The sequence below is a fragment of the Stappia sp. BW2 genome (assembly GCF_008107695.1).
In the GTDB taxonomy this organism is placed as follows: Bacteria; Pseudomonadota; Alphaproteobacteria; order Rhizobiales; family Stappiaceae; genus Roseibium.
Window position 1 is genome coordinate 1 of the sequence record NZ_VIRG01000056.1, and the last position, 56,424, is coordinate 56,424.

Consider the following 56,424-nt stretch of genomic DNA (forward strand, 5'->3'; position numbering starts at 1 on the left):
TTCCTTGTATGAAAGATCAGCGTACCTGCGTAACTCCTTAAAACCCCAAACCCCCGAAAGAGCCTGAGATCGCAAGGCCAACGCCGCCTACGCTTCCCTTCCTTCAATAATCAAATTGTCAAAGAACAGAGGCTCTAAAACCTCTCAAGCCGTAACCAAAACTCAACAAAAACAACCCACTCGCCGAACCATCAAGCTCGGCCACCTGGACCAATTTTCTGGAATTAAGGTCACAAAACCCTGTCGCCAGCGACGTTGCCGCCGTCGATGAACCGGGTTATACGCACCTCACCCCAACCCGTCAACAACCGTTTTCGAAAAAAATCAAAAAAAGCGAAAAAACTTTCAAAAGGGCGGGAAAATAACGTGGTTTCAGATAGTTAGTACTTATCCACCTTTCTACACAAACGGTGAAACCAGCATGCCTGAGCCCAGTCCGCCGGCTGCTGCAATCAGCGCCATGCCCAGGTTTCGGGCACCTTCCGCAGGGGCTTCCTCGCCGGTCAGCTGATCGAACAGATGAACAACCAGAATTGCGCCTGATGCGCCTATCGGATGTCCTCTGGAAAGAGCGCCGCCCGTCCGGTTCACACCCTCAGATGCAAGGTTCAGCCTCTCGGCAGTCACCATTGCCTGAACCGCATAGGCTTCCATGAGTTCCGTTGCCGCCAGTTCGCCCGCTCCGATGTCGAGCTCCGAAAACATGGCGTTCGCCACTTCTATCGGAACCAGAGCCGGATCTCCCGGGCTACCGCCGGCACTGTGGCCGGTCAGAATTTTCAGACCAGCCTGCCGGTTGCCGTTTGCCGGCTGAAAAAAGCGCTGGTGAAAGAGGTCTTCGGACATCAGAAGCACCGCGGCAGCTCCATCCGCCTCGCAGGCGATCGTAGCCGCGCTGAGGCCAGTGTCCTGGGTGCCAGCCAGTACGGGCGCCCTGAGAGCCGTCCTGAGTGACAGGTTGCGCGTGAAGCCATCCTTCTCCGGAAAGCATCCGCCGGCATGGACCAGTCGCTGCAAAAGATGCTCCTGCGCCGCCACCGCCTTTTGGTGAGAAGCGACGGCATAGGCTGCTTGAGCCTCTTTTGTCGTGCCCGTTTCGGCGGCAAGCTGGGCGGCGGCTTCAGCGAGGTCCGGATCGTCGAACGGCGCGGGCGCAAAGGCAGGCCGGTCATAGGCAACGGATGGCGCTCCCCGGCCCGCAGGTCTGGTCATTCGGATCGGTGCCCGGCTGAAGCTTTCCGTACCGCCTGCCAGAACAATCTCGGCCGCACCGGCTTCGATCATGCGTGCGCCCATGAGGATTGCGTCCAGGCCCGAACAGCACTGCGTATCGATGGTCAATGCGGCAACCGTTTGCGGAACCCCGGCGCGAAGTGCTGCAAGCCGCGCCGGATTGCCGCCGCCGTAAAGCGCGTTGCCCAGAAACACGCAATCGACATCTCCGGGCTCGATACCGGCGTCCACAATAAGCTGATCGAGAACGGGCGCCGCAAGCTCGTCGGCCTGCAACATGGCAAGTGCCCCGCCACGCGGGCAAACCGCTGTGCGCCGTGCTGCTGCAATCACTGCCTTGCGGTTCTGATTCAAACGCTGCCTCCACCTTTCGCCAAGTCCGCCACGGTCTTCTGAATATCCGGCTTGCCCCCTGGCGTCAGCGGTATCTTTGCCTGGATGTGAATGTGTCTGGGCACCTTGCCGGGCGAAAGACGGGCGCGGCAATGACGCAGCAAAATCTGGTCGGCGTCCGCCAGGGGTGCGCTCAGTTCGACCACGGCCTCCAGCCGGTGACCACGAACATGGTCCGGAAGCCCCGCGACGACGGCCAGCGCGACAGACGGATGCTCGGCCAGCACGGCCTCAACCTCTTCCGGGTAGACATTCAGACCGGAGGTGATGACCATCCGGTTTTCGCGGCCTGTCAGAAACAGGAACCCCCGGTCATCGATATAACCGTGATCGCCAACGGTGAGCCAGCCGTCCTGCCAGAGTGTATCCGGCGCGGTCCCGCAGATATAGTGCGAAAACAGCAACCCACTCCGGATCCAGATCAAGCCAGCACTGCCAGGGCGCGCGGGCGCGGCCGGATCACCAATCGCAATCTCCACCCCCTGCGCGGCCTTTCCAACCGAACCAGGGGGGATATCGTCTTCGGGTGAGGCCAGAGTGATGAAGCTGGTTTCCGAAGCTCCATAGAACTCGAAAAGCCGTGCCTCGGGGAAAACCGACTTCAACGCCTGCCGGTCCGCTTCGTGCCATTTGGCGCCACTCGCAAGAACCTGCTTCACCGCGGCAACGGTCCCGTTGCGCCGGGCGGTTTCAGCCAGAAAGTGCAGCTGGGTCGGTGTGGCATACAGGACCGAACCTCCAGCCGAGCTGCCAAGGTCTCTCAACACCACGCGCGGATCGAACCGCGGCACAAGCACCACGTGCTGGCCACAGGCAAGGCCGCAGACGGCGCCATAAAGGTGAAGCGAATGGGTCAGCTGGCCCGGCAGGACGACGCGGCTATGTTCCGAAATGCCGAAGGCTTGTGCGGACAGTTTGAAGCTTTCAATCCACGACCCATGGGACCGGACATAGCCCTTGGGAACGCCGCTGGAACCGGACGTGAACCCTGCGTAGAAAAGATCGCCTTCATCCGGTGGCGTCTCCGGTGCCATCAGGTCCCCGGCGGCCCCCCTGCTGCCTTCGCACAATGCCGGAAAGCTTTCATCATCGATGACGAGATCAGGTGCAATCGCGTCAAGAACCGTTACGGCCTGTGTTGCGGGCCAGTCCGGATCCATGACCGTGGCAATGCGACCGGTGCAGGCGCAGGCAAGGAAGCAGACGATCAGCGCAGCCGGATCCCGGAAGCGCAAGACCACGTATCCACCGCGACCTGACCGCGTCCGAAGCGCGTTCTCGATCCGGCCGACGCTATCAGCCAGGTCCTGCCAGGAGAAAGTCTGCGAGCTGCATGTCAGTGCGGACGTAGACGCTTTCTGGCTGACAAACCGGCCGAGACTGTCGCCGACAAAAGGCATGAGAGGGATTGGCCCTGTGGTCGCTGTTACGACCGTGAGAGAACGGCACCCGGCAGACCGCGCGCAACGGTCTGAACGATGACCGCCGTCAGTGCGACCTTGACCAGATCCCCCGGAATGAAGACTGAGCTGCCGAGCGCGGCTTTCGGCAGGGACAGGCCGGCCATGATGGCAACTCCCGGAATGCCAATGGCATAAACCACCAGGATGCCGCCAACCGCGGCGGAGATGGCGGCGGCAGCCAGGATGTTCATCTCTCGGGTCGACTGCATGATCCAGCCAGCCACAAGCGCTCCGACCGGCCAGCCGATCAGAAAGCCGACCGACGGGCCCATGAAAACGCCTAGGCCACCACGACCACCGGACAGGAAGGGCAAACCGAGCGCGACGAGAAACAGGAACAGCAGCACAGCAAGCGCGCCCCGGATCGGGCCAAGCATGACACCGGCCAGCATCACACCAAGGGTCTGTGCCGTGATCGGTACGCCACCGAGAAAGGCGATTGCAACTGGCGGAACAAGGCCCAGGGCAGAAATGAGCGCGGCATAGAAAGCAACATGCACAAGTGATCTGTCAGCCATGATGAATTCGACCTTCTTTTCAGGAACAATGGGACTGCCACTCACCCACGAACTGAACGGATGGGTTGGGGCCCCGAAATCGTCATCACTGAGCGGGATAGCCCAGTTTTCAGCCGAGTGCCAGTCAACACCGGCTTCTTTTCGGTCATCTTGACAGGCCTTGCGACCCGCCTCGCGCCTTCAGCGCTTCGGCAACATGATCCGACATGCTCAGGGATTGGATGGCGAATGGCGCCAGAAGACGCCACGAATTTCGCGTGCCTGTTCGCGCCTGCCAGGCTTCGCGAAGCTGAGCAAAGACGACAAGCATGTAAGGCGCGAACCGCAGCACCAGCGCAACGCCCAGCGCCGGTTTGCGGGGAGAGAAACCGAAAATCTCGAGCGGTTTGAACAACGGCAGGACGGCGTCCAGCATGTCGTCCATCCGGGTGGTGACCGAAACGAAATTCGCCGACAGGATCATGATTGCAAGCCGCAGGATCATTGCGACCCCTTCCAGAAGACTGCCGGAGACCCAGTGCAGCACCAGAAGCGCGGCAAGCAGATACGACATTGCCCGCAACAACTTCAGCTGCGCCAGACCATCGCGTCCAAGGGAGGCGTAACACAAGAGAACGGCTCCAAGAGCCGGCAGCAGGACCCAGAAGGACGTGTACTGCAGCAACAGCAGACTGGCGAGGGCGATTGCCAGCAGCTTCAGACCCGCGGGCAGGCGGTGAGCCCAGCTATTGCCCTGGAGATAGACCGACATCATAGCTCGGCAATCTCCACGTCCATGTCCTGACGCGAAAGGACGTCCTCCTGAAAGGCCGCCCGCACAGCATCAGGCTCGCCATCCATGCGCAAACGCCCGCCCTCCAGCCAGAGCAGTCTATCGAAGCCGTCAAACTGGCTGAGATCGTGGCTGACCAGAACGATTTTCTGCGGCAGCGAGAGGATCTTCTGACGGATCCGAACCGTCGTCAGGGCATCGAGGCTGGACATGGGTTCATCCAGCACCAGAAGGCGCGGCTCCATAACCAGAACCGCCAGGATGCAGATGAGCTGTTTCTGCCCGCCGGAAAGCTCGGTGATCGGCTTGCCGGCAAGCCCCTCACAGCCATGCAGCGCCAGGAATGCGCGCGCCCGGCTGCGACTTTCTTCCTTGCCTGCCCCCAACTGGGTGAGACCAAAGGCGATCTCTTCCTCAACGGTCGGGAAAATGGCCTGGTGATCCGGGTTCTGAAACACGAAGCCGACATGGCGCGGCAATTCCAGTTCCGCCTCGTCGTACGGTGCCCCGAAAAGAGTGAGATTGCCGCTTGTCGGGGCGCGCAAACCATTCAAAAGGCGCACAAAGGAGCTCTTGCCCGATCCGTTCAGACCGATAACCCCGATCCGATCCTCTGCAAGCTGCAAAGTGAGATCTTTCAGGATAGGCACGCTTCCGGCCTTCAGGCCGACCCGATCGAATACCGCATAGGGACTGGCGTCCGGATTGCAGACCCGGTGCTCCGCCGTGGGTTTTCTGCTTTTGGGCCAGAATGCCATGTCACCTCGTCGCGGGCGGCGCTTCCTGCAACGGCCGGTCCCTGTTCGCGCGCAGCTTATCGGTTGGATCTGCCGTCTTGTCAAAGACTGACGGTCGTTCAGCGGAAATACCTCTGCGGTAAGGCTCTACCCTACCGGGCGCGTCAGATCGGGCAATTCGGCCAATTGGCCAATGGTCGATCTGATGCGCTCCAGAGCCCAACGGAATCGGTCGTCGGATTGTTCGGATCCAAAGGTCAGACGCAGATACGGCGCGGGCCGATAGTCCTTCGCCTGGAAATATCGGGACGACAGCACGGAGATGCCCTGATGGCCAAGCGCATTCTGCAACGCGTCGGGATCGACGGTGTCCGGCAAGCGCAGCCAGCCGAACACCTTGTTGACATCGCTTTGCAGGAAATGGGGTGCGAGCAGGTCACGTGCGGCCAGAAATCTCGTGCGGTTCGCCTTGCGTTTCAAACGCAGTGTCTTGAACAGATGCCCCTCGCGCACCCAGCCGGCGATAAGTTCCGCCGTGATGGGGGAGGCCATCCAGGTGCTTTCGCCGATCTTGTTGCGAATGCTGTCGCCAAATGGCCCGGGCACATGAACGAAGCCGATCCGGCTGCCGGGTGAGCAGACCTTGGAGATACTGGCGATGGAGGCGGTGAGTTCAGGCGCCAGCGCGCCGAAGGCAGGCAAGGCATCAGGCAGAAAAGGCGTATAGGGATCATCCTCGACGATCTTCAGGCCATGTTGCCGGGCCACCGCGACCAGATCCTGCCGCTCTTCGACGGACATTGTGTGGGTGGTCGGGTTCTGCATGTTCGGCATCAGAAAGACGCCCTTTACGCTGTTAGCCTTCGCGGCCTGGGCAAGGGCCGCAGGGTCCATGGCGCCGAAACCGCCGTCGTCACGCGTCAGCGCGGGCAGGGGTATCGGCTTCAGACCGATGCTGGCGAAGGAGCTGAAGATCGAAGGATAGGTGAACCGGTCGACGGCAACCGCGTCGCCCTGGCGAAACAGAGCCTGACAGGTGACCTGAATTCCGTGCTGCGCGCCGCAGGTCACCGCCACCCTGTCCGGGTCGGCGTCCAGACCATAGTCCTTGAAGACAAGCGCACCGGTTTCGCGATGGGCCTTGAGGCCCTCCGAGGGCACGAAGCCGTTCAGCAGGTCGATCCCCACCGTTCGAGCCATCCGCGTGAGCCCGTCGGAAAGGCTGGGGTTGAGGTGCGGATAAGCAAAATTGCGCGCCAGATCGCAGGTTTCCGGCTCGTCTTCCTTTGGAATAAGTGGCGAAACCTTCTGGGTTTCAGACGCAATATAGGTGCCCCGCCCGGTTTCCCCTTTCACCAGCCTGCGCCGTTCCGCCTCGCCATAGGCCCTTGTGACGGTGCCGAGTGTCACACCGAGCTGATAGGCTAGTTCTCGCTGCGGCGGCAGCCTGTCCCCCTGGGCAAGCGCACCGGCCTTGATGTCGGCTTCCAGCGCATCGGCGATCGCTAGATAAATCGGGCCTGAGGCCGCTTCAATGTTCGGAATCCACATTGTCATGAGAACAATGTTATCATTGACTGATACAATAGCTCAAGACAATTAGTATCTCCGCTATTTTGTATCGATTGTATCGATGCACTCGATGCTTTGTCTGGAGATACCCATGGATTACGCGACGTTTCTTGCCTTCGCGGTCTTCGTCATCGTCATGACCGGCACGCCCGGTCCGGGCAATCTGACCTTTCTGGCCATCGGCGCGTCTGCCGGCTACCGCACCGCCTTTCCCGTGATTGTCGCCTCGCAGATCGGCTCCCTGCCGCTCAAGCTGAGTGTTGCCTATGGCCTTGGCCATGTCATGGCGGCTGGCGGCCCGGTCGTGACCGTCTTCAAGGTGCTGAGCATGGCCTATATGACTTATCTTGCGTGGCGGATCATCTGCCTCAGCGTCAAACCGAATGGCGAAGTTGCCCTGCCCAGTTTTTGGGAAGGGCTGCTGATACACCCGCTCAGCCCGAAAACCTGGGCGATGAACCTCGTCGCCTTTTCAACCTTTCTGGCCGGCAACGGGCTTGGCATCCACGAAAACGCAATGATCCTGGTAGCGGGCTTCACTCTTGGCGGGATGGTGTTCCATTCCCTCTGGGCCTTGGCCGGCGTCTCCATTCTCGCCCTGATCGGCGATGGCACCATTATGCGCGCCATCACGGTTTCCATGGCAATTGCCATGCTGGCAGCAACCGTGTGGGCGCTGATTATCTGAGGCCGGAGAAAGGGTTTGCGGCCGCGCTGTTCAATAGACGAAGGGGATGAACTTGCTCGTCCGCGCCGCGTAGGCATCGAATGGCGCACCGTATCTCTGCGAAAGATAGGCATCGAGTGCCGGGATATGAAAGGCAACGAAAGAAACGGCCATGAACGCAGGCACCGATAGGGCCACCAGGCTGTGTGTCAGCAGGGCCCAGCCGGTGAAAAGTACGGTGTCGCCGAAATAGTTGATGTGCATGGAATAGGCGAACAGACCGCCGGTGTAGCATTTGCCACGATTTGCCGGGTCTCGCTTCCACCATTTGCGCTGCAGTTCCGACCCGCTGTTGAGAAACGAGCCGACCAGGACCATCGCCAGGGCCACACCGTCTATAAGGGAGAACGGAACTACCGTCTGCCGGAATACGCCGCAGCCGAGCACGAGGAAGCCGATTTCAAAAAACGCCATGAAAGCGCCCAGTCCGAACACTTCCGAAAACGCCACTTTCCGGGCCAGCAGATAGAACAACGTCAGAAGGTGGCGCGTGAAGTAGAGCAGGGTACAGGCGAGCAGAAGCAATCCGCGCTGCGGATCGGACACAACATCTGCCTGTCCGAACCACGAGGCTATCAGCTCCAATCCGCCACCCAGAAGCAGCCAGATGCTGACAAGAAAACTCGCCAGATGAATGGCTGCAAAAACAGATTTCTGCTTTAGCGACTTACCATGCTGACGGCTGACGCCTCCGGACTGTGCCATAACTTCTCCTTCGACCCCGAAGCCGGGTGTCGAGCCCTTCAAACGGCAATTTCTTTTTCGACCAAGTGGACTAAAAAGAAATCTAGACGAAGCGGTTGCATGTGGTCAATGTGTTTATCGACCAACTGGACGAAATAATGCCGAAACAGATCGACCACGAAGCCTACCGGCTTGAACTGGCCCGGAAGGCCGCACCGCTTTTCTCCGAACTCGGGTATTCGGGTCTTGGAATGCGGCAGGTCGCCGAAGCCCTCGGCCTGTCGAAAAGCGCGCTCTACCATTACTTTCCGACCAAGAAGAGCCTGTTCCTGGCCTGCACGGAAACGGTGATGAGGGAGATGACGGCAGGGGGTGACACGGCCCCCCATTCAAAGAGCCCCAAATCACAGGAACCAGCTACGGCCCTGATCGATTTCGCCAAAAGTCTGGAACCAGGATTTGCCAGCGAAATGTCGCTTCTGTTCGACTATCTGCGGGGAAAAACCGCCACCGAGATCGCTGCCGACCCGGCCATGCAACTGGCCAATGACCATCTTCGAAGGCACGTGGAAGGCCTTGTGGGGAGCGAGGCAGCCGACAGCGCCCTTTGCCTGTTGATGGGTGCCTTGCTGATGCGCCATTTCACCGGCGGCACGCTGGATTATGAGACCCTTCTTCCCGCCCTCAGGAAACTCGGCTGACAGAATACAGCGCGGGAGAAGAGGCAGATCCGGCAACAGACGTCCACCGGATCTGCCCGACCGGCTACAGGGGAGACCGCAGCCGGAAACACGTCAGGTATCGAAATTCAACTAGCGCTGCAGGTCCTTCAGCTCCCTCTGCCAGCGCGCTTCGAAAGACGATTCATGCCGGTCTGAGCCAAAGCCAATATCCCGGCGCAGATCATCCGGCAGATCAGCCACGTTGAGACGTTTGCGGCGCGGCATCGCTGCCCGTTTGAACATGGAACCGATCATAGTTTTGAATGAAAAGCCCAAGTTATGTTGATGAGTCACACAGCCTGATTTCGTTTGAAAGCGCCTGAACACGTCGGAAACTCCTGATTTAGGTGAGCTACATATCGACGGACCCGGCTTGTCTTACCAACGAAATCTCAATAGATATGCATAAGGGAGATTTATGCATGTCATCGCATTTGCCACCGCTGTCCGCGATCCGGGCTTTCGAAGCTGCAAGCCGGCACCTGAGTTTCACCAAGGCCGGGGACGAGCTGGGCATGACCCAGGCGGCCGTCAGCTATCAGATCAAGGTTCTGGAAGACCGCCTCGGCTTTCAGCTGTTCACGCGCAAGGCCCGCAAGATCGAGCTGACCGATTCCGGCGCACAATTGGCAACGCGGGTGGTCGATGCGTTCTCCTCGCTTCGCAGTGCCTTCGAGGATATTTCCGAAAAGAACGCCAGCCAGCTTGTGGTGTCCAGCAACACCACGTTTGCCGTCAACTGGCTGGCCTACCGTCTGTTCGAATTCCAGATGAAGAACCCGGATGTGGGCGTGCGCATCGTGCCCTATGGCCCGAATGCGGAGCCGGATTTCAACGAATCCGACATCGTGATTTCTGCCTGCAAGGCACCGCCAAAAACCTGGCCCGCCCATGAAATCGTGCGCGCAGACTTCACGCCGATGCTGAGCCCGAAGCTTGCGGAAACAATTGGCGGCATCAGCAAGCCCGAAGACCTCCTGAAATTGCCGCTGGTCGATCCGCAGGATCCCTGGTGGCAGATGTGGTTCGAGGCAGCCGGACTGGCGAATGTCGATCTGAGCGGCCATCCGAGCTCGCGCATGGGGTCGCAGGCGCTTGAGGCCAACCGGGCCATCGCAGGCCAGGGCGTTGCCATCCTGACCCCGTATTTCTGCAGAACGGCCCTTGAGAGCGGCCAACTGATCCAGCCCTTCGAGCTGACTTGCCGGGCGAACAACGAAAGCTGGTATCTGAGCTACCCACCGGCCTTGCGCTCCAGCCGCAAGATCCGGCTGTTCCGCGACTGGGTTCATGCGGAACTGAAAAACGACGGCATGCCCGTCGCAGCACCGGTGGCTGTGACAGGCTGACGCCATCCCGGCACCAGCAAGCCTCTCAGTCCATGCAAAAGCCCCGGCCGTCCATCACACGACCGGGGCCAAATCGTTTCCGGCAATAAGCCTTGCCTTACGGCGTGAACACGATCGTCTTGTTGCCGACGATCATGACCCGGTTTTCCAGGTGGTATTTGACGGCACGGGCGAGGACGCGGGATTCGATGTCGCGGCCGCGGGCAACGAAGTCGTCAGCGGAAAGCGAATGGCTTACGCGGTCGGCGTCCTGCTCGATGATCGGGCCTTCGTCGAGATCCGGCGTCACATAGTGAGCGGTGGCACCGATCATCTTGACGCCGCGGGTGTGCGCCTGGTGATACGGCTTTGCGCCCTTGAAGCTCGGCAGGAAAGAGTGGTGGATGTTGATGATCTTGCCGAACAGCCGCTTGGAAAGGTTGTCGGACAGGACCTGCATGTAACGGGCCAGCACCACCAGATCGGCCCCGGTTTCCTTGACCAGTTTCAGCAGCTTGTCTTCCTGCTCGGCCTTGTTTTCCTTGTTCACCGGCCAGTGGTAGTACGGAATGCCTTCATGCTCGGCCGTACGCTGGCTGTCGGTGTGGTTGGAAACGATTGCCACCACTTCGGCATCCATCCAGCCGACGCGGCTCTGGTAGAGAAGGTGCAGCATGGCATGGTCGAATTTGGACACCATGACGATGACCTTCGGCCGCTTGGCGGTGTCGACCAGTTTCGCCTTCATGTCGAAGCGGCTGATGACCGGGTCGAGCGCCTTCTGGACACTTTCCAGGCTCACGCCTTCCGGAGCCAGCATGGCAATGCGCAGGAAGAACTGGTTGGACACCCGGTCCCAGAACTGGTCACTTTCGGCGATATTGGCGCCGAAATCCGCCAGCTCCGTCGTGACCGCCGCCACAATGCCGGGCTTGTCCGCGCAGGACAGCGTCAGAACGTAAAGGCTATCCGCCATAGTATTCCAGTCTCCAACCTTGAGGGCCGCAGCCCGCTGATATTGCTTCGTGCCGGATGCCGGCCCGAATGATCAGGCAGGCATCAGACTATGTTCCTTCAGGGCCGATACCAGATCGTTGACCCGGTCGGCATTGTCTTTCGCACGGTCGCCGGTCCTGTTCCACAGGCCGTTCTCAAAACCGATCCTTGTCTTGCCGCCCCGCCGGACCGCCTCCACCAGACACTCCGTCTCCCGGTGTCCGAAGGCGCAGACCGCCCAGTCCAGCGACACCCCGCTGCCGCGTTCCGCCAGCTTGTCCAGAAACGGCACCAGATCCTCCGGTGCACTTTCCTGGCCGGCCGCGTAGCGCCCCAGTACAAACAGCAGCTGATGGCTTTCCCTCGCAAGGGTGCCGGCTGCCACCAGATTAAAAAACCGGTCCAGATCATCCGCACTGTAGACGATGTGCTGGACCGCGCACGCCTTGCCAACTGCCCAATTGTAGAAAGCCTTCGCCTGGTCTTCCTCGCCTTCCGGAACCATTTCCCGAAGGGCGACGGAGACCGCTGCAGGCTTGACCTTGTAGACCAGTTCGCGTTGCTGTTCCGGGGTGTATTTTCCAACAGCTTCCGTCGTGATTTGAACCTGCATTTGCGGCACAGCAACACGCATTTCCGACAAGAGCTCACGATAAAGCCCCGCATCCAGCACATGGGCACCGGAGACATCGCGTACATGGGCATGAAGCGCGCCAGCGCCGGCGTTGAAACAGGCCTTTGCCGCAGCAACGGTTTCGGCAACGGTCATCGGCAGGCAAGGGTGGTCCGATTTGGTCCGGCGCGCACCGTTCGGGGCCACCATGATCAACGGCAGCGGCGGAGGTGTAAAAAGGGGGGTCATGGTCAGAAGACCGCCTTGAAGGCCTGGCCAAGCTTGTCGGTTATCTCGCCGATGTGGCTGTCCTCCAGAATGAAGGGCGGGGCCAGCAGGATGTGGTCGCCGTGTACGCCATCAATTGTCCCACTCATCGGATAGCAGATAAGGCCAGCCTCGAAGGCCGCTTTCTTGAAGGCCTTGCTGATACCTCTTTTGGGGTCGAACGGAGCCTTGGAGGCCCGGTCTTCCACCAGTTCGATACCTCGAAACAGCCCACGCCCGCGAATGTCGCCAACATGCGGATGCTGGCCGAAGGCGTCGGTGAGGGCCGCGTTAAGTTTCTCGCCCATCGGCATGACCCGGTCGGCGACGCCGCCGGTCAGCTTTCTGAACACGGCCAGTGCCGCCGCGCAGGCGACGGGATGGCCGATGTAGGTATGGCCGTGCTGAAAAAAGCCGGAGCCGGTCTCGATGGCTTCATAAATAGCGGACGCGCACAGCATGGCGCCAACCGGCTGATAGCCGGCGCCGAGCCCTTTCGCGATGCACAGAATATCCGGCGCCACGCCATCCTGCTCGCAGGCGAACAGCGTTCCCGTGCGGCCCATGCCGCACATGACCTCATCGAGGATCAGAAGCACGCCATGGCTGTCGCAGATCTCGCGAATCCGCTTGAAATAGCCCTCGACCGGCGGCAAGGCGCCCGCCGTCGCGCCGACGACCGGTTCGGCCACGAATGCCATGACATTTTCCGGCCCCAGCCGAAGGATCTCCGCTTCCAGTTCGTTGGCGACCCGCTGGCCGTAGTCGAAGGCGGTTTCCCCCTCGCGGCGGTCCCGGTACTCGTAACAGGGAGCGATATGGGTGGTGTCGATCATCAGCGGCGCGAAGGGTTCCCGCCGCCACTGGTTGCCGCCGGTTGCGAGTGCGCCCAGCGTGTTGCCGTGATAGCTCTGCCGGCGGGCGATCACCCTGTGCCGGGACGCTTCCCCTTTTTCCAGAAAATACTGCCGCGCCAGCTTCAGCGCCGCTTCCATGGCTTCCGAACCGCCGGAAACGAAGTAGACGCGGTCCAGATCGCCGGGAGCTTTCTGGATCAGGAGATCTGCCAGCTCCTCGGCCGGTTCGCTGGTAAAAAAGCCCGTGTGGGCAAATGCGATCCTGTCGACCTGGGCCTTGATGGCGGCGGTCACATCCGGGTCGCTGTGCCCGAGACAGGAAACCGCGGCACCGCCGGACCCGTCGAAATACCGCTTTCCGGATCGGTCGAGGATGTAGCACCTCTCGCCGGTGACTGCGACGGGAAGATCGGCTTTGGTATGGCGGGGGAATACATGAGACATGGCAAGTTATCCGGCTGATGACAGCTGCGCCCGGACCGGGCTGACGCATTTGTATCAGAAAATATCCAACTCTGAAACATTTGTTTCGACGGCGCGTTAACCATGTTTTTCATTAGAATTTTAATAAAGTTCGATCAGCCTGCGCACGGGGGACGAGATTTGTAATGAAGTAACCGAAGGCTGCCCGTCATGCGTCAGCGCCTCATCGCCTGGATCGTATTCCTAGGATTGACCGCCACACTTGCCGGCTGCGGAACTGTCGCCGGTGTTACCGGCATGGGCTGGGTGACGGCATCCCACAATTCCATCGACTACAACGACAGCTCGTGGTGCGTTCCGCGCAAGCTGAAAAAGGTTCTGAACCGGGTCGCGGCCCGATATGGCAAGGTGACCGTCAGTTCCACCAAGCGCTGGTGGCTTGAAAACTGGTGGAAGGGCGGCGCCAAGAATTCCTATCACCTCAACTGCCGCGCGGTCGATTTCTCCGTCCGCGGCAGCCCGTCATCGGTCATCGCCTTTTTGAAGGCACAGCCGGAAGTGGGCGGTTACAAGCACTATTCTTCCGGCCACTATCACATCGACACCGGCCCGCGCCGTACCTGGTAAGTTCAGGCCCGGCAAGTTCAGGCCTGCTAAACCGCCCCCTTGGGCGCCGGTCCTGACGGGCGCCCGGGCCTGAAAAACGGCGGCGCTGGCACGCGGCGGGCCTCACCCACCCAGCGAGGAGCTCGCGTTATTTCAGTTCGCCCAGCTCCAGTGCCATTTCCCAGGCCACAGGGTCAAAGCCGACAAAATTCTTGGTTTCGCCTGCCACGATCGGGCGCTTGATCACCGACGGGTTCTCGATCATCACATCGAGCGCACTTTTGGCGTCGACGACACTGTCCTGGGTCGCCTCATCAAGGCGCCGCCACGTGGTGCCGCGTTTGTTCAAAATCGTGTCCCAACCGAACTCGCCGACGAAACCGGCCAGCCGGTCAGCATCCACCCCGTCCTTCTTGTAATCGTGGAACTCATAGGCCACCCCGGCCTCTTCCAGAAACTTCCGCGCTTTCTTGACGGTGTCGCAATTCTTGATGCCGTAGACCTTCATCGCCTCTTCCCGGTTGCTCGTTGTCTGCTTGTTGGTTTTCTGGTCCGGAATGTGCCGACTGGAGCCGGGGATGCAAGGCTGTCGTCGGAGAAAATCCGGAATTTTGAGAAAAATGAGCGCCTAAGGGCCTTCCAGTCCGGAGTTTTCCCCGTTGTGACCGCTTTCACAGACAGTTCGCCGCATTTGCCTTATGTCTTCTTGACCTCAGGCTCCGCCCGCGCTTGAAGTGGCACCTGAAAGGGCGGACCGGCAGCAGATCGGTGCAGCGAGACCGGAGACAGAACATTTATGCAGGAAGAGGTTCCCGGCACAGGCCGGCCCCACCCGCCCGAGACGGCCGCCAAATCTTCTGACAGAGCCGGTCCAGCTCTCAAAACGGGCAAAAAATCCCGCGACATGATGGTTGGACGCGGCAACTGGCGTCAACGGCTCCGGCTGTGGAGCGGCCTGGTCCTGTTCACGTTCTGCCTCAGCCATTTTTCAAACCACGCCCTTGGCATCATTTCCTTTGAGGCCATGGATAAGGCTTCGATCTGGCACTATTGGGTCTGGCGAAGCCTGCCCGGAGAGACCCTGCTGATCCTTGCCGCGCTGACCCATGTGCTGCTGGCCTTGTGGCGGACAAGCAAACGCCGGACGTTGAAGATCTCCCGCTGGGAGTTTCTGCAGCTCGCCCTCGGTCTCTATATTCCCTGGCTTCTGATCCCGCATGTCACCATGACCATGGGTGTTGCCCAGGAATTCGGTTTTCTGCCCGTTTACGAACAGATGCTCACGCTGCTGTGGCCGAATGCGGCGGTCAACCAGTCGATTTTGCTGCTGGTGGTGTGGATCCACGCCATGATTGGTCTGCATTTTTTCCTGCGCCTTTATCCGTTGTACCAACGGCTGAAACCTCTGGCCGCGGGATTCGCCTTCGCCATGCCCGTTCTGGCGATTTGGGGCTGGATCGAAGGGGCGCGCAGGCTTGCCCTCAGCCGTGATGTTACCCTTCGTGTCACCCCGGAGCAGCAATTGTGGGCAAGCGAGGTCGTCGTCCAGTTCCGTGCTGTGGTGTTCGGCCTGATCGCCGTCAGTCTTCTGGCCATATTGATCCGGTATCTGCTCGGCCTGAAAGCGCGCAGCCTGACCGTGGTCTACCCGGGCGGACTGACAGTGAAGGCGCAGCCGGGCGCAACGCTTCTGGAAATCAGCCGCATGAACGACATACCGCTTGCCTCGGTATGCGGCGGGCGCGCCAGATGCTCCACCTGCCGCGTGAAGATGATTTCCGGCGGCGAAAATTTGCCAAGACCCGCCCCTCCCGAAACCGCGGTGCTGGCACGCATCGGCGCGAGCAATGACATTCGCCTGGCCTGCCAGGTGCGGCCGGAAAACAACGTGGAAGTGCAGCCTCTGGTGCCGGTAAAGGCCAGCACCATCCTCAGTGAACACCTGAAGGACGCCTATTACTGGGGTGTCGAGCAGGATGTGGTGGTCATGTTCGTGGATCTGCGCAATTTCACCGGCATTACCGAAAGCCAGCTTGCCTATGACGTCGTCTATCTGCTGAACAGCTATCTGGACCAGGCTTCAACCGCGATCCGGGACGAGGGCGGCTATGTCGACAAGTTCATTGGCGACGGCATCATGGCCATCTTCGGTATGGAGAGCAGCGCGGACATCGGAGCCCGGCAAGCCCTTGCCGCCTGCCGCCGCATCGAGGCGGTGATGAAATCGCTCGACAAGGAGAAGGGGCCGCAGTTTCGCGATCCGATTCGCCTGGGCGTCGGGCTGCATCTCGGGTCAGCCATCCTCGGCCGGATCGGCGCAGCCGGTTCGGAGGGCAAACGCGACGGGCTGACCGCGCTTGGCGACGTGGTCAACACCGCCAGCCGGCTTGAAACCGAAAACAAGAACCACGGCAGTTTCCTTGTCGTTTCCAAGGCCGTGGTCGATGCGGCCGGCGCCCGGATTGACGGTGCGGAAGAGGCCGAAATCAAGGTTCGCGGCAAGGAAATCCCCTTGCAAATCCTCGCGGTGAAAAGCTTAGATGGTCTTCACCTGGGCGATGCCGTTTCCGCCTGAGGCAAATTCCTCCGTTCAAACGAAACTCTGGAGCCCACGTGAGCCGGACCTATACGCCCCGGGAAATGCTGGAGAAACTGATCTCCTTCAACACCGTTTCCGACCGAAGCAACCTCGACCTCATCGCCTTTGTCGAAGACTATCTCGGCCAATGGGGCGTCGCCTGCGGGCGGGCGCTGGACGAAACCGGCCAGAAGGCCGCCCTTTATGCCCGTATCGGCCCGGAGGTTGATGGCGGGACTGTCCTGTCCGCCCATACGGATGTGGTTCCGGTGGCGGGTCAGGCCTGGTCGCAGGATCCGTTCACCGCCTGGGAGGAAAACGACCGGCTTTACGGACGCGGCGCGGCGGACATGAAGGGCTTTGCTGCGACGGTGCTTGCCAAGGTGCCGGACTTCGTCAACGCGCCGCTCAGACGGCCGGTCCATATCGCCTTGTCCTATGACGAGGAAACCGGCTGTGACGGAGCCAGGGTGCTTATCCCTGAAATGCTGGCCAACGGCCCGCGTCCTTCGGTCGTGATCGTAGGTGAACCGACCAGCATGAAGGTCGTCACCGGGCACAAGGGCATCACGGTGCTGAAAACGCGCATCCAGGGGCATCCGGTTCATTCCAGCCAGTTGCACCGGGGCGTGTCGGCGATTTCGACTGCCGCCAGGCTGATCGGATGGCTGGATGCCAGAACCGCGGAAAACCGGGCCAAGGCAGATCCGGAGTGCCCGTTCGAACCGCCTTACACCACCTTGCATTGCGGCACCATTTCCGGGGGCCAGGCGCATAACATCACAGCCCAGCACTGCGAATTCGTGACTGATATCCGGCTGTTGCCCGGTGAGCACGCACAAGACTGGGTCGCGGCCTACAGGGCCTTTATCGAAAACGATGTTTTGCCCGCTATGCAAGCCATCTCGCCGGACTGCGGCATCGAGGTGCGTGAACTGGCCTATGTGCCGGGACTTTCCGAAGAGCCGGACGGGCTGGCCGAGATGACCGCAAGGCGTCTGACGGGTGATAACAGCCGCAATGTCGTGGTCTATGCCACCGAGGGCGGGATCTTCCAGGAGCACGGCCTTTCCACCGTGGTCTGCGGCCCCGGATCCATCGATCAGGCCCATCAGCCGGACGAATTCATAGCCCTGTCCGAACTCGACCGTTGCGCTGTCTTCCTAGACAAAATGATAGACAGGTTGTCGCAATTTGACTGCTAAACAGGTTTGAACTCATAGGCTTACAGTGTCATAGTTGCAATTGATACGACTGGCGCCTGGTCCTGGCAGGGGGATGCGCCATTGAAAAATGCCGAAACCGGAAATCGAGGGCACTATGATCAAAAGAACAGTTGTCATCGCCGCAGCGATGCTTGCGGCGGGAACGGGGTCTGCTGTTCAGGCAGAGACACTCAAATATGCCTTTCAAGGCGCGCTGAACGCGCTTGATCCTTACAGTCTCAACGAGACTTTCACCCTTTCGTCGCTCGGCAACGCCTATGAAGGTCTGACCCGGCGTGGCGCGGATCTGGCGATCGAGCCGGCGCTGGCCGAAAGCTGGGAGATCATCGAGCCGAATCGCTGGCGTTTCCACCTGCGTAAGGGCGTAAAGTTCCACAACGGCAACGACTTCACGGCAGAGGACGTTGCCTTTTCCGTCGACCGCGTCCGCTCGGAAGGCTCCGACCTGACCACCCGTGTCCCGGCCGATGCCAAGGTCGAGATCGTTGACGACTACACGGTCGATTTCGTTCTGACCGGACCGAACCCGATCCTGAACTACGAGTGGGATACGTTCTACATCATGGACAAGGAGTGGACGACCGAGAACGACGCGGTCAAAGTCACTTCAGCCTCCGACACCACGCCCAATTATGCCGCTCTGCATGCCAATGGCACCGGACCGTTCAAGATCGTCACCCATGAAGCCGGTGTGAAGACCGTCTACGAAAAGTTCGACGGCTGGTGGGATGAAGCCAAGCACAATATCGATACGGTGGAATTCACGCCGATCGGGTCCGATGCAACGCGCGTTGCCGCGCTTTTGTCGGGCGAGATGGACATGGTCTATCCGATCCCGGTGCAGGACATCAAACGCATCAACGACAATGCGGGAACCGTTGCGCTGACCGGTCCGGAACTGCGCACGATCTTCCTGGGCATGGACCAGATGCGTGACGAGCTGCTGTATTCCGACGTCAAGGGCAAGAACCCGCTCAAGGATGCCCGTGTGCGCAAGGCCTTCTATCAGGCGATCGATATCGAGGGCATCAAGAAGAAGGTCATGCGGGACCTGTCCAATCCGTCTGCCATCATGATCTCACCGTTGCTGTTTTCCAAGTCGGACGAGTTCGAGCGTTATCCTTATGACCCGGAAGCCGCCAAGGCACTTTTGGCCGAAGCCGGTTATGCGGACGGATTTTCCATCGGCATGGACTGCCCGAACGACCGTTACGTCAACGACGAGTCGATCTGCCAGGCCGTTGCGTCCATGCTGGCCCGCATCGGCGTGAAGGTGAACCTCAATGCCCAGCCCAAGGCAAAATACTTCGCCAAGATCCTGGCTTCCGGTGGTTACGACACGTCGTTCTATCTGCTCGGCTGGACCCCTAGCTCCTTCGACAGCTGGAACGTTCTGGACAACCTGATGAACTGCCGCGACGAATCCGGCAAGGGTTCTCCGTTCAACAACGGTGGCTTCTGCGACGAGAAGATCGACCAGCTGACCGATGAAATCCTGGTCGAGATCGATCCGGAAAAGCGTGACAACCTGATCGCCGAAGCGTTCCGCATCAGCCACGAAAACGCCTACTACATCCCGCTGCACCAGCAGAGCCTGGCATGGGGCGTTTCCGACAAACTGGACGTTGTCCTGCGCGCTGACAATCAGTTCAAATTCCGCTTCGTGACCAAGAACTGATCCGTAGACACAATACATGACGCTCCCGGCAATCGCCGGGGGCGTATTTTCATGACGAAAGCACTCAAAGAGCCGAAATGATTGGATTTGCAGCGCGCCGCATCTTGCAGGCGTTGATTGTCATGCTGGTGGTCGCCCTTCTTGCGTTCACGATGTTCCGCTTTGTCGGCGATCCCATCAACCAGATGGTCGGCATCGAAACCTCGATCGAGGAACGGGAAGCCTTGCGCGAACGCCTGGGCCTGAACGACCCGGTGGCGGTCCAGTTCTTCCGTTTCATCACCAATGCCGCGCAGTTTGACTTCGGCACGTCCTATCAGTTTCGTCAGCCGGTGTCAGAGCTTTTCGCCAAGCGCATACCGGCCACTCTTGAGCTCAGTTTCACCTCGGCCCTGTTTGCATTGATTGTCGGCATTCCCATGGGAATCTATGCCGGTCTCAACCGAGAATCGCCTATTTCCAAGCTGTTTCTGTCGGTGTCGCTGATCGGCATTTCGCTACCGACGTTCTTTATCGGCATCCTGCTGATCTTTCTGTTTTCCGTGACGCTGCAATGGCTGCCCAGCTTCGGCCGCGGCGAGACCGTTCAGATCGGCTCCTGGTGGACGACCGGCTTTCTGACAATTTCCGGATTGAAGGCACTGATCCTGCCGTCGATCACGCTCGGCCTTTATCAGATGACGTTGATCATGCGCCTGATCCGCGCAGAGATGCTGGAGGTCATCCGGACCGACTACATCAAGTTCGCCCGGGCCCGGGGACTGCCGGACCGGCTGGTGAACTTCCGGCACGCCCTGAAGAACACGCTGGTTCCGGTCATCACCATCACCGGCCTGCAGCTTGGCGCTATCATCGCCTTCGCAACCATCACCGAGACCGTTTTCCAATGGCCCGGAATGGGGCTGATGTTCCTGCAGGCCGTGCAGAACGTCGATATTCCCATCATGTCCGCCTACCTGATGCTGACGGCGTTCCTGTTCGTGACGATCAATTTCATCGTCGACATCCTTTACTTCTTCATCGACCCGCGCCTGCGCGTCGGCCGGCCATAAGGGAGACCGACGTCATGCCTTTCACCACCAACGAAGAAGACCAATCCACGGTTCAGAATGCGGCGGCGCCAGTGCAGGAACAGGGGCGTATAGCCCGGTTCCTCGACAGTGACCTGTTTCATTCGTTCCTGAAATCGAAGATCACCGTCGTGGCTGCCAGCGGGACCTTCATCCTGTTCCTTCTGGCCTTCCTCGCCCCCTGGATCGCACCTCATAATCCGTTCGATCTGGCGTCGATCTCCATCATGGATGCCCGCGTGCCACCGGTCTGGATGGAATATGCCGACCCCCGCTTCCTGCTGGGGACGGACGATCAGGGCCGCGACATGCTCTCTGCCATCTTCTACGGCATGCGGATCTCGTTGATCGTCGGCTTCTGTTCCGTCATCGCCGCCGCGGTCATCGGCATCTCGCTGGGGCTGGTTGCGGGGTATATGGGCGGCCGCGTAGATGCCATCATCATGCGAATAGCCGATGTGCAGCTCACCTTCCCGGCTATCCTGATTGCCCTTCTGATCGACGGCGTCGCCCATGGCATTTTCGGTTCAATCGACCGGGAAGTCTTCGCCTTCTACATCCTTATCGCTTCGCTGGCGCTGTCCTTCTGGGTGCAATATGCGCGCACGGTGCGCGGTTCCGCCATGGTGGAGAAGAACAAGGAATATGTGCAGGCTGCCCGCGTGATCGGCATTCCCTCGGTCATCATCATGGTGCGTCATATCCTGCCGAACGTCACGGGACCGGTGCTGGTGATCGCGACCATCAACCTGGCCCTCGCCGTTGTCACAGAGGCAACCCTCTCGTTCCTGGGTGTGGGCATGCCGCCCACCCAGCCGTCGCTCGGCACGCTGATCGCCATCGGCAACGACTTCCTCTACTCCGGGGAATGGTGGATCGCCATTTTCCCGGGTCTCGCGCTGGCGCTGCTGGTGCTGAACGTCAACCTTCTGGGCGACTGGCTGCGCGACGCCCTCAACCCGAAACTCAGGTGAGGCCGGTATGAGCGTTCTCGATATCAAGGATCTGAGGGTCGAGTTTCCGGGCCGCAAATCCGTTTTCGTCGCTGTCGATGACGTCACCTTGAGCGTCGATGCCGGTAAGGTGCTCGGCGTTGTCGGGGAATCGGGTGCCGGCAAGTCGACCGTCGGCAATGCGGTGATCGGCCTGTTGCAGGAGCCGGGCCACATTGCGGGTGGTGAGGTCTATCTTCACGGCAAGCGCATCGACCAGTTGCCCTACAAGGAAAAGCGCCGTCTGCGCGGCCGCAAGATCGGCATGATCTTTCAGGATCCGCTGACATCGCTCGATCCGCTGCAAACAGTGGAAAGCCAGCTCCTGGAGACAATCCGAACCCATCTGCCGCTTTCCCGGTCGCAGGCCCGCCAGCGGGCAATCGAACTGATCGAATCCGTGGGCATTCCCGATGCGTCGGAACGGATCAAGCAGTATCCGCATCAGTTTTCCGGCGGCATGCGCCAGCGGGTGGTGATTGCACTGGCACTGTGCGCGGAACCGGAACTGGTGATCGCGGACGAACCGACAACAGCGCTCGATGTCTCGATCCAGGCTCAGATCCTGGACCTGATGAAGAAGCTGTGCCGGGAGCGAAACGTCGCGATGCTGGTCATCACCCACGACATGGGCGTGATTGCCGACATTACCGACCATGTGGCGGTGATGTATCACGGCGAACTGGTGGAGTATGGCGAGACCACACAGGTGCTGGGTGCTCCGGAGCACCCCTATACCCAGAGCCTGATTTCTGCCGTGCCGCGCCCGGACATCAAGGTCGAGCGGTTTCCGGTGGTCAACTACATCGAGAAGGCCGGAACACCGCAAAAGCAGATCGATATTGCCAGCCATTGGCTCGGCAAGGCCCGCGACTACGAGAAAGTCACCGGCCCACTGGTCCAGATCAAGGATCTCGAAAAGCGGTTCGAGACCCGTGGTTCGATTTTCCCGTCCAGGCGCAAATATTTCCAGGCCGTCAAGAAGGTCAGTTTCGATATCAACGAAGGCGAGACCTTCGGCCTTGTTGGCGAAAGCGGGTCCGGCAAATCGACCATCGCGCGGCTGATTACGGGCCTTTATCAACCGTCCGGAGGTTCGATCCTGTTCGGCAAGACCGAGCTGACGTCACTCAAGAATCGCAAGGACGTTCTGGCGATGCGCCGCCAGATGCAAATGATCTTTCAGGATCCCTATTCCTCGCTGAACGCACGCATGCGCGTCAGCGACATCATCGGCGAACCGATCAAGTTCCACCGCCTGGCCTCGAGCAATGCCGAAGTGCGCCAGATTGTTGATGACCTGCTGGATCATGTCGGCCTTGGCGCGGCAGCCGGCAAGAAATTTCCGCATGAGTTTTCCGGTGGTCAGCGCCAGCGCATCTCCATTGCACGGGCGCTTGCCACGCGGCCACGCTTCCTGATCTGCGATGAGCCGACCTCGGCACTCGACGTATCGATCCAGGCACAGATCCTGAACCTTCTGAAAGATCTTCAGCAGGAACTTGGCCTGACCATGCTGTTCATCAGCCACGATCTGGCCGTGATCCGGCAAATGTGCAACCGCATCGGCGTCATGCGCCATGGCGAACTGTGCGAGGTTTCCGATTGCGACCAGCTTTTCGAAGCGCCCCAGCACCCCTACACGCGCGAACTCTTGAACCTGATGCCATCGCTGGAACTGCTGTCGCGCGCCAACCTCGCGACGGCCTAACGGATCCGGCGGCCCTGCCGCCGGACTCTCCAAGCCTTTGATGATGAGTCTTTTTTCAGATTCGCCCGAGTCGCCTGCTTGACTCGGAGCCCTTGCCTGATTCTCTGGGAGCGGCAAGTCGATAACCACAAAGCAGTATGAACCGGGCAGTTTTTGCCGCCCAGGCCCCATGGCCATCGGCGCACAAATAGAACCTTCCTGAAGAAAGCGCGAATCCCATTCGTTAATAGAAATTAACCATGTTTTCGTCTGCAGCCGAAAGTAAAAAGGGAGAGCCTCTCGGCTCTCCCGTCAATATAGTACACCCCGAAATAACTTTCGTCCAAAGGACCTGAAAATACTGGCCTTCAATACTTGGTGGCCATTTAAAAAATTATGCTGGGATACTACCCAGAAATCGGTTTCGCTCAAGTTGCGCATTGCACAAATGGTCGGCAGCCCTGCCGGTGCACTGCGTCCATGACAGGCATCTGGCCCTCCGCGATGCCCCTCGGCATTGCCTGGCTTTCGTCGTTCCCTCATTTTGGAACTATCCAAAGGGCGTGCCGAAAATGTCTTCAGTTGGCTCACGACCCGGTTCCAGCACAAGCAATCCAGACATGAGAGCCGACCGGCGATGCCGAAAACGTCTTTTATTTCAATTCTTTGGTCTTTCTTTCTTGCAATCGCGGTAGTATGCCTGCTGCTTGCGTTGGCAACTGCGAGCGGCCAAGTCACTGATGCCGCTACGTCCGTTAAGATTTTTGGCTCTCGCAGCGCCTTATTTTTCAGCATGTTTTCTTCGATTTTTTCCCTTCTGGGTCTCTCCTTCTCCCTCAACACGTCAGTTGGCCGGCCGTTGTCGCTGGTCACGGCGCTGGCCAGCGGTGCACTGCTTGCCGTTTCGGCTGCTCTGCTCCTGTCGGGCCCGGCTTCCCCCCAGGCCAATGCTCCGGCACTCGCCGCTGCTTTCCTGATGGTGCTGAGGGCGTTTGGCGTCGTTCTGCTGCCGCCAAGGGGCGATCTCAGCGGCGTACCGCAAGCCGCCTGGTCCGCCCTGCTGGGGCTTCTGGCGGCAGCTGCCTGGTGGTGGATCCTCGACCGAAATCAGGCTCCGGTGGCGCTGGCCGCTGCGCTGCTGCTCTCCTGGCCCCAGCTTATTGATGGCATCAATGCATTTGCGGACAAGGTCTTTCACAAGGCCGCACTCGCGGCAGGCGCCCGCGATATCGCACCCGGTACCTTTACCCGGATCGCCCAGGCCCGCGATATCCTGATCGACAAGGCCGCCGTGATGTCCGGACCAGGCCTGATGGTCACCAATGTCATGGCGTTCAACAACGACCCGAAAACGCTGCTGGCTGTCGCCGCCTCGGCTGAAGCCGGATCATCCCATCCTGTCGCCCTGGCCCTGCGTGAACTCGCCAGCCAGTGGCAGGTTGGCCTCAAGATGCCGGACAGATTCGAACCGACACCGGGGCTCGGCGTTGTCGCGCTGCTCGGCGGGCAGACGGTGGTGATCGGCACAACGGACCTTTTGAAGCGGCTCAAGATCGACAGCTTCACCGCAGATGCCATTGCCCGGTCTTTGGAGGCCGATGGCAAGACGGTGCTGCGTGTCGCCGTCGGCGGGCGCGTCGTCGGTGTGCTGGGTCTGGAAGGGACACTGCGTCAGGACGCGGGCGTTGCCGGCATGGCACTGCGCAAGGAAGGCCTTGTGCCGTGGCTTTTCAGCGGCGACAACCCCAACACCCGCCGCGCACTGGCTAGCATGCTTGGCCTGGAGCTGACCGACAGTCCGAAACCGGGAGAAACAGCCTCCGAAGTGGCCTCCCGCTGCTTTCCGGATGCGGCCCCTCTGGTGTTGACCCTGTCTCAGGATCGCATGGCGCTGGAGTTGCGTCAGGGGATAGCACCCGAAACTGGTAGCCCTGTTGACGGAAACACGCCCCTTGCAGTCAGCGACACGGACGACATCGGCGCCTTTCCCGCATTGAAGGCGCTGGCCATGCGCCGGAACCTTCTGGCCGTCCATGCCCGCCGGGTTCTGTCGGGCCTCTGGCTTTGCGCTGGCCTGTGCGGTGCGTCCACCGTCTTGCCCCTGTCCGCTGCGCCCATTGTGTTCGGGGTCTGCCTGGCGGTGCTCTGGACGTTTGCCCGGTTTTCCGTCGCGGATACCCTGCAGCGGAACAAGTGACCCAGGCGGTCTCGAAATGTGGAACCAAATTTGCGGTTGAGCGCCTTTACAGCCCTTTGGTGCTGGTGTTTATCGGCTCGTGACACTTTGTGAGTGCATTGAGGGATGAGGCGACATGAGCGACACCAAGACACCAAAACTGCGGTCCACCGCCTGGTTCGACAATCCCGACAATCCGGGCATGACGGCACTCTATATCGAGCGTTACCTGAACTTCGGACTCACGCGTGAAGAACTGCAGTCCGGCAAGCCGATCATCGGCATTGCCCAGACGGGATCCGATCTTTCGCCCTGCAATCGCCACCATCTGGAACTTGCCAAGCGCGTGCGGGAAGGCATCCGCGACGCCGGCGGGATCGCTTTTGAATTTCCGGTGCATCCGATTCAAGAAACCGGCAAGCGCCCGACCGCGACCCTGGACCGGAACCTGGCCTATCTCGGTCTCGTCGAACTGCTCTACGGCTATCCCATCGACGGTGTCGTGCTGACCATCGGCTGCGACAAGACCACCCCCGCCTGCCTGATGGCCGCGGCGACCGTGAACATTCCGGCCATTGCGCTGTCCGTCGGACCGATGCTGAACGGCTGGTACAAGGGCGAGCGCACGGGCTCCGGCACCATTGTCTGGAAAGCACGCCAGATGCTTGCCGCAGGCGAGATCGACTACAACGGCTTCATGGACCTGGTGGCCTCCTCCGCGCCCTCCGTCGGCTATTGCAACACCATGGGCACGGCAACGACCATGAACTCGCTGGCCGAGGCTCTTGGCATGCAGCTTCCAGGTGCTGCCGCCATTCCGGCGCCCTATCGGGAGCGCGGTGCGATTTCCTATGAAACCGGCAAGCGCATTGTCGACATGGTACGAGAGGACGTGAAACCCTCCGACATCATGACCCGCGAAGCTTTCGAGAATGCGATTGTCGTCAACTCGGCCATCGGCGGCTCGACCAACGCGCCCATCCACCTGAACGGCATTGCCCGGCATCTGGGTGTCGAGCTGGATAACGACGACTGGCAGGAGATCGGCCATGACGTGCCGCTGCTGGTCAACCTGCAGCCGGCCGGTGACTATCTCGGCGAGGACTATTTCCACGCAGGCGGGGTTCCCGCTGTCGTGGCCGAGCTGATGCGAAACGGCAAGCTGCCGCATCCGGGAGCGCTCACCGTCAACGGCAAGGGCATTGGCGACAATTGCGACGGCGTCGTCACCGATCTGCCGGACGTGATCAAGCCTTTCAACATGCCGATGAAGGAAAAGGCCGGCTTCATCAATCTGAAAGGTAACCTGTTCGATAGCGCGATCATGAAGACCAGCGTGATCTCGGAAGAATTCCGCGACCGGTATCTGTCCAATCCGGACGATCCGGAGGCTTTCGAAGGCCGCGCCGTGGTTTTCGAAGGGCCGGAGGACTATCACGACAATATCGACAATCCGGATCTTCAGATCGACGAGCACTGCATGCTGTTCATTCGCGGCACCGGCCCGATCGGCTATCCCGGTGGTGCGGAAGTGGTCAACATGCAGCCTCCGGCTGCCCTGATCAAACAGGGGATCACGTCACTGCCGTGCATCGGCGACGGCCGCCAGTCGGGCACTTCCGGCTCGCCCTCCATCCTGAACGCTTCCCCGGAAGCAGCCGCCATGGGTGGGCTGGCTCTGCTGAAAAACGGTGACCAGGTGCGTATCGACCTGAGAAAAGGCACCGCCGATATCCTCATTTCCGACGAGGAACTCGCGCAGCGCCGTGCGGATCTGGAGGCGGCCGGTGGCTTCAAGGTTGCGGAAAGCCAGACACCCTGGCAGGAGATCCAGCGTGCCATGATTGGCCAGTTCGACAAGGGCATGGTGCTGGAACCGGCGGTCAAATATCAGGACGTCGCGCATACCAAGGGCCTGCCCCGGGACAATCACTGAGCCGTTGCAGCTTCGACTGTCCGGTTTTTGAACGCCGAACCAGCCCTGGTGCGGCGTTCAATACTTCTATCGCTGAACGGAGCGGATGTTTTGAATTGTCCGCTCCCCGGCAAATCTGACATGATCCCGCGATCGCCTGCCGGAACTGACGGCTCGGCCACGAGAACCGGAGGATGCTTGACATTTCCTTCTTGACGATTACGTAAACGTCATGCTTGAAAGGGAAACAACAGGCTCCGGCCCAACTCAAACGGGAGAAAAGACATGTCCTTGGAAAAGCTTACAGAAGGTGTCCGTGCAAAGGTGGCCGGTGGCGGCATTGAAGAAGCCGTCAAGTTCGATCTCGGCGAGACCGGCGTCATCTTCCTGCAAGGTTCCAGCGTTTCCAATGAAGACGCCGACGCAGACTGTACCATCAAGATGTCGGCAGAAGACCTCGATGACCTTCTCTCCGGCGAACTGAACCCGACCGCGGCCTTCATGGGCGGCAAGATGCAGGTGGAAGGCGACATGAGCGTTGCCATGAAGCTTGGCAGCATCGTCTAGGCGATTTTTCAGCAGAGCCTTTCAAGCCGGTCCCGAGGGCCGGCTTTTTTTTGTTCCGTCGCTCTGCCTCGCTTTCAGCCTTTCCTCACCACACCTCATCCTGAGGAAGCGCGTGAGCGCTGTCCCGAAGGAAGAGGTGGTGAGGAGAAGGGCGGGCGCCAGACATGTGGGCTGGGCATCTGGTCGGCAAACAAAAAAGCGGCGGGCAATGCCCGCCGCTTGAGTGTTCTAATGGTCCAAACCCTTACTGGTTGGTTATGATTTCCGGTCCCATGAGGCTGTACGGCAGCCACGTGGAAAGGGCCGGAATGTAGGTCACCATGACGAGGAACAGGAGCAGGATGAGCACGAACGGCGCCGCCGCCTTGACCACCTGCACAAGACTCATTCCCGTTATCCCCGATGTGACGAACAGGTTGAGCCCGATTGGTGGAGTGATCATGCCGATCTCCATGTTCACGACCATGATGATGCCGAGGTGAACCGGATCGACGCCGAGTTCCATGCCGATCGGGAACACCACCGGTGCCACGATCAGGAGCAGGCCGGACGGTTCCATGAACTGGCCGCCAAGCAGCAGCAGCAGGTTGACCGCCACCAGGAAGGTGAACCAGTTGAAGCCGGCTCCGACCATCCAGTCGGTGATCGTCTGGGGAATTCGCTCCGACGTCAACACATGGGCAAACAGCAACGCGTTGACGATGATGAACATCAGCATGATGGTCGTCTTGGCCGCGTCCACCATCACCTTCTTGGTGTCCTTGTGGAATACGGCTGGAAAGAACTTCCAGACAATCAGTGCGATATTCCGGCCCCAGATCTTCACACCGACACTATAGATCGACGGCAGCTCTGCAGGGCTGACGCGGCCACGCAGAAGCGGATAGCCGATCAACGCGGCGATCAGGACGATGGCACTGTCGATGCCAAAAAAGCCCATTCTTTCCGTAGCCAGCGCAGCGATGCCCGACCAGGCGAACATAGCTGAAAAGCCGTAGGTGATGGTCTTGAAACCGGCGAGCCCCAGCGGGCCGTCCATTTCCTGCACCCAGGTGATACCGTTAAGCGGACCCATGTCGCGATAGACGAAGAGGGCAACAAGGCAGGCGTAAACGGCGGCCACGGCTGCAGCTTCCGTCGGGGTGAAGATACCCCCGTAGATGCCGCCCAGAATGATGACCATCAGGAACAGGCCCACGGCCGCTTCCATCATGGCGTGCCAGATTTCCTTGAAGCCCGGCCACGGCTGGGCCGGCAGGTTCTTGACCCGCGCCATCACATAGATGGCGATCATCAGCATCAGACCGGCGATCAGGCCCGGCACAACGCCCGCCAGGAACATGCGGCCGACGGAGACGTTGGTTGCGGCCGCATAAACCACCATGACGATGGACGGCGGGATCAGGATACCGAGCGTACCGGCATTGGCGATGACGCCTGCGGCAAACTCTTTCGTGTAGCCTGCCTGCCGCATGCCGGCGATGGCGATGGTGCCGATTGCGACCACGGTTGCGGGCGAGGACCCTGACAGCGCGGCAAACAGCATGCAGGCAAAGACGCCCGCAATCGCCAAACCACCCCGGATCGAGCCGACGGCTGCGATGGAGAAGCGGATGATGCGCTTGGCAACACCCCCCGTCGACATGAAGGCCGAGGCCAGGATGAAGAAGGGAATCGCCAGGAGCGTGTAGTTCTGCGACGCCGTGAACAGCTGCAAAGCCACCGACGAGATAGAATCTGTGGAGAATATGGCAATCGCCAGAACGCTGGATAGCCCAAGCGAAATGGAGATCGGAACGCCCAGGAACAAGAAGCCCAGGACGAGAATAAAGAGAATTGCTGCTTCCATTTACCCGGCCTCAGTCCTTCAAGACGTCTTTGTTTTCGGCGACGAGGTCTTCCGCCTCATGCGCGGCGATCATCATCTCGCGCTCACCAATAATGATCTGCCAGGCCGCCTGGATGCAGCGGAACATGAACAGGAACAGACCAACGGGCAGGATCAGATAGGCGACCCAGCGCTGCACGCGCTCTTGCATGCCGAAGGTTTCGATTAAGAAATTGGGATAGCGCAGGTCATCAAGGCCGATGCCGATCTTGTACATCTTCGACCAGTAGTCGATGGCGCCGCCTCTGGTATCCAGACCGAAGATATGCAGCCATCCCGACCAGAGCAGGGTAAGCGCATAGACGACGCCGCAGAGAGCGCCAAACACGGCAGCAGCCCTGAACACCGGCTTTGGAAACAGGCGAATGACCGCATCAACACCCAGATGCGAACCGATTTTGACGCCATAGCTCATGCCGAACAGAATCAGCCAGGCGAACAGGATACGTGTGAATTCCAGGGCACCGGTCCAGCCGGAATTAAAGCCGTATCTCGCCACCACCTGGGTGAAGGATACGATGGTCATCGCCGCCAGAAGAAAGGCGAGTACACCTTCCTCGAAGCGCGTGACCCAATTGTCGACGCGTTGCATGCGTTTCCCCCGAATTGGCCTTTGTTTATCAGCGTGGCCGCCGGCATGGGTGCGCGGGCGGTAGAAGGACCTTGGCAGAAGGAAGGGCCGGACAATCCGGCCCTTCCAAGTGTCAGATCAGCCTTAGCTGGCGTTGTTGGACGCGACGGCGGCGTCGATCAGGTCCTTGCCGATGTCGCCTTCAAACTTCTTCCAAACCGGCTTCATGGCTTCAACCCAAGCCTTGCGCTGCTCCGGGGTCAGCTCACGAATGGTGGCACCGGCATCCAGAATGTTCTGGCGGTTTTTGGCTTCCGCAGCTGCCACATTGCCGTTTGCAGTGGCGGTGACTTCTTCCACGATCGTCATGAACTGTTCACGGACGTCCGGCTCAAGGCTGTCCAGCCATTCGTCGGAAGTGACGAGCAGGTAGGCCAGAAGCTGGTGGTTGGTTTCGGTGATACCGTCCTGCACTTCGAAGAACTTCTGGGTGTAGATGTTGGACCAGGTGTTTTCCTGACCATCCACAACACCGGTCTGCAGTGCGCCATAGACTTCCTTGAAGGCCAGCTTCTGGGCATTGGCATCCAGGGCCTCGATCATGGCAACAGCCACGTCGGAGGTCTGGACACGGAATTTCAGACCCTTTGCATCGGTAGGCAGCAGCAGCGGCTTGTTGGCGGAGAACTGCTTCAGGCCGGATGCCCAGTAGCCGAGGCCCTGATAGCCGTAGTCGGTCATGGAGTTCAAAAGCTCCTTGCCGTCCGGACCGGTGGTGAAACGCTCGACGGCGCCGAGGTCCTGGAACAGGAACGGCAGGTCGAAGAGACGGAACTTCAGCGTATAGGCCTCAAACTTGGAAAGCGAGGGAGCTGCAAGCTGAACATCGCCCAGCAAAAGCGCTTCCATAACCTTGTCGTCGTCGAACAGCTGAGAGTTCGCGAACACCTGCATGCAGGCCTTGCCGTTCATCTCGTCGTTGACGCGTTCCGCCAGAAGGGTGGCAGCGTCGCCTTTCGGGTGGCCGGTTGCGGCAACCACGTGGCTGAATTTGATGACGATTTCACCGTCATCACAAGCATCGGCCGCATAAGCGTTTGCGGACAGCGCCAGGGACGCCGCGGTTGCTGCGGCGAGAGCGAATTTTTTCATCGGATGTCCTCCCAGACATTTCAGTATGACGGCCATTCGGGCCGGACAGCACGGTCGCTGGTCGTCTACCTATTGGCAATCTCCGTGCCAATTGCTGCAATCGCAGTAAAAAACGCGGATTTCTGCCAGTCAACAAAATTCCAGAAGTGAAACTGACCAAACGAGAGTTTCGATCATGGGTCGAGTCAGACACATGGCGCCAAACTGAATGTGTCGAAATCGACACATTTTCTGGGCGCTACGTCATATTTTGAGCTTTCTCGTGCCTAAATGTCAGTGCCAGATGGCACCCGACGACCGGTCATGGCGTAATTTCACCTTGAGGCGCGACAGCTTGTCCGGATTGCGCATGTTGTAGATGCGCTCCAGCCGACCGTCGGTATCATAGCCAAACATGACAGCCGTCACGATCTCTTCGCCGTGGAACAGAACGAGGCCGCGCGTGCCGTTCAGATCCAGAATCTCGATCTGGCGGAGCTCCCAGAGGCGGCCCAGAATGAGAACAACATAGCGGGCCACATCGTCGGGCCCTTTGAGAACCCGGCTCATGGCCGTTGCCTTGCCGCCGCCATCGGACTGGAGCTGCACGGTTTCAGCGAGGAGGCCTGTCAGGTGATCCGTTGAGCCCGTTTCAATCGCGGTCAGAAAGGCGGACAGGATCCGGTCCTGATGGTCGGCCGGCGGAACGAAGCGGGAGGCAGGTTCCTGGACATGCCGGCTCGCCCGAGACACGAGCTGACGGCAGGCCTGTTCCGTAACCCCCAGCGTTTCGGCAACTTCGTCATATGGCTTTGCGAAGATCTCGCGCAGCAGGTAAGCGGCGCGCTCCCTGGGGCTCAGGCGTTCCAGCAGCAGGAGGAATGCCGTCGTCAGGGATTGCGCCCGGTCAAGGTCGGTCTCCGGATCCGAGCCGGTGTCAAACTGCAGCGGTTCCGGAATCCACGGGCCGACATAGTCGACCCGTTTCCGGTGAGCGGCCTTGAGAGCGTCCAGGCAACAATTGGTGCAGACCCTGGTAAGGAATGCTTCCGGACTTGAAATGGTCATGCGATCCGTGGCTTGCCATTTCAGATAGGTGTCCTGAACCGCGTCCTCGGCATCCGCAATGGAGCCGAGCATGCGGTAAGCCAGCCCCAGCAACTTCGGACGGACCGTCTCGAAAACATCGATGCCTGGCACGTCACTCATCTCAGTGGTTCGATACCTGTATCCGGTTCCAAAGATTGATCATGGCGACCGCGGCAGTGATCGCACTGATTTCGGCATCCTCGAAATGGCGGCGCAATTCGCTGCGCAAGGCCTCATAGTTCGTGTCAATGTCGAGGCTGGTCAAGGCTTCCGTCCAGGCAAGAGCCGCCTTTTCCGCCGGTGTATAGTCATCGACGTGGCGCCAGACCGTAAGCCGCTGCAGGCGCTCCTGGGTCTCACCCGCGTCGAGCGCTTCCCTTGTGTGCATCTTGACGCAAAAGGCGCACTGGTTGATCTGCGAGGCGCGCAGGTCGACCAGATGCCGCAGTTTCGGCTCCAGCCCCGCCTTGCCGATTTCGCCACTGGCGGCAGCAAACCGCTTCACGATATCCGGGACGTTTTCATAGTGATTGATGGCATTGGACGTCGTCATGAGTGTCTTCCAGTCAAGTTTCAGGATGTGACACTGGGTTGACGATCAGGGGCAGCCGTTTGTGACATGGCGCAAAACTTTTTCGGCCCATGTGTTTCTTGGCCCATGTGTATTGTCATCCCTGTTCGCCCAGGGATGACATGGTCCAGTGCACCCCGTCAGGCCGGAAGCGCTTCGTCCTTGCCAAGGCCGTATTTGCGCATCTTCTCGTAGAGCGCCTTTCGGGAAAGCCCAAGGTTCTCGTAAGTCGGCTTGATGGCGCCCTCGTTGCGCTTCAGTTCGGCGACGATCAGCGCGCGCTCATAGGCGGCCACCTGATCGAACAGGGTGGATCCGGAGCCGTTGGTGGGCGCCTTGACCAGTTCGACACCAAGCACGAACCGGTCGGCGACATTGCGCAGCTCGCGGACATTCCCAGGCCAGTCCCGCGCCATCAGCTCGGTGAGATACTCCTCATTGATGTCCGGAATCTCGCGCCGGTAACGCGCCCGGGCCTCCACAGCCAGATGCCTGAACAGCAGCGGGATATCCTCCAGCCGGTCCCGCAACGGCGGAATGGCGACATTGACGACATTGAGCCGATAAAACAGGTCCAGCCGGAACCGGCCTTCATTGCCGGCGGTCTCCAGATCTTCCTTGGTGGCCGCAATGAAACGCACGTCCAGTTCAATCGCCTTGTTGGAGCCGAGCCGCTCGATGGTGCGGGTCTCGATCACGCGCAGCAGCTTGACCTGCAGCTCCAGCGGCATGGATTCGATTTCGTCCAGAAACACGGAACCGCCATGGGCATGCTCCAGCTTGCCGATCCGTTGTCCGCTGGCACCGGTGAAGGCGCCCTTCTCGTGGCCGAAAAGTTCCGATTCGATGATTTCGGCAGGCAGTGCCCCGCAATTGAGTGCAACGAAAGGCTTTTCCCTGCGGGGGCCTTCGTCGTGCAGCGCCCGGGCAACCACTTCCTTGCCGGAGCCGGTTTCCCCCAGTATCAGCACATCGGCGTCTGTTGCCGCCAGGGCCGTGACATTGCGGCGAAGCAGTTCCATGGCGGAGGTACGCCCCACAAGACGGCTTTCCAGGCCTGTCCGGTCTGCCAGTTCCTCGCGCAGCTTGCGGTTTTCCAGCACCAGTCGGCGCTTCTCGAGCGCGCGTTCCACCACGGAGGCAAGGCGTGAGACGGAGAAGGGCTTTTCCATGAAATCGTAAGCACCGGCACGCATCGCCTCGACAGCCAGCGGCACATCGCCATGACCGGTGATCAGCACCACGGGCAGGGCCGGATCGATCTCGAACGCCCGTTTCATGACCTGGAACCCGTCCGTGCCGGGCATGCGAATATCGGTGACGAGCACGCCGTAAAAGCCACGATTGATCCGTTCCAGGGCTTCTTCCGGTTCACCGGTTGCAAATACGGCCTGGCCGGACAACTCCAGCCCCTGGCTCAGGGAGCCGCGAAGGTCCGCTTCATCGTCAATCAGTAGGACGGTCGCATGATCCATAAACGTCTCTCTCGTTTCATTCCGCTGCAAGAGCATGCTCGTCGGCCACTGGCAGGCGCATGGTGAAAACCGCACCGCCGCCCTCCCGATTTGCCGCCTTCAGCGATCCGGAAAAGTCATGAACGATCTTGTAGGCAATCGACAAGCCCAGCCCAAGCCCGGCGCCGACATCCTTGGTGGTGAAGAACGGATCGAAGATCTGCGGCAGGACATCGGCATCGATGCCGGGGCCGTTGTCGCTGATCGTCAGCACTGCCTCACCGTCCTCCTGCTTCAGCTCCAGACGCACTTCGGGTCGGGCTAATGTGACGGCGTTGCCGCTGACCGCATCCAGTGCGTTGGACAGGAGATTAATGACCACCTGTTCCAGCCGGATGCGTCCGCCCTTGACGATGATGTCCTCGGCCGGCAGAGACAGGTCGAGGTGCACTTTGCTCTGCTTGATGTGAGGCTGCAGCAGCAGCGTTGCCTCGTCGATCACCTGGCGCAGGGACACGGGCTTGATGTCCGTGCCGGATTTGCGCGTGAAGCCTTTCAACGTCTTGGCGATTTCAGCCATGCGGCTGACCATGCCTTCGATCCGGGACAGATTGCCGAGCGCCTCGTCCGCCCGCCCCCGTTCGATCAGCATGCCCGCCACTTCCGCATCGGAGCGGATGGCCGCCAGAGGCTGATTGTATTCGTGACTGAGCGCCGCCGACATCCGGCCGAGCGTGGCCAGCTTGGCGGCCTGCACGAGTTCGGCCTGGGCCAGGCGCAAGTCGGCTTCCGCCTGCTCGCGTTCGGCCACTTCCTGTTCCAGCAGAACGTTGGTGCGGCGCAGATCGGATGTCCGCGATTGAACGCGACGCTCCAGACGCAGCGCGCTTGCCCGGTTGCGCCGCTCCTGACGCATGAATTCTTCCCGGCGGACGATCAGGATGGCGACCCCACCGGTGGCAATCACACACACCAGAAGCGCGACAAGCATGGCCCAGCCGGAGCGCAGGCGCGCCTCCTCCACCGTTACCAGGGTTCTGACCTGCCAGCCCAGAACGGCAAGATCCTCGGTCAGTTGCAGATAATAGTCTGAGGTCTGGGACACTGGCAGCAGCACCTCGATGCGCTCCGCCATCGGCATGTCGGCAATATCACGGCCGAGCGAAAGTTCGTCCATATGCTTGCCACGCCATGCCGGAACATTGGTGACAACGATCTGGCCGTTGCCATCCAGTGCGACCAGCGGTTCCTTGCTGAGGGCCCAGGCCTGCTCGACATCTTCCAGAGAGACCCGAACCGCGAGCACACCCACAACAGCGCCGTTCCTGCGCATGGGCGACGCGAACACGTAATTCGAGACCGCCTCGGGGGTGCCGGGAATAAGCTCCCGGCCAAGCTGGCCTTGCAAGGCCTGCTCGAAAGCCTCTCCGATCCGTTCCGACCCGCCGAACGAACCGACCGGAACACCATCCTGGCTTGAAATCACGACCTTGCCCTGCCGGTCCATCAGCCAGATTTCTTCCGCCCCCGACATGCCGGCGGCGATTGCGGCGATGCCGGGATCTTCCGGCGTGCCGGATTTGATCAGCAATTGTCCGATGTCCGGACTTCGTGCCAACAGCGGTGACAGCAGACGGAACTTGTCGAGAAGTCTTTCCAGAACGGCGGTCTGAACCGCAAGATTCGCCCGTGCACCGGTTTCCACTTCTGCAAGCGAGATCCGCAAGCTGGCAAGCCCTGTCAGCCACATCAAGGCGAGCGTCGACACGATCGCCGCCGCTCCGATACCGATCTTCAGCCTGCGCCAGGTCCGGCGCTTGTTCTTGCGCAACATAGCGTCAGTATAAACAAGCCACGCGCCGCGTGAAGCCGGAGCATTAACCAGCGGCGTTCTCCCCAGTGGCAGCATCCGCCAGAGCCGGTGCACGCTGGCGCCGGTCGATGGCAACGCTCTTGATCAGAACCGTCACGTCCTTGCCCGTGTAAAGATCCAGATCGGCGACGGATGCTCGGGTGATGCGGGCGCGCAGCACCTGACCGCTGGCGGAACACAGGATTTCCGCATAAGGACCTTTTTCGCTGGAGATACTGCTGATCGTCGCCGGGAAGGCGTTTCGGATGGACAGGCCTTCCGGCGGCACGACGGCCAGAGCGACGTCTCTGGCCCGGATGCGCAAGCGCACCGCGTCGCCGGGCACAGCGGCCATGTCCGGAATCTGAAGGATGGCTCCGCCGATATCGACATCGGTCAGCCCCCAGTCCGGGTCGTATCTGGTAACCGTGCCTTCCAGCAGCGCGCTGGCCTCATGACGGCCGGTTGCCCGGCCAAGGTCTGTCCGGGCGAGCATGTCGGCGACCGGCCCGAAAGCCGGCGTGCGACCATCGGAGAGGATCACGAGCGTGTTCGACAGGCGCGCCACTTCCTCGATGGAATGACTGACATAGAGGATCGGGATCCCCGCTTCCACGCACAGACGGTCCAGATAGGGCAGAATGTCGTTGCGCCGCGCCTGATCGAGATTGGCCAGCGGCTCGTCCATGATCAGCAGTCGCGGGTCCGACAGCAGCGCCCGGCCGATGGCCACCCTCTGCTTCTCGCCGCCAGAAAGCGTTCCGGGCTTGCGCTCCAGAAGCCCGCCCAACCCCAGCAGATCGACCACCTCGGCCATGTCCCGTGTGCCCGGTCTGCGGCCCGCCCAGCGCGCATAAGTCAGGTTGGAGGCGACGCTCAGATGCGGAAACAGCCGGGCATCCTGAAAGACGTGGCCGATCCTGCGTGCCTGAACCGGAAGGTCGATGCCTTTTCCCGCGTCGAACAGCACTGTGCCATTGACGGCGATATGGCCGCTAAGCGGCTTGAGAAGCCCGGCAATCATGTTGGTAAGGGTCGTCTTGCCGGCTCCGGACTGACCGAAGAGGGATGTCACTCCGCTGCCGCTGTCGAAGCGGGCTTCAAGATCCAGCTGACCGATACGACCCTCGATGTCGACATCAAGCATGACCACCCCCCATGCGCGCACGCAGCCTGCGTGCAAACGCTTCGGACGCTATCAATGCCGCAAAGGCAACAAAGGCCGCGATCAGCGTCAGACGAAAGGCAGCCAGCTCACCACCTGGCGTCTGGGTGGCAGTGTAAAGGGCCAGCGAAAGGGTTCTGGTTTCCCCAGGGATGTTGGAGACAAAAGTGATGGTTGCGCCGAATTCACCCATGGCCTTGGCAAAGCCGAGGATGGCGCCGCCCAGAATGCCGGGAAGCGCAAGAGGCAGAGTGACCGTAAGGAATGCTGTCAGGCGGTAGGCGCCCAACGACTTGGCCGCCTCTTCCAGTTTCGGGTCGACAGCTTCGAAGGAAAGGCGGATGGGCCGCACCATCAGCGGAAAGGCCATCACACCGGCAGCGAGCGCGGCGCCGGTCCAGTTGAAGGCGAAGGTGACGCCAAAGACACTGTCCAGAAACGAGCCGACCGGGCCCTTTCGGCCAAAAGTCAGCAGCAGCACGTAGCCCGTGACGACCGGTGGCAAGACCAGTGGCAAATGCACAAGAGCGTTGACGGCGCCATGACCGGTGAACCTGTAACGGGCAAGCACGAAGGCCATCAGAACAGCAAGCGGCAGCGCAACGACGAGGGCGGCAGAAGCGACCTTGAGGGTCAAGAGAAGGGCCTGCCATTCCGCTGGCTGAAGATTGAAAAAATCCACGGCTGCTCAGTCTGTTCGTTCCGGTACGCGGCCAATTGTCCTCAGCCACCTGCCGTTATCGGTTAGAACGCAGCAGGAAGGCAAGAAATCCTTTGCGTGCGGCCATGGATGTCAATCGGCAGACTTGGGGTCAATAGTCGATATCCGCCGCGCGTTTCGCGTCGTAGATGGCGCCGTTCCTTGCCTTCCGCCGCCACGGCCGGGCCTTATTCAAGGCGATTTCGTAGGCCGGGTCTTCCTTACTCAGAAGCGCGATGGCCAGGGCCTCTTCCCTACCGGACGCAGCTTCAGCGACAAGGTCCCCTTCCGGACCGCAGACGAATGCAGGCCCCTTGTGTGCCGTCTGGGCAGGCGTTGCAGCCGCAATCCAGAGGCAGTTGGTATAGGCGGATGCCTGCAGCGCCAGCCTGAATTGCGGTGTAATGCCGTAGGAGGCAAACAGAACCGCATCCACATTCAGGCGCTCATAGGCTGAAAAAACCTCCGGAAAGGCCGCCTCGATACAAATGGCGAACCCGAACCGATATCCGTCGATATTGACCGTGAGCGGATCGCTGCCCGGCGTGTACCAGCTGCCAACCTCGCTGTTTGAAAGAAACCGTTTGTCGTATCGGCCAGCGATCTCTCCCCGATCCGACACGACGTAAAGACTGTTATGAGGGTGCTTGTTTTCCGAGACGGGATGAGCCGCGCCGAAGACTGCATAGACGCCGAGATCCCGGCACAGATGGCCGATCAGATCGATTTCAGCCTCAAGCAGAGGCCAGTCGAAGCGCCGCCAGTCTTCCGGTGACGTGATCTGCGCCTTCGAATATCCTGAAAGAGCTCCCTCGCAGAACACCACCAGCCGGACGTTTTCCTTCGAGGCAACGCGAAGCATTCTGCGGATAGCGTGGCCGTTTTCGGTAATATCCGGTGTAACGAACGTCTGGGCGGCGGCAATCTTTATTGTCACGTTGGTCTCCCGGTTGGCGCCATGGAGACATGGCCAAGACCGACGGTCAATCGGCTTGTCTCCCTGTGCACACCGCGTGATGGTGGCGAGCAGTCATGCAATCGGCTAGGCTCATTTTCCCTTCCTTCTTGCAGCCGCTTCCAGGACCCTGCATGACAATCACCTTGAAAACCCGCATCCCCGATGTCGAGACCTATCTGCGCCTGCGGGTCAGTTCCGGACTGAGCGGCTACGGCCGGGAAGCTGCGGAAATCGGCCTGAAGAACAGTCTTTTTTGCGTGATGCTTTATGACGGCAATGAAGCAATCGGCATGGGCCGTCTCATCGGCGACGGCGGCTGTTTTGTCCAGGTAACGGATATCGCCGTCTTGCCCGGCTATCAGGGGCAGGGCCTCGGCAAGCGCATCATGGCAGCTCTGACCGACCACATCGAAAGCGCGTTTCCGCCGTCCACCTATGTCAGCCTGATCGCCGATGTGCCTGCAAATGCGCTCTATGCCCAGTTCGGCTTTGAGGAAACGGCGCCGAGATCCCTCGGCATGGCGCGACGGGCGGGGCGTAAAGACACGGCCTGACAGAGGCGCGACGGGGAAAATCGTTGCGCTCGCAAATCGGGTCGTTTCAGCCTTTCTGGATGCCTAGGGTCTTCTCACAACCTTTGAGGAGACAACACCATGTTTCAGATCGAGCCCCTACCCGCCTCCGAGTTCACCCACCTGAACAGCCTGAGCGACGCGGAACTCGCGCAGGAAGGCATTCAGGTGCACATTTCGGACGGCGCATTTCCCTGCCGCGTATCGCTTGCCGATGTTGCCAAAGGCACCCGGGTTTATCTCATGAATTTCGAACATCAGCCGGGCGCATCCCCCTACCGGTCCCGGCACGCGATCTTTGTTGCCGAGGGCGCGGAAGAATACCATCCGGATCCGGACACGGTTCCCGATGCCGTGGCAAAACGCCTGTTGTCTGTGCGCGCCTTCAACCGGGCCGACGAGATTGTTGACGCTGAAGTGGTCGAGGGCCGCGAGCTTGCCGGTGTCATCGCGTCCTTCTTCGAAAACCCGCATGTCAACTACATTCACCTGCATTTTGCACGCCGGGGCTGCTACGCGGCAAAGGTCACGCGAACTGCAAAAGCTGATCAGTAAAGCCTGAGCAAGCCTTCGGAGGTGGCTTCTTCCAGAAGCGCTTCCGGGGTTTGTTTCAGCTTGCCGTGCCGGATCATCGCATCACCGATGTCGCCAAGATCGTCAGCATTGCGCCAGCTTTCCGGTTGCCAGATCTTCGAGCGGATCATGGCCTTGGGGCAATGCATGAATGCCCGGGTGACCTGCACTGCCAGCGCCATCGAGGGTCGTTTGCCTTCCACTTCCATCTGTTCCAGCAGCCAGGCATCGCGGACGATGCGAGCCTCGCCGGAAACCCTCAAGGTCTCGCCCTTGCCCGGGATCAGAAAAATCAACCCGACGCGCGGGTCCTTCAGGAGATTGTGGTAGCTGTCGAGGCGGCGATTTCCCGGACGGTCGGGGATCGCCAGCAGCGTGTCGCTCACCACAGTGACAAAGCCGGCCGGGTCTCCCTTGGGGCTGACATCGATCACGCCCTGCGGATCAGCCGTCGCGATCAGGCAGAAAGGGGAGCGTGCAATGAACTGCCGACACAGGTCATCCAGTGCCGTTACCTCCTTTACTTTCACCTTCTCAGGTGCTGTTCCGGCATGGGCTTCGAGCTGTTCGACCGTTGTTATCAGATCGCTGAAATCTGCAAGTGTCATGGGATCTTCCGGCATGGCTACCTCCCTGGATCTGCCTGCTGGCGTCTTCACAATCAAACGGCGCGGGGTCCACAAAGACAAGGTGTTTCGCTGGAACCACCTTTTTTCCGAACTGGCGCCCTTAATCTGGCTAAACTGGATCTTACCAGCGCATTCCCGCACCCATCATAAAGGGATCGCATTGCCGATTTAAACTTAAACGGTAATCTAAATGCAAATGCCACTTTAGGGAGATCCGGCCATGCCAACCCCAGCCAAACGCCGCGCCGCCTTCAAAGCCCTTCACGAAAGAGGGCGGGCGTTTCTGATGCCCAATCCTTTCGACATAGGCACAGCCCGGATCCTGGATGGATTGCGGTTCGACGCGATGGCCACGTCCAGTGCCGGATATGCCTGGACTCAAGGGGTGAAGGATGCCGAAGGGCTGATCACGCGGGACGATGCGCTCGGTCATGCGGCCGATATCATCGCCGCCACCAGCGTTCCGGTGAACGGTGATCTGGAAAACGGGTTTGGCGACAGCCCGGACGACGTGGTGGCGACGGTCAAGGGGGCGATCGAGGTTGGCCTCGCCGGCTGCTCCATCGAGGATTACTCCACCGACCCGAAGCATCCCTTTTACGATCTGGAGCTGGCGGTGGAGCGGATCAAGGCGGCCGCGGATGTCAAGAAGCGGCTCGCGCCGGATTTCGTCCTGACCGCCCGCAGCGAAGGCCCCGTGCAGACGCAGCATGAGCTTGACGAGACGATCAAGCGGCTCAACGCTTTCGCCGAAGCGGGCGCTGATTGCGTCTACGCACCGGAACTGAAGAACAAGGACCAGATCACCGCGGTTCTGGCCAAGGTCAGTGCGCCGGTGAATATTCTGGCCGGCCGCAAGGACTTTCACCTGACCCGCAAGGAGCTGGGCGACATGGGGGTTACCCGCGTGTCCATCGGGGCGGGCCTGGCCCGGCTTGCCTATCACGCCTTTATTGCAGCTGCAGAAGACATGAAGGACGGCGGGACGTTCGGCTGTTTCGACAGAACCGAAACCATGCCGGAGGGAGCTCCCGATTTTGAATCCTTCATGAAGGCGAGGCCCTGACACGGCATGGACGCCCTGTCCGGCCCAAATGGCCTCACTCGGGCAAAGTCCGGGGATGCCGAAGCTTTGCGCGAACTCGCCCGGCGCGCCTACGAACACTATATCCCGGTCATCGGCGCCGTGCCGGTGCCCATGACCGCGGATTATGCCGCTCATGTACGCAATGACGAGGTGTGGGTTCTACGCTCCGGCAACGCTCTTGCCGCGAGCCTCGTGCTGATCAGGCAACCGGATCATCTCCTCATCGAGAGCATCGCTGTCGATCCCGCCGAGCAGGGCAAGGGCCATGGGAGGCAGTTGCTGGATTTTGCACGGCAACGCACCGCGGACCTGCAACTGGCCGAAATCCGGCTCTATACCAACATCCTGATGCATGAGAACCGGGCCTGGTACCAGCGGGCGGGGTTCGCTGAGACCCATGAAGAACAGCGCGGTGACAAGCGGATCGTTCATATGCGGTTGTCGCTGTGACCGCTCTGCCGTTCCTGAAGCGCAGAAGGACGTCAATCCAGGACCGGGCGGACCCCGGCCCTGAATTTGATCATCTTGCCAGCGCCGCAGCCCTCGTGACCAGCTACTCCGGGCCCCTGGTTTTCTGCTTTTTCTCTTTCATGGCATTGCGCACCATCTTGCCGAATGCCCGGTCCTTGGACCTGCGTTCGGCCAGACTGGCAGAGTTGAAGGCTTCTTCCGCCTTCAGTTTTCGCCATCGTGCCAGCCTTCCGGCTTCGAGGGTTCCGTCCTCGAGCGCTGCCCGAACCGCACAGCCGGGTTCCGTTTCGTGCCGGCAGTCCGAAAAACGGCACCGGGCGGCAAGGCCGGACACATCGGAAAACAGATCATCGATCCCCGCAGCCGCATCGGTGAGCTGAAGTTCCCGCATACCCGGCGTATCCAGCACCAGACAGCCGCCCGGCACCGCGTGAAGCTGCCGATGGGTCGTCGTGTGACGGCCCTTGGCGTCGTCTTCACGAATGGCCTGTGTGGCGATGTCTTCCGTGCCGGAGAGGGCATTGGCAAGGGTCGACTTGCCGACGCCGGACGACCCCAGGAAGGCGACCGTCTTGCCCGGTTTGCACCAGTCCGCCAGTTTCACGCCCGGCTCGTCACCGCGCGCGTCCAGCGTTACAACCGGAACCGCACTGGAAATCGCCTGGGCCTGATCGACATAGTTTTCCGGATCGGTCGCCAGATCGGATTTGGTCAAGACGATTACAGGAGCGATCTCTGCTTCCAGGGCGAGCGCGATGTATCGCTCCAGACGAGCGATGTTGAAATCCTGATTGCAGGAGGACACCACGAAAACCGTGTCGATGTTGGCGGCGATAAGCTGGATCTGACGATCCGTTCCCGGTGCGCGGCGCTTGAGCAGGCTCAACCGGTCCAGCACCCGGCTTGATGCCGGATGGGCGCTGTCCAGCAGCAGCCAGTCGCCTACGGTCGCGTCCCTTACGGGCAGGATCGTCTCGTCGATGCTCTCGCCGACCACATGAAAGGCGTTTCGATGAACTTCGACCACCCGCACAGGCGGCGTTGCCGTCAGTTCGTCGGCACTGATCTGTTGCGCGAAAAAGGCTTGCCATCCTAGCGTCTGCAGCGGCGATAGGATCTTGTCCGGCCCATTGGTTTTCGGGCGTGAAGGAAAGAAGGCGGAATAGTTCCGTACCATGAGATTGTCTCGTGAATTAAACACACGTCATCGGGCGCCCGTTGAGGCACCGGTTCATGTATTCAAGGCTCTCTGATCTTCAGAGAGCCTGCTCACGCAATCTCTGACATCCAATCTCCATGGGTGGCGCCTCGCAAGACGCCTCTTTTAGGTAGTCGCAAACAAAAGCCGATACAAGCTTTCCCCGACAACGGGCCCTCTTATTCCGGGCGCTCGCCGACATAGGCTGCCCGTGGCCGGATCTGCTCCGGCGCGGCGTATTGCTCCAGCGCATGGGCGATCCAGCCGACCATGCGGCCAGCGCAGAAGATGATCTTCCCGGCATCCTTCGGCAAGCCATAGGTCTTTTGTGTCGCGGCCAGGGCGAAGTCGATGTTCGGCGCCTCGCCGAAGAGATCGTGCGCAACCGATATCAGTCCCGTCAGCCGCTGCACAAAAGGATTTGCCGGTTCGCTGCGATAGAGGACATCGAGCAGGCAGGAGGCGCGCGGATCCGGTCCCCGGTAGATGGTGTGGCCGAAGCCGGGCAGGGGTTCGCCCCGGCTCAACCGGTCCGAGAGCATGGTTTCGATGTCTGTGTCAGGCACGACCTCCGAGAGCCAGGCTGTTGTCCTGTCGGATGCCGCACCATGACGCGGACCGGCGAAGGCCCCGAGACCTGAAATCAGGGCTGCGTGCAGAGGCGCGCGGGTGGAGGCGGCACAGCGGGTTGCGAAGGCGCTGGTGTTGAGTTCGTGGTCGGCACACAGGACCAGCGCCGCCCGGATCACGTTCTTTGCCGAAGACGACACACCGTAGGCGTTGGCGATTTGCGTGTGGATCGGCACGTCGACCGGATCGGCGTTGAGGAGAGCTGCGACCGCATAGCGCAACAGGGCCGCGCCCTTGACCTGCAAAAGCTTGGGCGCCTGGGTGTAGGCGGCCTTGTCCTGCAGCGGCCAGGCGGCGAGCGCGACCATGAGCCTGTCCAGCGGCGCAAGACCTTGCGGCAATTCCGGCGGCGGCAGCGGCGCGCTTTCGGCGAAGGGATCGTCCTGCGACGCCCACAGCAGGGTTGCCACGGTTTCCAGCGTCGAGGTTTGCGCCAGATCGACCGCAGACCGGCCACGGTAGACAGGGCCCGTCTCCGAAATCAGTGTCAATTCGGTTTCCAGCACCGGGTCACCGGTCAGCGGCCGGGCGCCGGAATGGTCGTCGGCCGCCTTGCGACCCTTCATGCGGCGCACGTCCGCCGCATCGTAGCGGCGCTGCTTGCCCGGACCGGCAACGGAGGCGATCAGCCCCCGGCTGACATAGGCGTAGAGCGTGGCAGGCTGAACACCGAGTTCAGCGGCAGCCTCACGGGCGGAAAGATAAATCGGCTTGGACATGTATTGATTTTAATTATCAACATTGATCAATGCAATCGCTTCTTACTATCTGGCCGGCATAGATAAGGAGATAGCCATGACAGAAGCGCCAAATCCCGCCCGGATGACACCGGACCCGATTGCCGGTTTGGAGGGCGTCGTCGCCGCCACCACCAAGCTCAGCCATGTCGACGGCCAAAAGGGTGTCCTCATCCTCCATGGCCGCCACATCGAAGATCTGGCCGGAAAGCTGAGCTTCGAAGACGCTGTCCGGCACCTGTGGCAGGAATTCGACGTGCCCGGAGCCCCTGGCCTGCGCACGGCCTTCGGCGACGCCCGGCTGGCCGCCTTTGCCGTCATGCCGGTTCTTGAAGCCGCACCGTCCAGCCTCAGCGTCTATGAACGCATGCAGCTCGGTCTGACTGCTCTACCCCTGTCCAGCGGCCTGCCCGACGCAATTGCGATCTGCGGCGCGTTGCCCGTCTTTCTGGCGGCGTCGCATCGGATTGCCGGCGGCCAGAGCCCGATCGCACCGGACAGCACACTGGAAACCGCAACGGACCTTCTGCGCATGTTGAGCGGAGAACTGCCGCCTGCGGCCCATGCCGAAGCGCTGAACCGCTATCTGGTGACCATCCTTGACCACGGACTGAACGCCTCCACCTTTACGGCCCGCGTGATCGGGTCGACCCAAGCGAACCTGAAACAGGCCGTGCTTGGTGCGATGGGTGCGCTCAGCGGGCCGCTGCACGGCGGTGCACCAGGCCCCGTGCTGGATATGATCGATGCCATCGGCAGCCCGGAAAACGCCGCCGCCTGGATCGGTGAGGCGCTGGCGCGCAAGGAACGTCTTATGGGTTTCGGTCACCGGATCTACCGGACGCGGGATCCGCGTGCGGACGTCCTGAAGGCAGGTCTGCGTCTGCTTGGAGCCGGCAATCCGAAAGTGCGCCTTGCGGAGGAAATCGAACAGGCGGCCCTGGCCGCCCTCAAAATCGCCAAGCCGGACCGCCCGCTGGAAACAAATGTGGAGTTCTATACCGCGGTTCTGCTGGATGCGATCGGGGTTGACCGCAGCCTGTTCACGCCGCTGTTTGCTGTCGGCCGGACACCGGGCTGGTGCGCCCATGTTCTGGAACAGCAGGAAACAGGCAAGCTGATCCGGCCGTCGTCGCATTATGTAGGGCCGATGCCTGCGTGATAGAGACCGGTTGAGTGTGTTTTACTGAAAAGCGCCACGCCCGGAAGGCGGATCGTCCGTCTTCCGGGATTTTGTATTCAGCCGGTAAACCATCTCTCGCACCCACATGTGCAGCGGTGCGCGATGATTGAGCGTGGTCCAGGCGAGGCTGATCGTCACCGAAGTCTGAACCGGGCAGGGCACCACCCGAAGCCCCTCCGCAACGGACAGGGACAGCCGTTCCGGCACCGTGGCGACGAGGTGCGATCCGGCTACCAGACGCTCAAGCCCCGCCGGGCTCGGCACGCGCAGGGCGACTTTCAAGTCCTTGTTCATGCGCTCAAGCTCGATGATGTAACGGGACCGCCACTGACCGCCATAGGTGACGAGCACGTGGTCGAGATCCAGATAATCTTCCAGGCTCAGCGATGACCCGGCTTTCGGATGCTCCGGATCGAGCAGGCAGACGTAGCGGTCCTGATAGAGATCACGCCTGTAGAAATGCGGGTCCGGGCGCTCGAAGGGACCGATCAGAAGATCCGCCTCGTTGCGCAACAGGCGCTCATGGCCGATCCCCGACGCGTCAATGATTTCGAGATCCAGATTCGGCGCTTCGCGTTTCAGAAAATGGACGATCTCCGGAATGATCAGCACCCGTTCATAGAAATTGCAGGCAATGGTGAAGGTTTGCGAGGCCGTCTTCGGATCGAAGTCCGGCGGGGCGGCCAGTTGCCGGAACTCCGCCGTCAGCCGCTTGGCCTGATGGACGATATCCTCGCAGCGCTGCGTCGGGTGCAGCCGGCGCGCCTGACGAACGAACAGCGGATCCTGAAACACGCCCCGCAGCTTGTTGATGGTGTAGCTGACGGCCGACTGGTTGATACCGAGCTCTTCCGCAGCCCGCGTGAAAGACCGAAGCTGGTGCACCCAGACCAGAACCTGCAACGCCCGAAAATCGACATCCAACGGATCGACCTGCATCTGCACCATCTCCCAAGTCCCGAACCGGCGTTTCAGATCCGGGTAAAATCAAAAAATTCGATGACAACTATAAAGTCAATCGTATTGCTTGATTTTAAGCCACCCGATTAACTTGGCCAGTTGCCGGATTTGGGAGGAGATGGCAGATGGCAGTCGCACCCGTCGACAAAACGCTGACGCTTGACGAGCTGAGACGCGATCCCTATCCGATCTACAAGCGGATGCGGGCGGAAACGCCGATCGTTCAGGTTCCGGCGGCAAACCGTATTTTCCTGACCAAGGCGAAACACACCAAAATGGTGAAGGACGATCCCGAGCTTTACAGTTCGGACGATCCTGTGACACCGATGCGGCGCGCCTTTCTTGCCCACACGCTGATGCGCAAGGACGGCGATGAGCACCGGCGCGAGCGCATGGCCATGCAGCCGGCGTTCTCGCCGAAGGTCATCAAGACCGATTGGGCCGATCTCTACCGGAAGATTGCCGCCGACTATCTCGACCGGCTGCCAAGAGGCGAAACGGTCGACCTATTCACCGCCCTGTGCGGACCGGTGGCAGCACGCATCCTGGCGCATATTCTGGGCCTCGACGAAGTCAGCGACGCCGATATGCAGCGCTGGTCGCAGGTGCTGATCGACGGTGCCGGCAACTTCGGCTTCGCCGACGAACCGTTCGCCCGGTCGGATGCGGCCAATGCGGAAATGGATGCGATGTTCGACAGTCTGATTGACCGTCACACCGCAGAACCCAACAATTCCGCCTTTTCCGTCATGCTGAACGCCCGTGACCCGATCCCCAAAAGCCAGATCTATGCCAACATCAAGATCGCCATTGGCGGCGGGATCAACGAGCCACGCGACGCGCTCGCGACCATCATCTATGGGCTGCTGACCAATCCGGATCAGTTGGAAGAGGTCAAGCGGCAGGACGCCTGGGCGGATGCCTTCGAAGAAGGCGTTCGCTGGGTGGCGCCCATCCAGGCATCGTCCCGCCGGGCAACGCGGGATGTTCAAATCGACGGCATCGACATTCCCGAAGGGGTCACGCTGATGACCATCCAGGCCTCCGCCAACCGCGACGAGGACCTTTACGAGGATGGCGAGGCGTTCAACGTGTTCCGCCAGAAGGCGCCTCATCAGGCTTTCGGCAGCGGCCCGCATCATTGCGCAGGTGCTCATATCTCGCGCAGGACCGTTGGTGAAATCATGCTGCCGATGCTGTTCGAGCGTTTTCCAGGCATGAAGCTGGATCGGCCCGAAGACGTGATCTGGAGCGGCTTCGGTTTCCGCGGCCCCCTGAACCTGCCCGTCAAATTGACCTGAGCAAACGCAACAAGGGAGCGGGGCAGAACCCGCCGAAAGGGAGAAGCGCATGGTGCAGATTACCTTCGTCCAGCCAGACGGCAGCCGGACGACCATCGACGCCAATGAAGGCGCCAGCGTCATGGAAGCTGCGGTCGGCAACGGGATTGACGGCATTTTTGCCGAATGCGGCGGCGCCATGATGTGCGCCACCTGCCACTGCTACGTGGACGAAGAGTGGAGCGACAAGACCGGCGCGCAGGCGGAAGGCGAAGACATCATGCTGGAATGCGCGGCGGCCGAAGTGCGCGAAACCTCGCGCCTGTCCTGCCAGATCAAGCTGACCGGCGCCCTCGACGGGCTGGTGGTGCATCTGCCGGACGAGCAGGCCTGAGGGACCAATTCGATCAAGGGAGGAAGTCATGTCGAAATACCGGACCATAAGGTCTCTGGCCGCAGGAGCGGTTACCGTTGGGGCGCTTGCGGTATCAGCGCTGTCGCTGACCCTCAGTGCAGGCCCCGCCGCTGCGGCGGAGGTCACGCTGCGGCTGCACCAGATGCTGCCGGCGCAAGCCAGCGTGCCGAAGAACATTCTCGAACCGTGGATGGCGAAGATCGAGGAAGAATCCGGGGGACGGATCGAGTTCCAGCATTTCCCGGCGATGCAGCTTGGCGGCAAACCGCCGGAACTGGTCGATCAGGCCATCGATGGCATCGCGGACATTGTGTGGACCTTGCCTGGGTATACGCCTGGCCGCTTTCCGAGAACCGAAGTCTTCGAGCTTCCCTTCGTCATGACCAATGCCGAAGCCGTTTCACGCGCCTTCTGGCAACTGGCGGAAGAGACCATGCTGGACCAGGACTTCAAGGACATGAAGGTTCTTGGGCTCTGGGTGCATGGTCCCGGACTGATCCATTCCAAGGAGCCGATCGATTCACTGGACGACCTCAACGGCGTGAAATTGCGGGCTCCGACGCGGGTAACCAATGAAATGTTCAGCTCACTCGGCGCGACGCCTGTCGGCATGCCGGTTCCGGCGGTTCCCGAAGCGCTGTCCAAGGGTGTCATCGACGCCACGGTGGTGCCGTGGGAGGTCACCGGCGCGCTCAAGATCAACGAGCTTGTCAATAACCACACGGACTTCGGAGACGACTCGCTTTATACGGCCACCTTCGTGCTGGGCATGAACCGGGCTGCCTACGATGGGCTGCCCGACGATCTGAAGGCGATCATCGACAAAAACTCCGGTCTGGAACTTTCCGGCTTCGCCGGCGGTCAGATGCAGCGGGATGATGCCAAGCCTCGCGAGGATGCCATCGAAAACGGAGCGAACATCGTCGTGCTTCCTCCTGAGGAGGTGGCCCGCTGGAAGGAAGCTTCCGCGCCGACGATTGAAAAATGGATTGCCGAGATGGACGAGAAAGGCATGGACGGCACCGCTCTCTACGAACGCGCCGTCGAACTGATTGAAGAAAACACCGGAAAATAGCCGGTCCGTGAGGTGCGCGGCCGCCCCACAAGGCTGTGTGCTTCCTGGCTCGTGCCGTCAGTGGATCTGCGACGGCTTCAGAGCATGCGCCGGTTATGCAGGGCTCCCGTGACAACAGGTTGCGGGAGCCCTGTTTTCTTGCACCCTCCGTGGCGACGGTCAGCCCGCCGCCTGAGCTTCGCGGACAGCATATTCGATTTCGTCAACGAGGCCGTCTTCCAGGTTGAGCCGGGCCGCGAGCATCTGCAGATATGCCTTTTCCGCAGGATGATCCGGATCGATGGCCAGGCGTGAAGCGGCATAGATTTCTGCGGCGGTCTCCTCGCAGGTTGCGCCGGCAACCACCTTGTCCAGGTCCAGCGGCGAGCGCAGTTCGTCCATCAGAAACGCCTTTGCGTCACTGTCCAGTCCGGCCTCGTCGATCTTGTCGAATATCCGGTCCTGCTCCTCACGGTCGATATGTCCGTCGGCCTTCGCAGCGGAAATCATTGCCGTCAACAGCGTCACGGCTGCCTGATTTTCACCGCCCGGCTGTTCGCTCGGATCGAAAGCCGTGCCGCGCGGGGCTTCCACCGGGATCGGATCATCGGCCGGATACTGCGGGCGCGGCGCATTCTGCTGGTTGGCCTTGTGGCCTTGGTAGGCCTTGTAGGCAAGGCCGGCGACCAGGGCGAGGCCGCCATAGGTAACGGCCTTCTTGCCCAGTTTGCGGCCACTCTTGCTGCCAAGCATCAGGCCGGCAAGACTTCCGAGCGCCAGTCCGCCGCCCTGGGACGACAGAAAATCCTTGCCCTGGGAGAGAAGGTCACCGGACCCGCCTTTCCCGGCCGCACCGCGTTGGCCGGCTTGACCACCGCCCTGGGTGCCCAGAAACTGATCCAGCAAGGATTTTGCGTCGAACATTTTCGGCTCCTTAAAATTGCCGCGTGGAGCGGCTTCAATCACGTTCGCCTTATCAAATGGGATTTTCTGCAAGGGACGCAAGTTTGCGTTACACTCCGTCACACTTCTCCAATCCGCAACGCCTTTCGTCTTGGCAACAGCGAGGAAAATCTTGAACTTCCTCTCCTCAATCCGCGGTCTTTCCCTGCTGTGCTGCCTCATCGCCGGGACACTGGGGAGTGGACCCGCGCACGCCCTGTCGCTGAACGACGAAGCCGATACCTATCGCAAGATCTGGCAGAATGATCTTCTGAAAGCTTATTCGCGCGCATTGGGCGATGCCGGCGAAAGCACGACCGGCAATCTTTATGCCTTCAACATCAAGGGGTGTTCGCGTGAGGATACTCCCGGAACGCTGCTGTATATCCACGCCGTCCAGGACCGTGGGCAGCCGCGCGGCAGCGAGTTTCCGACCTATGTCTTCACGTCGGGAACAAGACAGGACAAACCGGAGCTTGCATTCAAGACCTATGCCGGCAAACGCATCTATCTGTCTGACACGATCACCTGCGAACCCGAGCAATGCCTGTTGTCCGGCAAGACCGGATTTTCCGATGTCTGCCTGGCCGACCCTTATGGCAACCCGGCGCCGGATCTGAAGGGCCTGCGCAAGGATATCTGGACCGACCTCATGGGTTGGCTCGGGCTTTAGAGGGTCACTTCAACGGCAACAGATTGTCGTCCTTCAGCGTTTCCATGGCGATTGACGAGCGGACATGATGAACCGCCTCCTGGGGCAGCAGTTCGTCGTTGATGATGCGGCTGAGCGCCTTCAGGTCCGACACCACGATCTTCAGCATGTAATCGACATCCCCGGTCAGTGTGTGAGCCTCCTGCACTTCGGGCATGGCTGTCACCATGTTGCGGAACTTGCGGGCGTTTTCCCTGGAATGCGCGCCAAGCGTCACGCCGACATAGGCGGTCACCATCAGCCCAAGGGATTCCGGATCCAGCGCTGCCCGGTACCGGCGGATGATACCCGCGTCTTCCAGCTTCTGCCGGCGCCTTGAGACCTGACTTGCGGACAGGCCGATGACGTCGCCCAGCTCGGAATTGGTCAGGGCGGCGTTGTTCTGCAAAGCAGCGAGCAGCTTCACATCAAAGCTATCCAGCGCAATTGTCATGCAGTTCTCCAAAGTATCTCGCATTTTCTGTGCACCATCTTACGCGAAAACACGTGATTCGCACACACGCTGCGCGTCCTTCGCGGCATTCTGACTGCACTGACCCGTTCAACCGAGGAGGACATTCATGGGACCGTTCCCGCACGACGCGCCACCCGCTCAGATCACGTCTGACAACCCGGCCGGTACCGATGGATTCGAATTTGTCGAATTCTCCCATCCGGAACCAGAAAAGCTGGACGCGTTGTTCCGCAGGATGGGTTACCTCCCGGTCGCAAAGCACAAGAGCAAGAACATCACCCTCTATCGTCAGGGCGATGTCACCTATGTACTGAATGCCGAACCGGGCAGCTTCGGCATGACGTTCGTCGATACGCACGGCCCCTGCGCACCTGCCATGGCCTGGCGCGTTGTCGATGCGCAAAAGGCATTCGACCATGCCGTTGCCAAGGGCGCGACGCCCTATGAAGGCGACGACAAGACCCTGGATGTTCCGGCAATTGTCGGCATCGGCGGATCCCTGCTCTACTTTATCGACACCTACGGAGAGAAAGGCTCGGCCTATTCGGAAGACTTCACCTGGCTGGGCGTGGTCGATCCGAAGCCGGAAGGCGTCGGTTTCTATTATCTCGACCACCTGACCCACAACGTCTATCGCGGCAACATGGACAAGTGGTGGGATTTCTACCGCGACCTGTTCAACTTCAAGCAGATCCACTTCTTCGACATCGACGGCCGGATCACCGGTCTTGTCAGCCGCGCGATCACCAGCCCCTGCGGCAAGATCCGCATTCCGCTGAACGAATCCAAGGACGACACCAGCCAGATCGAGGAATATCTGAAGAAATATAACGGCGAAGGCATCCAGCACATCGCGGTTGGCACGGACAACATCTACGAGAGCACGGATCTTCTGGCAGACAACGGTCTGAAGTTCATGCCCGGCCCGCCGGAAACCTATTACGAGATGTCCTACGACCGGGTGAACGGCCACGACGAGCCCATCGAGCGGATGAAGCGTCACGGCATCCTGATCGACGGTGAAGGCGTCATCGACGGCGGCATGACGAAGATCCTGCTGCAGATTTTCTCGAAGACCGTGATTGGCCCGATCTTTTTCGAGTTCATCCAGCGCAAGGGTGACGAGGGCTTTGGCGAAGGCAACTTCCGCGCCCTGTTCGAGTCGATTGAAGAAGACCAGATCCGCCGCGGAGTCATCAAGACAGAAGCTGCAGAATAGTCGCCCTTTAAGGTTGCACTGCACTGGCCGCTGTCTTTCGGGAGAGCGGTCTTTATCTTGCGCAAATGCCCTTGGGTTACTTGCCCAAAGCAATCCCGTTCGGGCCCGGTTCCGGTCCTGCCATTACCGCGTTATTGAAACCGAGCATCCGACGATTGAATCGTATCTCCTTGAAGCGGCTCAAAAATTCGATTCCGGGATTCCGGCACCTTGCCATGGGAAATATCGGTCCTTTCGAAATTTTTTCAAAAATAATTTCGCGCCGACCGAGAGGGATTAACCATTTCATTTCAACGTGATAACGACACCCTAAAGTAGAAGCGCAAAAAAATATTCAAGCAAAATGCACTTTCTGCAGGATCGATTCTAGTGGGGACGGGTTCTACTTACAGAGGCTGCCGAGTAGGCCCTCTGTTGCATTGTCTAAGCACGAACTCTTAACACCTCCGCGCCCCCATGCGGAGGTTTTTTTTGTCTGATCGCAGGTGATGGGCGGGGTGCCCGCCCAGGGATTTTCCGTTCATGTCCTCAGGGCGTCAGACTGCATTCATGTTGGACATGACGGCTTTCGCACCGATTTGCTGCAGGAAGGCCTGCGGGTCGAACGCCACCTTGCGATATTCTTCCGCTATACGGGCCTTCGCTTGCAGAAAGACCTCTTCGTTCTGCCATTCGACAAAGGTGACGAATGTCGCCGTCCCTCCTCGGGAAGGCTGTTCAAGCACGAGGTTCTGGCGGCAGCCTTCGATGTTCTGAAGCAGATCGCGAATGACAGTGAGCCGTTCCAGCAGAACGTCGCGCGATTCAAGCGGCACTTCAAACCGGTCGACGCGGTATATGGGCCGGGAGTCCGTGTCCGATTTCATGCTGTTTCTCCTTGAGATTTGAAAGGAGAAACAGCTCTACAACCTCAACTTAAATTGAGGTCAAGCGGATATTCGGACACGGCTTGTGGCAAGGGCTGTCAGCCCTTCACCTTCGCTTCCAGCACGTCCCAGACCATGCCTGCCACGTCCGGCCCGCCGAGATTGCGGATGGCGCGGATGCCCGTGGGGGCGGTGACGTTGATTTCCGTCAGGTTGCCGTCGATGACGTCGATGCCGACCAGGATCAGACCCTTTTCCTTCAGCGACGGTCCAAGGCGGGCGCAGATTTCGCGTTCGCGCTCGGTCAGCTCACTGTCGGTCGGCGCGCCGCCACGCACCATGTTGGAGCGCAGGTCGCCAGCGGCCGGAACACGGTTGACCGCGCCGGCGAACTGGCCGTCGACCAGCAGGATGCGCTTGTCGCCGTGTTTCACGTTGGGCAGGAACTGCTGGATGACCCAGGGCTCGCGGAAGGTCGCGGCAAAGAAATCATACAGAGACCCGTAGTTGAGGTCGTCCTGAGTGATGCGGAAGACGGCCGCACCGCCATGGCCGAACAGCGGCTTCATGACGATGTCGCCATATTCCTTCCGGAAAAGATCGATCTCCGACTTGTCCTTGGTGATCAGGGTCGGCGGCATCAGATCGGCGAATTCGGTCACGAACAGCTTTTCCGGTGCGTTGCGCACGGCTGCCGGGTCGTTGACCACCAATGTGTCCGGATGGATCTTTTCCAGAATGTGGGTCGCGGCGATGTAGGAGAGGTCGAACGGCGGGTCCTGGCGCATCAGCACCACATCCATCTCGCGCATGTTGAACCGGCTCTTTTCGCCCAATGTGAAGTGATCGCCCTTCACATCGCGCACTTCAATCGGCTCCAGCGCACAGAACACCTCGTCGCCGCGCATCGCCAGGCGGTCGGGCGTGTAGTGATAGAGTTCATGTCCGCGAGACTGCGCTTCCAGCATCATTGCGAAGGCGCTGTCGCCGGCAATATTGATGGACGATACATGGTCCATCTGGACCGCAACTTTCAAAGCCATGAGGCAACTCCCGGCGGGCGGCGCCACTTCGGCGCCTTTGGGATTTCAGAACGATTGGTCCAGATATGCGGTGCGAGGTCCGCTTTGTCCAGAGGTGGCGGGCAGAAGGATCCGAGTTCGTTTCAAAGTCATTCCCCTGGCAAATGCAAATGGTCACGTTTCTCAATCAAACCCGGCGTCATCCCGGGCGAGCGTTGCCGGGTTTCGACACACCAGCCATTGTTAAACTCAGACCTGGGACCAGCGCACCAAACTACTCCCAAGCCTGAAACGCGTTCGCGATGCGCTCGGGCCAAGCGCGGGGACGCACGACGATGACATCGAAGCGCAAGGTGAAGAACCCGGCCTTGGGATGCTCGGTGACGAAGATCCTGGCGGCACGGGAAATGCGTTTCTGGCTGGCAGGCGTGACGGCTTCCAGCGCTGCCTGCCGTGATTTGCGGGCCTTGACCTCAATGAAGGCAACCGTCTTGCGGCGCTTGGCGATGAGGTCGATTTCGCCGGCCTTGGTCTTGTAGCGGCGCTTGAGGATGCGCCAGCCGGTGAGGCGCAGATACCAGGCAGCCAGGGTTTCGGCGGATAGGCCCAACGCATGTGCCCGGCGGCGCCGGTCCGTCTCTGCCGGCGGCCTTCCGGAACCACCCGGACCGCGTGCCATCAGGCGTCTTCCGCCTTCAGTTCGAGGGCCCGTTTATAAACCTCGTTGCGGTCGAGCCCCGTGGCCTTGGAGATCTTCTTCGCTGCGGCGCTCACCGGCATTTCGGTGAGAGCTTCGCTCAACAAGGCATCCAGATCGTCCGCCTCGGCCTCGGGCTTGTCTTCCGGTGGGCCGACCAGAATAACGATCTCGCCCTTGACCTGCTGGCCGTCGAAGCGAGCGCTCAGCTCTTCCAGAGTGCCGCGCTCGAAGGTCTCGAAACGCTTGGTCAGCTCCCGCGCGACGACAGCTTCGCGTCCGGCTCCCAGGAGCTCGGCCATGAGCGCCAGCGTGGCGGCAGTACGATGGGGCGATTCAAAGAAAACCAGCGTCGCCGGCACCTTGGCCAGTTCCTGCAGCCGCCGGGACTTCGGCCCGCCCTTTTGCGGCAGAAACCCTGCAAACAGCACCGTATCGCTCGGCAGGCCCGCTGCAACCAGTCCGGCCAGAGGCGCGGAGGCCCCTGGGATCGGGATGACCTTGTAGCCTTCTGCGACCACATCACGCACCAGCCGATACC

Annotated in this window: 55 protein-coding genes (1 of these 55 only partly in view); 23 read left to right on the forward strand and 32 right to left on the reverse strand. The window is 60.3% G+C overall.

Going from position 1 to position 56,424, the window contains the following annotated elements:
• Positions 1-399 precede the first annotated feature (399 nt).
• The 6 genes from FMN63_RS06730 to FMN63_RS06755 all read right to left on the reverse strand — a co-directional run bounded on the left by FMN63_RS06730 (position 400) and on the right by FMN63_RS06755 (position 6,673).
• On the reverse strand, positions 400-1,587 hold the full coding sequence (locus tag FMN63_RS06730) for a thiolase family protein (RefSeq protein ID WP_286192553.1): 1,188 nt from the start codon (positions 1,585-1,587) through the stop codon (positions 400-402).
• Positions 1,584-3,026, reverse strand: coding sequence for an AMP-binding protein (locus FMN63_RS06735; RefSeq protein ID WP_148583197.1), 1,443 nt, complete (start codon positions 3,024-3,026; stop codon positions 1,584-1,586). Before FMN63_RS06735 ends, FMN63_RS06730 begins: the two co-directional genes overlap by 4 nt.
• A gap of 26 nt (positions 3,027-3,052) precedes the next feature.
• On the reverse strand, positions 3,053-3,607 hold the full coding sequence (locus FMN63_RS06740; RefSeq protein ID WP_148583198.1) for a biotin transporter BioY: 555 nt from the start codon (positions 3,605-3,607) through the stop codon (positions 3,053-3,055).
• A gap of 145 nt (positions 3,608-3,752) precedes the next feature.
• Complete coding sequence (locus tag FMN63_RS06745) at positions 3,753-4,361, reverse strand: energy-coupling factor transporter transmembrane component T family protein (RefSeq protein WP_148583199.1); 609 nt, start codon at positions 4,359-4,361, stop codon at positions 3,753-3,755.
• Positions 4,358-5,137, reverse strand: a complete 780-nt coding sequence (locus FMN63_RS06750; protein WP_148583200.1) for an energy-coupling factor ABC transporter ATP-binding protein — start codon at positions 5,135-5,137, stop codon at positions 4,358-4,360. Before FMN63_RS06750 ends, FMN63_RS06745 begins: the two co-directional genes overlap by 4 nt.
• A 126-nt stretch (positions 5,138-5,263) precedes the next feature.
• Positions 5,264-6,673, reverse strand: a complete 1,410-nt coding sequence (locus FMN63_RS06755; protein ID WP_209000985.1) for an aminotransferase-like domain-containing protein — start codon at positions 6,671-6,673, stop codon at positions 5,264-5,266.
• Between the two features lie 106 nt (positions 6,674-6,779).
• On the opposite strand from FMN63_RS06755, the gene FMN63_RS06760 reads away from it, so the two are divergent.
• Positions 6,780-7,376, forward strand: coding sequence for a LysE family translocator (locus tag FMN63_RS06760; protein ID WP_148583201.1), 597 nt, complete (start codon positions 6,780-6,782; stop codon positions 7,374-7,376).
• Positions 7,377-7,406: 30 nt separating this feature from the next.
• Here FMN63_RS06760 and FMN63_RS06765 read toward each other — a convergent pair whose 3' ends face one another.
• A complete protein-coding gene (locus tag FMN63_RS06765; protein ID WP_148583202.1) occupies positions 7,407-8,120 on the reverse strand; it encodes a DUF1295 domain-containing protein in 714 nt (237 codons plus the stop codon).
• Between the two features lie 137 nt (positions 8,121-8,257).
• Here FMN63_RS06765 and FMN63_RS06770 point away from each other — a divergent pair, with 137 nt between their 5' ends.
• Positions 8,258-8,800 (forward strand): TetR/AcrR family transcriptional regulator, encoded by a 543-nt coding sequence (locus tag FMN63_RS06770; RefSeq protein ID WP_148583203.1) that lies wholly within the window; start codon positions 8,258-8,260, stop codon positions 8,798-8,800.
• Between the two features lie 111 nt (positions 8,801-8,911).
• Here the strand turns inward: FMN63_RS06770 and FMN63_RS29370 are convergent, their stop codons facing one another.
• A complete protein-coding gene (locus FMN63_RS29370; protein ID WP_153297094.1) occupies positions 8,912-9,064 on the reverse strand; it encodes a hypothetical protein in 153 nt (50 codons plus the stop codon).
• Between the two features lie 179 nt (positions 9,065-9,243).
• On the opposite strand from FMN63_RS29370, the gene FMN63_RS06775 reads away from it, so the two are divergent.
• A complete protein-coding gene (locus FMN63_RS06775) occupies positions 9,244-10,170 on the forward strand; it encodes a LysR family transcriptional regulator (protein ID WP_162854998.1) in 927 nt (308 codons plus the stop codon).
• A 97-nt stretch (positions 10,171-10,267) separates the two neighbouring features.
• Here FMN63_RS06775 and purU read toward each other — a convergent pair whose 3' ends face one another.
• The 3 genes from purU to FMN63_RS06790 form a co-directional block, all read right to left on the reverse strand.
• A complete protein-coding gene (gene purU, locus FMN63_RS06780; protein WP_148583204.1) occupies positions 10,268-11,125 on the reverse strand; it encodes a formyltetrahydrofolate deformylase in 858 nt (285 codons plus the stop codon).
• Positions 11,126-11,197: 72 nt separating this feature from the next.
• On the reverse strand, positions 11,198-12,007 hold the full coding sequence (locus FMN63_RS06785) for a beta-keto acid cleavage family enzyme (protein WP_148583205.1): 810 nt from the start codon (positions 12,005-12,007) through the stop codon (positions 11,198-11,200).
• 2 nt (positions 12,008-12,009) lie between these two features.
• Entirely contained in the window at positions 12,010-13,326 is a 1,317-nt protein-coding gene (locus tag FMN63_RS06790) for an aspartate aminotransferase family protein (protein WP_148583206.1), read from the reverse strand.
• Positions 13,327-13,515: 189 nt separating this feature from the next.
• Here FMN63_RS06790 and FMN63_RS06795 point away from each other — a divergent pair, with 189 nt between their 5' ends.
• Positions 13,516-13,932: a YcbK family protein gene (locus FMN63_RS06795; RefSeq protein ID WP_148583207.1), complete on the forward strand. Its 417-nt coding sequence runs from the start codon at positions 13,516-13,518 to the stop codon at positions 13,930-13,932.
• Between the two features lie 127 nt (positions 13,933-14,059).
• On the opposite strand, the gene FMN63_RS06800 is transcribed toward FMN63_RS06795, so the two are convergent.
• A complete protein-coding gene (locus FMN63_RS06800; RefSeq protein WP_148583208.1) occupies positions 14,060-14,419 on the reverse strand; it encodes an ArsC family reductase in 360 nt (119 codons plus the stop codon).
• A 396-nt stretch (positions 14,420-14,815) separates the two neighbouring features.
• Between FMN63_RS06800 and FMN63_RS06805 the strand changes: the two genes are divergently transcribed.
• From FMN63_RS06805 to FMN63_RS06845, 9 genes are all read left to right on the forward strand, one after another.
• On the forward strand, positions 14,816-16,486 hold the full coding sequence (locus tag FMN63_RS06805) for an adenylate/guanylate cyclase domain-containing protein (protein ID WP_209000986.1): 1,671 nt from the start codon (positions 14,816-14,818) through the stop codon (positions 16,484-16,486).
• Between the two features lie 38 nt (positions 16,487-16,524).
• A complete protein-coding gene (gene argE / locus FMN63_RS06810; protein WP_286192554.1) occupies positions 16,525-17,694 on the forward strand; it encodes an acetylornithine deacetylase in 1,170 nt (389 codons plus the stop codon).
• A 115-nt stretch (positions 17,695-17,809) separates the two neighbouring features.
• Entirely contained in the window at positions 17,810-19,393 is a 1,584-nt protein-coding gene (locus tag FMN63_RS06815; protein ID WP_148583210.1) for an ABC transporter substrate-binding protein, read from the forward strand.
• Between the two features lie 77 nt (positions 19,394-19,470).
• The gene (locus FMN63_RS06820; RefSeq protein ID WP_148583211.1) at positions 19,471-20,445 is read left to right on the forward strand and encodes an ABC transporter permease; all 975 of its coding nucleotides are present in this window, start codon (positions 19,471-19,473) and stop codon (positions 20,443-20,445) included.
• Between the two features lie 14 nt (positions 20,446-20,459).
• Entirely contained in the window at positions 20,460-21,437 is a 978-nt protein-coding gene (locus FMN63_RS06825; protein WP_205513891.1) for an ABC transporter permease, read from the forward strand.
• Positions 21,438-21,444: 7 nt separating this feature from the next.
• Complete coding sequence (locus FMN63_RS06830) at positions 21,445-23,166, forward strand: ABC transporter ATP-binding protein (RefSeq protein WP_148583212.1); 1,722 nt, start codon at positions 21,445-21,447, stop codon at positions 23,164-23,166.
• 772 nt (positions 23,167-23,938) lie between these two features.
• Positions 23,939-25,342: an HAD family hydrolase gene (locus tag FMN63_RS06835; protein ID WP_148583213.1), complete on the forward strand. Its 1,404-nt coding sequence runs from the start codon at positions 23,939-23,941 to the stop codon at positions 25,340-25,342.
• Between the two features lie 115 nt (positions 25,343-25,457).
• Positions 25,458-27,257 (forward strand): IlvD/Edd family dehydratase, encoded by a 1,800-nt coding sequence (locus tag FMN63_RS06840; protein WP_148583214.1) that lies wholly within the window; start codon positions 25,458-25,460, stop codon positions 27,255-27,257.
• A gap of 264 nt (positions 27,258-27,521) precedes the next feature.
• Positions 27,522-27,803 (forward strand): SCP2 sterol-binding domain-containing protein, encoded by a 282-nt coding sequence (locus tag FMN63_RS06845; RefSeq protein ID WP_148583215.1) that lies wholly within the window; start codon positions 27,522-27,524, stop codon positions 27,801-27,803.
• A gap of 244 nt (positions 27,804-28,047) precedes the next feature.
• On the opposite strand, the gene FMN63_RS06850 is transcribed toward FMN63_RS06845, so the two are convergent.
• The 10 genes from FMN63_RS06850 to FMN63_RS06895 form a co-directional block, all read right to left on the reverse strand.
• Entirely contained in the window at positions 28,048-29,652 is a 1,605-nt protein-coding gene (locus FMN63_RS06850; protein WP_148583216.1) for a TRAP transporter large permease, read from the reverse strand.
• Between the two features lie 10 nt (positions 29,653-29,662).
• On the reverse strand, positions 29,663-30,283 hold the full coding sequence (locus tag FMN63_RS06855) for a TRAP transporter small permease (RefSeq protein ID WP_148583217.1): 621 nt from the start codon (positions 30,281-30,283) through the stop codon (positions 29,663-29,665).
• Positions 30,284-30,406: 123 nt separating this feature from the next.
• On the reverse strand, positions 30,407-31,414 hold the full coding sequence (locus FMN63_RS06860; RefSeq protein ID WP_148583218.1) for a DctP family TRAP transporter solute-binding subunit: 1,008 nt from the start codon (positions 31,412-31,414) through the stop codon (positions 30,407-30,409).
• Positions 31,415-31,687: 273 nt separating this feature from the next.
• Complete coding sequence (gene sigJ / locus FMN63_RS06865) at positions 31,688-32,602, reverse strand: RNA polymerase sigma factor SigJ (RefSeq protein ID WP_148583219.1); 915 nt, start codon at positions 32,600-32,602, stop codon at positions 31,688-31,690.
• A 1-nt stretch (position 32,603) separates the two neighbouring features.
• Entirely contained in the window at positions 32,604-33,035 is a 432-nt protein-coding gene (locus tag FMN63_RS06870) for a carboxymuconolactone decarboxylase family protein (RefSeq protein ID WP_148583220.1), read from the reverse strand.
• 158 nt (positions 33,036-33,193) lie between these two features.
• Complete coding sequence (locus FMN63_RS06875) at positions 33,194-34,528, reverse strand: sigma-54-dependent transcriptional regulator (protein WP_148583221.1); 1,335 nt, start codon at positions 34,526-34,528, stop codon at positions 33,194-33,196.
• Positions 34,529-34,544: 16 nt separating this feature from the next.
• Positions 34,545-36,341, reverse strand: coding sequence for a sensor histidine kinase (locus FMN63_RS06880; protein WP_148583222.1), 1,797 nt, complete (start codon positions 36,339-36,341; stop codon positions 34,545-34,547).
• A gap of 43 nt (positions 36,342-36,384) precedes the next feature.
• Positions 36,385-37,506 (reverse strand): molybdenum ABC transporter ATP-binding protein, encoded by a 1,122-nt coding sequence (gene modC / locus FMN63_RS06885; protein ID WP_205513893.1) that lies wholly within the window; start codon positions 37,504-37,506, stop codon positions 36,385-36,387.
• Entirely contained in the window at positions 37,499-38,206 is a 708-nt protein-coding gene (gene modB, locus FMN63_RS06890; RefSeq protein WP_148583223.1) for a molybdate ABC transporter permease subunit, read from the reverse strand. Before modB ends, modC begins: the two co-directional genes overlap by 8 nt.
• Before the next feature lie 130 nt (positions 38,207-38,336).
• Positions 38,337-39,161, reverse strand: a complete 825-nt coding sequence (locus tag FMN63_RS06895; RefSeq protein WP_205513900.1) for a carbon-nitrogen hydrolase family protein — start codon at positions 39,159-39,161, stop codon at positions 38,337-38,339.
• Positions 39,162-39,313: 152 nt separating this feature from the next.
• Between FMN63_RS06895 and FMN63_RS06900 the strand changes: the two genes are divergently transcribed.
• A complete protein-coding gene (locus tag FMN63_RS06900) occupies positions 39,314-39,736 on the forward strand; it encodes a GNAT family N-acetyltransferase (protein ID WP_148583224.1) in 423 nt (140 codons plus the stop codon).
• A gap of 99 nt (positions 39,737-39,835) precedes the next feature.
• Positions 39,836-40,309, forward strand: a complete 474-nt coding sequence (locus FMN63_RS06905; RefSeq protein WP_148583225.1) for a DUF1203 domain-containing protein — start codon at positions 39,836-39,838, stop codon at positions 40,307-40,309.
• Here the strand turns inward: FMN63_RS06905 and FMN63_RS06910 are convergent.
• On the reverse strand, positions 40,303-40,950 hold the full coding sequence (locus FMN63_RS06910) for a pyridoxamine 5'-phosphate oxidase family protein (RefSeq protein ID WP_209000988.1): 648 nt from the start codon (positions 40,948-40,950) through the stop codon (positions 40,303-40,305). The genes FMN63_RS06905 and FMN63_RS06910 overlap by 7 nt on opposite strands.
• A 226-nt stretch (positions 40,951-41,176) precedes the next feature.
• Here FMN63_RS06910 and FMN63_RS06915 point away from each other — a divergent pair, with 226 nt between their 5' ends.
• Together FMN63_RS06915 and FMN63_RS06920 are read left to right on the forward strand one after the other, a co-directional pair.
• Positions 41,177-42,022, forward strand: a complete 846-nt coding sequence (locus FMN63_RS06915; RefSeq protein WP_148583226.1) for an isocitrate lyase/PEP mutase family protein — start codon at positions 41,177-41,179, stop codon at positions 42,020-42,022.
• Positions 42,023-42,028: 6 nt separating this feature from the next.
• Positions 42,029-42,493, forward strand: a complete 465-nt coding sequence (locus FMN63_RS06920; RefSeq protein ID WP_148583227.1) for a GNAT family N-acetyltransferase — start codon at positions 42,029-42,031, stop codon at positions 42,491-42,493.
• Between the two features lie 103 nt (positions 42,494-42,596).
• Here FMN63_RS06920 and rsgA read toward each other — a convergent pair whose 3' ends face one another.
• Both rsgA and FMN63_RS06930 read right to left on the reverse strand, forming a co-directional pair.
• On the reverse strand, positions 42,597-43,691 hold the full coding sequence (gene rsgA / locus FMN63_RS06925; RefSeq protein ID WP_148583228.1) for a ribosome small subunit-dependent GTPase A: 1,095 nt from the start codon (positions 43,689-43,691) through the stop codon (positions 42,597-42,599).
• 200 nt (positions 43,692-43,891) lie between these two features.
• Complete coding sequence (locus tag FMN63_RS06930; RefSeq protein ID WP_148583229.1) at positions 43,892-45,061, reverse strand: citrate/2-methylcitrate synthase; 1,170 nt, start codon at positions 45,059-45,061, stop codon at positions 43,892-43,894.
• Positions 45,062-45,137: 76 nt separating this feature from the next.
• Between FMN63_RS06930 and FMN63_RS06935 the strand changes: the two genes are divergently transcribed.
• Positions 45,138-46,241, forward strand: coding sequence for a citrate synthase/methylcitrate synthase (locus FMN63_RS06935; RefSeq protein WP_162854999.1), 1,104 nt, complete (start codon positions 45,138-45,140; stop codon positions 46,239-46,241).
• Positions 46,242-46,262: 21 nt separating this feature from the next.
• Here FMN63_RS06935 and FMN63_RS06940 read toward each other — a convergent pair whose 3' ends face one another.
• Positions 46,263-47,210 carry a LysR family transcriptional regulator gene (locus FMN63_RS06940; RefSeq protein WP_209000989.1) on the reverse strand — a complete coding sequence of 316 codons (948 nt, stop codon included), beginning with the start codon at positions 47,208-47,210 and terminating at the stop codon, positions 46,263-46,265.
• Positions 47,211-47,347: 137 nt separating this feature from the next.
• On the opposite strand from FMN63_RS06940, the gene FMN63_RS06945 reads away from it, so the two are divergent.
• From FMN63_RS06945 to FMN63_RS06955, 3 genes are read left to right on the forward strand one after another with little or no spacing between them, the layout of a single operon-like run.
• Entirely contained in the window at positions 47,348-48,523 is a 1,176-nt protein-coding gene (locus FMN63_RS06945; RefSeq protein ID WP_148583231.1) for a cytochrome P450, read from the forward strand.
• A 49-nt stretch (positions 48,524-48,572) separates the two neighbouring features.
• Positions 48,573-48,896, forward strand: a complete 324-nt coding sequence (locus FMN63_RS06950) for a 2Fe-2S iron-sulfur cluster-binding protein (protein WP_148583232.1) — start codon at positions 48,573-48,575, stop codon at positions 48,894-48,896.
• Positions 48,897-48,924: 28 nt separating this feature from the next.
• Positions 48,925-49,992 carry a TRAP transporter substrate-binding protein gene (locus FMN63_RS06955; RefSeq protein ID WP_205513902.1) on the forward strand — a complete coding sequence of 356 codons (1,068 nt, stop codon included), beginning with the start codon at positions 48,925-48,927 and terminating at the stop codon, positions 49,990-49,992.
• 159 nt (positions 49,993-50,151) lie between these two features.
• Here FMN63_RS06955 and FMN63_RS06960 read toward each other — a convergent pair whose 3' ends face one another.
• A complete protein-coding gene (locus FMN63_RS06960) occupies positions 50,152-50,895 on the reverse strand; it encodes a tellurite resistance TerB family protein (protein ID WP_148583233.1) in 744 nt (247 codons plus the stop codon).
• A 151-nt stretch (positions 50,896-51,046) separates the two neighbouring features.
• Between FMN63_RS06960 and FMN63_RS06965 the strand changes: the two genes are divergently transcribed.
• Positions 51,047-51,586 carry a hypothetical protein gene (locus FMN63_RS06965; RefSeq protein WP_148583234.1) on the forward strand — a complete coding sequence of 180 codons (540 nt, stop codon included), beginning with the start codon at positions 51,047-51,049 and terminating at the stop codon, positions 51,584-51,586.
• 4 nt (positions 51,587-51,590) lie between these two features.
• On the opposite strand, the gene FMN63_RS06970 is transcribed toward FMN63_RS06965, so the two are convergent.
• Positions 51,591-52,058, reverse strand: a complete 468-nt coding sequence (locus tag FMN63_RS06970) for an Lrp/AsnC family transcriptional regulator (RefSeq protein ID WP_148583235.1) — start codon at positions 52,056-52,058, stop codon at positions 51,591-51,593.
• A 127-nt stretch (positions 52,059-52,185) separates the two neighbouring features.
• Here FMN63_RS06970 and hppD point away from each other — a divergent pair, with 127 nt between their 5' ends.
• Positions 52,186-53,298 (forward strand): 4-hydroxyphenylpyruvate dioxygenase, encoded by a 1,113-nt coding sequence (gene hppD, locus FMN63_RS06975; protein WP_148583236.1) that lies wholly within the window; start codon positions 52,186-52,188, stop codon positions 53,296-53,298.
• 536 nt (positions 53,299-53,834) lie between these two features.
• Here hppD and FMN63_RS06980 read toward each other — a convergent pair.
• From FMN63_RS06980 to rsmI, 4 genes are all read right to left on the reverse strand, one after another.
• A complete protein-coding gene (locus FMN63_RS06980; RefSeq protein ID WP_148583237.1) occupies positions 53,835-54,164 on the reverse strand; it encodes an antibiotic biosynthesis monooxygenase in 330 nt (109 codons plus the stop codon).
• 98 nt (positions 54,165-54,262) lie between these two features.
• Complete coding sequence (gene gshB, locus FMN63_RS06985; RefSeq protein ID WP_023002334.1) at positions 54,263-55,207, reverse strand: glutathione synthase; 945 nt, start codon at positions 55,205-55,207, stop codon at positions 54,263-54,265.
• Between the two features lie 253 nt (positions 55,208-55,460).
• A complete protein-coding gene (locus FMN63_RS06990) occupies positions 55,461-55,865 on the reverse strand; it encodes a YraN family protein (RefSeq protein WP_148583238.1) in 405 nt (134 codons plus the stop codon).
• A protein-coding gene (gene rsmI / locus FMN63_RS06995) for a 16S rRNA (cytidine(1402)-2'-O)-methyltransferase (protein WP_148583239.1) crosses the window boundary here: on the reverse strand, positions 55,865-56,424 show its 3' portion. 355 nt of this gene lie beyond the right edge of the window; only the last 560 of its 915 coding nucleotides appear in the window; its start codon lies off the right edge, out of view — the gene reads right to left on this strand; the stop codon is at positions 55,865-55,867. Before rsmI ends, FMN63_RS06990 begins: the two co-directional genes overlap by 1 nt.

Excerpts from the sequence above, each read along its gene's own strand:
- FMN63_RS06735 (WP_148583197.1), bottom strand. The coding sequence starts at position 3,026 with ATGCCTTTTGTCGGCGACAGTCTCGGCCGGTTTGTCAGCCAGAAAGCG.
- FMN63_RS06740 (WP_148583198.1), bottom strand. The coding sequence starts at position 3,607 with ATGGCTGACAGATCACTTGTGCATGTTGCTTTCTATGCCGCGCTCATT.
- FMN63_RS06745 (WP_148583199.1), bottom strand. The coding sequence starts at position 4,361 with ATGATGTCGGTCTATCTCCAGGGCAATAGCTGGGCTCACCGCCTGCCC.
- FMN63_RS06750 (WP_148583200.1), bottom strand. The coding sequence starts at position 5,137 with ATGGCATTCTGGCCCAAAAGCAGAAAACCCACGGCGGAGCACCGGGTC.
- FMN63_RS06755 (WP_209000985.1), bottom strand. The coding sequence starts at position 6,673 with ATGACAATGTGGATTCCGAACATTGAAGCGGCCTCAGGCCCGATTTAT.
- FMN63_RS06760 (WP_148583201.1), top strand. The coding sequence starts at position 6,780 with ATGGATTACGCGACGTTTCTTGCCTTCGCGGTCTTCGTCATCGTCATG.
- FMN63_RS06765 (WP_148583202.1), bottom strand. The coding sequence starts at position 8,120 with ATGGCACAGTCCGGAGGCGTCAGCCGTCAGCATGGTAAGTCGCTAAAG.
- FMN63_RS06770 (WP_148583203.1), top strand. The coding sequence starts at position 8,258 with ATGCCGAAACAGATCGACCACGAAGCCTACCGGCTTGAACTGGCCCGG.
- FMN63_RS29370 (WP_153297094.1), bottom strand. The coding sequence starts at position 9,064 with ATGTTCAAACGGGCAGCGATGCCGCGCCGCAAACGTCTCAACGTGGCT.
- FMN63_RS06775 (WP_162854998.1), top strand. The coding sequence starts at position 9,244 with ATGTCATCGCATTTGCCACCGCTGTCCGCGATCCGGGCTTTCGAAGCT.
- purU (WP_148583204.1), bottom strand. The coding sequence starts at position 11,125 with ATGGCGGATAGCCTTTACGTTCTGACGCTGTCCTGCGCGGACAAGCCC.
- FMN63_RS06785 (WP_148583205.1), bottom strand. The coding sequence starts at position 12,007 with ATGACCCCCCTTTTTACACCTCCGCCGCTGCCGTTGATCATGGTGGCC.
- FMN63_RS06790 (WP_148583206.1), bottom strand. The coding sequence starts at position 13,326 with ATGTCTCATGTATTCCCCCGCCATACCAAAGCCGATCTTCCCGTCGCA.
- FMN63_RS06795 (WP_148583207.1), top strand. The coding sequence starts at position 13,516 with ATGCGTCAGCGCCTCATCGCCTGGATCGTATTCCTAGGATTGACCGCC.
- FMN63_RS06800 (WP_148583208.1), bottom strand. The coding sequence starts at position 14,419 with ATGAAGGTCTACGGCATCAAGAATTGCGACACCGTCAAGAAAGCGCGG.
- FMN63_RS06805 (WP_209000986.1), top strand. The coding sequence starts at position 14,816 with ATGATGGTTGGACGCGGCAACTGGCGTCAACGGCTCCGGCTGTGGAGC.
- FMN63_RS06815 (WP_148583210.1), top strand. The coding sequence starts at position 17,810 with ATGATCAAAAGAACAGTTGTCATCGCCGCAGCGATGCTTGCGGCGGGA.
- FMN63_RS06820 (WP_148583211.1), top strand. The coding sequence starts at position 19,471 with ATGATTGGATTTGCAGCGCGCCGCATCTTGCAGGCGTTGATTGTCATG.
- FMN63_RS06825 (WP_205513891.1), top strand. The coding sequence starts at position 20,460 with ATGCCTTTCACCACCAACGAAGAAGACCAATCCACGGTTCAGAATGCG.
- FMN63_RS06830 (WP_148583212.1), top strand. The coding sequence starts at position 21,445 with ATGAGCGTTCTCGATATCAAGGATCTGAGGGTCGAGTTTCCGGGCCGC.
- FMN63_RS06835 (WP_148583213.1), top strand. The coding sequence starts at position 23,939 with ATGTTTTCTTCGATTTTTTCCCTTCTGGGTCTCTCCTTCTCCCTCAAC.
- FMN63_RS06840 (WP_148583214.1), top strand. The coding sequence starts at position 25,458 with ATGAGCGACACCAAGACACCAAAACTGCGGTCCACCGCCTGGTTCGAC.
- FMN63_RS06845 (WP_148583215.1), top strand. The coding sequence starts at position 27,522 with ATGTCCTTGGAAAAGCTTACAGAAGGTGTCCGTGCAAAGGTGGCCGGT.
- FMN63_RS06850 (WP_148583216.1), bottom strand. The coding sequence starts at position 29,652 with ATGGAAGCAGCAATTCTCTTTATTCTCGTCCTGGGCTTCTTGTTCCTG.
- FMN63_RS06855 (WP_148583217.1), bottom strand. The coding sequence starts at position 30,283 with ATGCAACGCGTCGACAATTGGGTCACGCGCTTCGAGGAAGGTGTACTC.
- FMN63_RS06860 (WP_148583218.1), bottom strand. The coding sequence starts at position 31,414 with ATGAAAAAATTCGCTCTCGCCGCAGCAACCGCGGCGTCCCTGGCGCTG.
- sigJ (WP_148583219.1), bottom strand. The coding sequence starts at position 32,602 with ATGAGTGACGTGCCAGGCATCGATGTTTTCGAGACGGTCCGTCCGAAG.
- FMN63_RS06870 (WP_148583220.1), bottom strand. The coding sequence starts at position 33,035 with ATGACGACGTCCAATGCCATCAATCACTATGAAAACGTCCCGGATATC.
- FMN63_RS06875 (WP_148583221.1), bottom strand. The coding sequence starts at position 34,528 with ATGGATCATGCGACCGTCCTACTGATTGACGATGAAGCGGACCTTCGC.
- FMN63_RS06880 (WP_148583222.1), bottom strand. The coding sequence starts at position 36,341 with ATGTTGCGCAAGAACAAGCGCCGGACCTGGCGCAGGCTGAAGATCGGT.
- modC (WP_205513893.1), bottom strand. The coding sequence starts at position 37,506 with ATGCTTGATGTCGACATCGAGGGTCGTATCGGTCAGCTGGATCTTGAA.
- FMN63_RS06900 (WP_148583224.1), top strand. The coding sequence starts at position 39,314 with ATGACAATCACCTTGAAAACCCGCATCCCCGATGTCGAGACCTATCTG.
- FMN63_RS06905 (WP_148583225.1), top strand. The coding sequence starts at position 39,836 with ATGTTTCAGATCGAGCCCCTACCCGCCTCCGAGTTCACCCACCTGAAC.
- FMN63_RS06910 (WP_209000988.1), bottom strand. The coding sequence starts at position 40,950 with ATGCCGGAAGATCCCATGACACTTGCAGATTTCAGCGATCTGATAACA.
- FMN63_RS06915 (WP_148583226.1), top strand. The coding sequence starts at position 41,177 with ATGCCAACCCCAGCCAAACGCCGCGCCGCCTTCAAAGCCCTTCACGAA.
- FMN63_RS06920 (WP_148583227.1), top strand. The coding sequence starts at position 42,029 with ATGGACGCCCTGTCCGGCCCAAATGGCCTCACTCGGGCAAAGTCCGGG.
- rsgA (WP_148583228.1), bottom strand. The coding sequence starts at position 43,691 with ATGGTACGGAACTATTCCGCCTTCTTTCCTTCACGCCCGAAAACCAAT.
- FMN63_RS06930 (WP_148583229.1), bottom strand. The coding sequence starts at position 45,061 with ATGTCCAAGCCGATTTATCTTTCCGCCCGTGAGGCTGCCGCTGAACTC.
- FMN63_RS06935 (WP_162854999.1), top strand. The coding sequence starts at position 45,138 with ATGACAGAAGCGCCAAATCCCGCCCGGATGACACCGGACCCGATTGCC.
- FMN63_RS06940 (WP_209000989.1), bottom strand. The coding sequence starts at position 47,210 with ATGGTGCAGATGCAGGTCGATCCGTTGGATGTCGATTTTCGGGCGTTG.
- FMN63_RS06945 (WP_148583231.1), top strand. The coding sequence starts at position 47,348 with ATGGCAGTCGCACCCGTCGACAAAACGCTGACGCTTGACGAGCTGAGA.
- FMN63_RS06950 (WP_148583232.1), top strand. The coding sequence starts at position 48,573 with ATGGTGCAGATTACCTTCGTCCAGCCAGACGGCAGCCGGACGACCATC.
- FMN63_RS06955 (WP_205513902.1), top strand. The coding sequence starts at position 48,925 with ATGTCGAAATACCGGACCATAAGGTCTCTGGCCGCAGGAGCGGTTACC.
- FMN63_RS06960 (WP_148583233.1), bottom strand. The coding sequence starts at position 50,895 with ATGTTCGACGCAAAATCCTTGCTGGATCAGTTTCTGGGCACCCAGGGC.
- FMN63_RS06970 (WP_148583235.1), bottom strand. The coding sequence starts at position 52,058 with ATGACAATTGCGCTGGATAGCTTTGATGTGAAGCTGCTCGCTGCTTTG.
- hppD (WP_148583236.1), top strand. The coding sequence starts at position 52,186 with ATGGGACCGTTCCCGCACGACGCGCCACCCGCTCAGATCACGTCTGAC.
- FMN63_RS06980 (WP_148583237.1), bottom strand. The coding sequence starts at position 54,164 with ATGAAATCGGACACGGACTCCCGGCCCATATACCGCGTCGACCGGTTT.
- gshB (WP_023002334.1), bottom strand. The coding sequence starts at position 55,207 with ATGGCTTTGAAAGTTGCGGTCCAGATGGACCATGTATCGTCCATCAAT.
- FMN63_RS06990 (WP_148583238.1), bottom strand. The coding sequence starts at position 55,865 with ATGGCACGCGGTCCGGGTGGTTCCGGAAGGCCGCCGGCAGAGACGGAC.